General features: G+C 61.1%; 53 protein-coding genes and 1 pseudogene (2 of these 54 only partly in view). 16 read left to right on the top strand and 38 right to left on the bottom strand.

The window, feature by feature from the left end; all coding sequences use genetic code 11:
- Positions 1-174, top strand: partial view of a hypothetical protein gene (locus MET49242_RS06805; RefSeq protein ID WP_036281686.1) — the 3' portion only. It extends 129 nt beyond the left edge of the window; the window shows 174 of its 303 coding nt (coding positions 130-303); its start codon lies off the left edge, out of view; the stop codon is at positions 172-174.
- On the opposite strand, the gene MET49242_RS06810 is transcribed toward MET49242_RS06805, so the two are convergent.
- The 3 genes from MET49242_RS06810 to gatC are packed head-to-tail and all read right to left on the bottom strand — an operon-like array spanning position 144 to position 2346.
- Entirely contained in the window at positions 144-521 is a 378-nt protein-coding gene (locus tag MET49242_RS06810) for a chorismate mutase (RefSeq protein WP_051134476.1), read from the bottom strand. The two genes, MET49242_RS06805 and MET49242_RS06810, sit on opposite strands and share 31 nt — an antisense overlap.
- A 2-nt stretch (positions 522-523) precedes the next feature.
- Entirely contained in the window at positions 524-2014 is a 1491-nt protein-coding gene (gene gatA / locus MET49242_RS06815) for an Asp-tRNA(Asn)/Glu-tRNA(Gln) amidotransferase subunit GatA (RefSeq protein WP_036281689.1), read from the bottom strand.
- Positions 2015-2058: 44 nt separating this feature from the next.
- A complete protein-coding gene (gene gatC, locus MET49242_RS06820; RefSeq protein WP_036281691.1) occupies positions 2059-2346 on the bottom strand; it encodes an Asp-tRNA(Asn)/Glu-tRNA(Gln) amidotransferase subunit GatC in 288 nt (95 codons plus the stop codon).
- A gap of 135 nt (positions 2347-2481) precedes the next feature.
- Between gatC and ruvX the strand changes: the two genes are divergently transcribed.
- Positions 2482-2955, top strand: coding sequence for a Holliday junction resolvase RuvX (gene ruvX, locus MET49242_RS06825; protein WP_036281693.1), 474 nt, complete (start codon positions 2482-2484; stop codon positions 2953-2955).
- A gap of 56 nt (positions 2956-3011) precedes the next feature.
- On the opposite strand, the gene MET49242_RS23965 is transcribed toward ruvX, so the two are convergent.
- Positions 3012-3251: a hypothetical protein gene (locus tag MET49242_RS23965; RefSeq protein WP_144259497.1), complete on the bottom strand. Its 240-nt coding sequence runs from the start codon at positions 3249-3251 to the stop codon at positions 3012-3014.
- A gap of 362 nt (positions 3252-3613) precedes the next feature.
- Here MET49242_RS23965 and MET49242_RS26345 point away from each other — a divergent pair, with 362 nt between their 5' ends.
- Entirely contained in the window at positions 3614-3745 is a 132-nt protein-coding gene (locus tag MET49242_RS26345) for a hypothetical protein (protein ID WP_256378576.1), read from the top strand.
- A 3-nt stretch (positions 3746-3748) separates the two neighbouring features.
- Here MET49242_RS26345 and dprA read toward each other — a convergent pair whose 3' ends face one another.
- Positions 3749-5023: a DNA-processing protein DprA gene (gene dprA / locus MET49242_RS06835; RefSeq protein WP_036281696.1), complete on the bottom strand. Its 1275-nt coding sequence runs from the start codon at positions 5021-5023 to the stop codon at positions 3749-3751.
- Complete coding sequence (plsY, locus tag MET49242_RS06840) at positions 5020-5613, bottom strand: glycerol-3-phosphate 1-O-acyltransferase PlsY (RefSeq protein ID WP_036281699.1); 594 nt, start codon at positions 5611-5613, stop codon at positions 5020-5022. Before plsY ends, dprA begins: the two co-directional genes overlap by 4 nt.
- 268 nt (positions 5614-5881) lie before the next feature.
- Between plsY and MET49242_RS06845 the strand changes: the two genes are divergently transcribed.
- From MET49242_RS06845 to MET49242_RS06855, 3 genes are read left to right on the top strand one after another with little or no spacing between them, the layout of a single operon-like run.
- Entirely contained in the window at positions 5882-6931 is a 1050-nt protein-coding gene (locus MET49242_RS06845) for a YcjF family protein (RefSeq protein ID WP_036281701.1), read from the top strand.
- Entirely contained in the window at positions 6891-7736 is an 846-nt protein-coding gene (xth, locus tag MET49242_RS06850; protein ID WP_036281704.1) for an exodeoxyribonuclease III, read from the top strand. The genes MET49242_RS06845 and xth overlap by 41 nt, the downstream gene beginning before the upstream one ends.
- A 22-nt stretch (positions 7737-7758) precedes the next feature.
- Entirely contained in the window at positions 7759-8700 is a 942-nt protein-coding gene (locus tag MET49242_RS06855) for a cyclic nucleotide-binding/CBS domain-containing protein (protein ID WP_036281707.1), read from the top strand.
- Between the two features lie 5 nt (positions 8701-8705).
- On the opposite strand, the gene MET49242_RS06860 is transcribed toward MET49242_RS06855, so the two are convergent.
- On the bottom strand, positions 8706-9191 hold the full coding sequence (locus tag MET49242_RS06860; RefSeq protein ID WP_036281709.1) for a hypothetical protein: 486 nt from the start codon (positions 9189-9191) through the stop codon (positions 8706-8708).
- A gap of 412 nt (positions 9192-9603) precedes the next feature.
- Between MET49242_RS06860 and MET49242_RS06865 the strand changes: the two genes are divergently transcribed.
- Entirely contained in the window at positions 9604-10224 is a 621-nt protein-coding gene (locus MET49242_RS06865; RefSeq protein WP_036281711.1) for a hypothetical protein, read from the top strand.
- Between the two features lie 170 nt (positions 10225-10394).
- Positions 10395-10991: a superoxide dismutase gene (locus tag MET49242_RS06870; protein ID WP_036281714.1), complete on the top strand. Its 597-nt coding sequence runs from the start codon at positions 10395-10397 to the stop codon at positions 10989-10991.
- A 127-nt stretch (positions 10992-11118) separates the two neighbouring features.
- On the opposite strand, the gene MET49242_RS06875 is transcribed toward MET49242_RS06870, so the two are convergent.
- From MET49242_RS06875 to MET49242_RS06885, 3 genes are all read right to left on the bottom strand, one after another.
- Positions 11119-11325 (bottom strand): hypothetical protein, encoded by a 207-nt coding sequence (locus MET49242_RS06875; RefSeq protein WP_036281716.1) that lies wholly within the window; start codon positions 11323-11325, stop codon positions 11119-11121.
- A 33-nt stretch (positions 11326-11358) separates the two neighbouring features.
- Positions 11359-11907, bottom strand: coding sequence for an SRPBCC family protein (locus MET49242_RS06880; protein WP_036281719.1), 549 nt, complete (start codon positions 11905-11907; stop codon positions 11359-11361).
- 195 nt (positions 11908-12102) lie between these two features.
- Complete coding sequence (locus tag MET49242_RS06885; RefSeq protein ID WP_036281722.1) at positions 12103-13305, bottom strand: pyridoxal phosphate-dependent aminotransferase; 1203 nt, start codon at positions 13303-13305, stop codon at positions 12103-12105.
- Between the two features lie 213 nt (positions 13306-13518).
- Between MET49242_RS06885 and MET49242_RS06895 the strand changes: the two genes are divergently transcribed.
- A complete protein-coding gene (locus MET49242_RS06895) occupies positions 13519-14478 on the top strand; it encodes a phosphatase PAP2 family protein (RefSeq protein ID WP_036281726.1) in 960 nt (319 codons plus the stop codon).
- Between the two features lie 261 nt (positions 14479-14739).
- Entirely contained in the window at positions 14740-14967 is a 228-nt protein-coding gene (locus MET49242_RS06900) for a hypothetical protein (protein ID WP_036281729.1), read from the top strand.
- Between the two features lie 136 nt (positions 14968-15103).
- On the opposite strand, the gene MET49242_RS06905 is transcribed toward MET49242_RS06900, so the two are convergent.
- The 8 genes from MET49242_RS06905 to MET49242_RS06940 all read right to left on the bottom strand — a co-directional run bounded on the left by MET49242_RS06905 (position 15104) and on the right by MET49242_RS06940 (position 24606).
- Positions 15104-15712: a copper chaperone PCu(A)C gene (locus MET49242_RS06905; protein ID WP_036281731.1), complete on the bottom strand. Its 609-nt coding sequence runs from the start codon at positions 15710-15712 to the stop codon at positions 15104-15106.
- Between the two features lie 70 nt (positions 15713-15782).
- Positions 15783-17708, bottom strand: coding sequence for a CopD family protein (locus MET49242_RS06910; RefSeq protein WP_036281734.1), 1926 nt, complete (start codon positions 17706-17708; stop codon positions 15783-15785).
- A gap of 130 nt (positions 17709-17838) precedes the next feature.
- Positions 17839-18234 (bottom strand): copper resistance CopC family protein, encoded by a 396-nt coding sequence (locus tag MET49242_RS06915; RefSeq protein WP_036287210.1) that lies wholly within the window; start codon positions 18232-18234, stop codon positions 17839-17841.
- 85 nt (positions 18235-18319) lie between these two features.
- A complete protein-coding gene (locus MET49242_RS25485) occupies positions 18320-18937 on the bottom strand; it encodes a hypothetical protein (RefSeq protein ID WP_244430744.1) in 618 nt (205 codons plus the stop codon).
- 436 nt (positions 18938-19373) lie between these two features.
- Positions 19374-20636, bottom strand: a complete 1263-nt coding sequence (gene amoB / locus MET49242_RS06925; RefSeq protein WP_036287217.1) for a bacterial ammonia monooxygenase, subunit AmoB — start codon at positions 20634-20636, stop codon at positions 19374-19376.
- Positions 20637-20801: 165 nt separating this feature from the next.
- Positions 20802-21560: a bacterial ammonia monooxygenase, subunit AmoA gene (gene amoA / locus MET49242_RS06930; RefSeq protein WP_036281738.1), complete on the bottom strand. Its 759-nt coding sequence runs from the start codon at positions 21558-21560 to the stop codon at positions 20802-20804.
- A 291-nt stretch (positions 21561-21851) separates the two neighbouring features.
- Positions 21852-22622: a bacterial ammonia monooxygenase, subunit AmoC gene (gene amoC / locus MET49242_RS06935; RefSeq protein ID WP_084678888.1), complete on the bottom strand. Its 771-nt coding sequence runs from the start codon at positions 22620-22622 to the stop codon at positions 21852-21854.
- A 946-nt stretch (positions 22623-23568) separates the two neighbouring features.
- A complete protein-coding gene (locus MET49242_RS06940) occupies positions 23569-24606 on the bottom strand; it encodes a cytochrome-c peroxidase (protein WP_036281739.1) in 1038 nt (345 codons plus the stop codon).
- Positions 24607-25007: 401 nt separating this feature from the next.
- On the opposite strand from MET49242_RS06940, the gene MET49242_RS06945 reads away from it, so the two are divergent.
- From MET49242_RS06945 to MET49242_RS06960, 4 genes are all read left to right on the top strand, one after another.
- Positions 25008-26156 (top strand): cytochrome-c peroxidase, encoded by a 1149-nt coding sequence (locus MET49242_RS06945; protein WP_244430746.1) that lies wholly within the window; start codon positions 25008-25010, stop codon positions 26154-26156.
- Between the two features lie 28 nt (positions 26157-26184).
- Positions 26185-27264 carry a metallophosphoesterase gene (locus MET49242_RS06950; protein WP_036287223.1) on the top strand — a complete coding sequence of 360 codons (1080 nt, stop codon included), beginning with the start codon at positions 26185-26187 and terminating at the stop codon, positions 27262-27264.
- 14 nt (positions 27265-27278) lie between these two features.
- Entirely contained in the window at positions 27279-27677 is a 399-nt protein-coding gene (locus tag MET49242_RS06955; protein WP_036281741.1) for a hypothetical protein, read from the top strand.
- Positions 27678-27812: 135 nt separating this feature from the next.
- Entirely contained in the window at positions 27813-28910 is a 1098-nt protein-coding gene (locus MET49242_RS06960; RefSeq protein ID WP_036281743.1) for a helix-turn-helix transcriptional regulator, read from the top strand.
- Between the two features lie 311 nt (positions 28911-29221).
- Here the strand turns inward: MET49242_RS06960 and MET49242_RS06965 are convergent, their stop codons facing one another.
- The 9 genes and pseudogenes from MET49242_RS06965 to MET49242_RS24795 all read right to left on the bottom strand — a co-directional run bounded on the left by MET49242_RS06965 (position 29222) and on the right by MET49242_RS24795 (position 34916).
- Positions 29222-30247: a tyrosine-type recombinase/integrase gene (locus MET49242_RS06965; RefSeq protein WP_036287226.1), complete on the bottom strand. Its 1026-nt coding sequence runs from the start codon at positions 30245-30247 to the stop codon at positions 29222-29224.
- A gap of 35 nt (positions 30248-30282) precedes the next feature.
- The gene (locus MET49242_RS06970; RefSeq protein WP_036281744.1) at positions 30283-30480 is read right to left on the bottom strand and encodes a hypothetical protein; all 198 of its coding nucleotides are present in this window, start codon (positions 30478-30480) and stop codon (positions 30283-30285) included.
- Positions 30481-30607: 127 nt separating this feature from the next.
- Complete coding sequence (locus tag MET49242_RS06975) at positions 30608-30892, bottom strand: hypothetical protein (RefSeq protein ID WP_036281746.1); 285 nt, start codon at positions 30890-30892, stop codon at positions 30608-30610.
- 176 nt (positions 30893-31068) lie between these two features.
- Positions 31069-31254 (bottom strand): hypothetical protein, encoded by a 186-nt coding sequence (locus MET49242_RS06980; RefSeq protein ID WP_144259498.1) that lies wholly within the window; start codon positions 31252-31254, stop codon positions 31069-31071.
- Between the two features lie 13 nt (positions 31255-31267).
- Positions 31268-31942, bottom strand: coding sequence for a hypothetical protein (locus MET49242_RS06985; RefSeq protein ID WP_036281751.1), 675 nt, complete (start codon positions 31940-31942; stop codon positions 31268-31270).
- A gap of 762 nt (positions 31943-32704) precedes the next feature.
- On the bottom strand, positions 32705-32935 hold the full coding sequence (locus MET49242_RS06990) for a hypothetical protein (RefSeq protein WP_144259499.1): 231 nt from the start codon (positions 32933-32935) through the stop codon (positions 32705-32707).
- A 232-nt stretch (positions 32936-33167) separates the two neighbouring features.
- Positions 33168-33725, bottom strand: a complete 558-nt coding sequence (locus MET49242_RS06995) for a L,D-transpeptidase (protein WP_036281756.1) — start codon at positions 33723-33725, stop codon at positions 33168-33170.
- A gap of 176 nt (positions 33726-33901) precedes the next feature.
- Positions 33902-34111: pseudogene (locus tag MET49242_RS07000) on the bottom strand (transposase); the annotation flags it as partial.
- Positions 34112-34175: 64 nt separating this feature from the next.
- A complete protein-coding gene (locus MET49242_RS24795; RefSeq protein ID WP_144259500.1) occupies positions 34176-34916 on the bottom strand; it encodes a hypothetical protein in 741 nt (246 codons plus the stop codon).
- A gap of 1550 nt (positions 34917-36466) precedes the next feature.
- On the opposite strand from MET49242_RS24795, the gene MET49242_RS23970 reads away from it, so the two are divergent.
- Positions 36467-37302, top strand: a protein-coding gene (locus MET49242_RS23970; protein WP_144259444.1) for an IS5 family transposase whose coding sequence is annotated in 2 segments (ribosomal slippage) — positions 36467-36851 and positions 36851-37302 — 837 coding nt in all. Because the reading frame shifts where the segments join, the coding sequence is not laid out codon by codon here.
- Positions 37303-38054: 752 nt separating this feature from the next.
- Here MET49242_RS23970 and MET49242_RS07015 read toward each other — a convergent pair.
- From MET49242_RS07015 to MET49242_RS07040, 6 genes are all read right to left on the bottom strand, one after another.
- The gene (locus MET49242_RS07015; protein ID WP_036281759.1) at positions 38055-41138 is read right to left on the bottom strand and encodes a DEAD/DEAH box helicase; all 3084 of its coding nucleotides are present in this window, start codon (positions 41136-41138) and stop codon (positions 38055-38057) included.
- 9 nt (positions 41139-41147) lie between these two features.
- On the bottom strand, positions 41148-42470 hold the full coding sequence (locus tag MET49242_RS07020) for an EH signature domain-containing protein (RefSeq protein WP_036281761.1): 1323 nt from the start codon (positions 42468-42470) through the stop codon (positions 41148-41150).
- Complete coding sequence (locus tag MET49242_RS07025) at positions 42467-43276, bottom strand: OmpA family protein (protein WP_244430889.1); 810 nt, start codon at positions 43274-43276, stop codon at positions 42467-42469. Before MET49242_RS07025 ends, MET49242_RS07020 begins: the two co-directional genes overlap by 4 nt.
- A gap of 53 nt (positions 43277-43329) precedes the next feature.
- Positions 43330-45201: a hypothetical protein gene (locus tag MET49242_RS07030; protein WP_244430748.1), complete on the bottom strand. Its 1872-nt coding sequence runs from the start codon at positions 45199-45201 to the stop codon at positions 43330-43332.
- A gap of 372 nt (positions 45202-45573) precedes the next feature.
- Positions 45574-45999 carry a hypothetical protein gene (locus MET49242_RS07035; RefSeq protein ID WP_036281768.1) on the bottom strand — a complete coding sequence of 142 codons (426 nt, stop codon included), beginning with the start codon at positions 45997-45999 and terminating at the stop codon, positions 45574-45576.
- 80 nt (positions 46000-46079) lie between these two features.
- Positions 46080-46727 carry a hypothetical protein gene (locus tag MET49242_RS07040; RefSeq protein ID WP_036281770.1) on the bottom strand — a complete coding sequence of 216 codons (648 nt, stop codon included), beginning with the start codon at positions 46725-46727 and terminating at the stop codon, positions 46080-46082.
- 373 nt (positions 46728-47100) lie between these two features.
- On the opposite strand from MET49242_RS07040, the gene MET49242_RS07045 reads away from it, so the two are divergent.
- Positions 47101-48633: a sigma-54-dependent Fis family transcriptional regulator gene (locus MET49242_RS07045; RefSeq protein ID WP_036281772.1), complete on the top strand. Its 1533-nt coding sequence runs from the start codon at positions 47101-47103 to the stop codon at positions 48631-48633.
- 22 nt (positions 48634-48655) lie between these two features.
- Here MET49242_RS07045 and MET49242_RS23245 read toward each other — a convergent pair whose 3' ends face one another.
- The 5 genes from MET49242_RS23245 to hsdR form a co-directional block, all read right to left on the bottom strand.
- Positions 48656-49543 carry an ASCH domain-containing protein gene (locus MET49242_RS23245; RefSeq protein ID WP_144259502.1) on the bottom strand — a complete coding sequence of 296 codons (888 nt, stop codon included), beginning with the start codon at positions 49541-49543 and terminating at the stop codon, positions 48656-48658.
- Positions 49544-49679: 136 nt separating this feature from the next.
- Positions 49680-51485, bottom strand: a complete 1806-nt coding sequence (locus tag MET49242_RS07055) for a DUF262 domain-containing protein (RefSeq protein WP_036281774.1) — start codon at positions 51483-51485, stop codon at positions 49680-49682.
- Positions 51482-52930, bottom strand: a complete 1449-nt coding sequence (locus tag MET49242_RS23975; protein WP_084678922.1) for a restriction endonuclease subunit S — start codon at positions 52928-52930, stop codon at positions 51482-51484. Before MET49242_RS23975 ends, MET49242_RS07055 begins: the two co-directional genes overlap by 4 nt.
- Positions 52927-54390 (bottom strand): N-6 DNA methylase, encoded by a 1464-nt coding sequence (locus MET49242_RS07065; protein WP_036281777.1) that lies wholly within the window; start codon positions 54388-54390, stop codon positions 52927-52929. The genes MET49242_RS23975 and MET49242_RS07065 overlap by 4 nt, the downstream gene beginning before the upstream one ends.
- Before the next feature lie 20 nt (positions 54391-54410).
- A protein-coding gene (hsdR, locus tag MET49242_RS07070; RefSeq protein WP_051134062.1) for a type I restriction-modification system endonuclease crosses the window boundary here: on the bottom strand, positions 54411-56141 show its 3' portion. 1650 nt of this gene lie beyond the right edge of the window; 1731 of the gene's 3381 nt are visible here — the last part of the coding sequence; the start codon falls outside the window, past its right edge — the gene reads right to left on this strand; its stop codon occupies positions 54411-54413.

The raw sequence follows: 56141 nt of genomic DNA on the forward strand, positions 1-56141 counted from the left end.
GTCTTCGGGCTATGGATGCTGCCGCTTGGATTGTGGATCCTCGCGCCCAATGTTCCACTCGCCGACCGTATGGCGCGACGCATGCTCAAATGGTCGATCCGCAACGGCTTCGTGCGGGTGAAGCGCGTTGAGCGCCCCGAGGATCAGGAGCGCTCGTCGCCGTCTGACGATTGAGCGTCGCCCTTCGGCGCCTTGTCGCCCATCAGCCGCTCTTCATACTGGATCGACCATTCGATGATGGTCGTCCACAAATTCATCGCGAGTTCGACAGACAGGCTTTCGCGACGCGACGCGCCCAGAACGCGCGCCAGCACTTCGTCGACGCGCTCCGGCGCGCGCGCCGGTATGCCCAGACCCGGCTTCACTCTGGCGGCGCGTTCGATCTGGCGTTGACGTCTGGCGAGAAGCGTGACGAGCTCGTCGTCGAGTTCGTCTATCACGCGGCGCACGTCGGACATCTCGTCCTGAAGCGCCTGCAATGTTGAATCGGCAGCGGCCTTTTCGGCGCCGGGCGTGGTCATCATCAGGCCTCGCGCCACCAGGGTTGCGGGAACTCGATCTTCGGCGCCGCCTGTTCGATGGCGCTGGCGAGCGAGAAGAGCGTCTCTTCGTCGAAGGGTCGGCCGATGAGCTGAAGACCGAGCGGCAGGCCGTTCGCGGCGAGTCCGCCCGGCACGGCGATGCCCGGCAGGCCAGCCATGTTCACCGTGACGGTGAAGACGTCGTTGAGATACATCTCGACCGGATCACTCGAACCCTGCTCGCCCTGCGCAAAGGCGGTGGAGGGCGTCGCCGGCGTCAGCACCGCGTCGACGCCCGCGGCGAACGCCTGGTCGAAATCGCGCTTGATGAGGCTGCGCACCTTCTGCGCGCGCACGTAATAGGCGTCGTAATAACCGGCCGAGAGCACATAGGTTCCGATCATGATGCGGCGACGCACTTCTGCGCCAAAGCCCTTGGCGCGCGTCTTCTCATACATGTCGATGATATCGCGGCCCTGCTCGCGCAGACCATACCGCACGCCGTCGTAGCGGGCGAGGTTGGACGACGCTTCGGCCGGGGCGATGATGTAATAGGTCGGCAGCGCATATTTGGTGTGCGGCAGCGAAATCTCGACGATCTCCGCGCCCGCGTCCTTCAGCCAGGCGACGCCACGGTCCCAGAAGGCGGCGATTTCCGCTGACATGCCATCGAGGCGATATTCCTTCGGCACGCCGATCCGGCGGCCCTTCACCGAGGCGCCGATCGCGGCTTCGTAATCCGGCACGGGCGCGTCGACGCTCGTCGTGTCCTTCGGATCATGTCCCGCCATCGACCGCAGCATGATGGACGCGTCGCGCACGGTGCGCGTGATCGGCCCCGCCTGATCGAGTGAGGACGCGAAGGCGACGATGCCCCAGCGCGAACAGCGGCCATATGTCGGCTTGATGCCGACCGTGCCCGTAAAGGCGGCGGGCTGACGAATGGAGCCGCCGGTGTCGGTCGCGGTGGCGCCCATGCAGAGACGCGCCGCCACGGCGGCCGAAGAGCCGCCCGACGAACCGCCCGGAACGATCTTCGCCGACGGATCGCCTCCGCGCCGCCACGGCGAAATGACGGGACCGAAAGCGCTGGTCTCGTTCGACGAACCCATCGCGAATTCGTCGAGGTTCAATTTGCCGAGCGTCACCGCGCCGTCGCGCAGAAGATTGGCCGAGACGGTCGACTCATAAGTGGGCGTGAAGTTGCCGAGGATGCGGCTCGCGGCCGTCGTGCGCACGCCCTTCGAGCAATACAGATCCTTGATGCCGAGCGGCACGCCTTCGAGCGGCCCGCCCTCGCCGCGCGCCAGCTTCGCGTCGCTCGTCTCCGCCTGCCTGAGCGCGAGCTCCGGCGTTTCGGTGATGTAGCAGTTGAGGGCGCGCGCCTTTTCGATCGCGGCGACATGCGCTTTCGTCAACTCAACCGCCGAAAGCTTTTTCGTCTTCAGCGCGTCGCGCGCGTCAGCGAGGGAGAGATGCGTGAGATCGGACATTGAGTCTCTTTATATATCGAGGGCGGTCGAAGCGGTTGACCAATTCATTCGACGACCTTCGGCACGACGAAATAATTGTCCTCGCGCACAGGCGCATTGGCGAGAATGTCGTCGACAATGCCGCCGTCGGTCACCACGTCGGCCCGCTTTTTCATCTGCATCGGCAGAACGGAGGTGAGCGGCTCGACGCCTTCGACGTCGACGGCGCTGAGAGTCTCGACGAAGGAGAGTATGGCGTTGATCTCGCCGCCGAGACGTTCGACTTCATTCTCCTCGACGGCGATGCGCGCGAGGTGGGCGATGCGGCGAACGACCGCGGAATCGACAGACATGTTTGGCTCCGCCCGATGATCGGTTCAGGGCGCTATAGCGCTTGGGCTTTCGGGGCGCAATGCGGCGGCGGCGGAAAGCCGCAGAATCGGCCTCCGAGGTTTATCCGCCGGGGCCGACGTGCTAGCGCGGGAGCCATGACTGATGAAGCCACGCCAATCGAGGAAGTCGCCCGGGTTCTCCCCGCGAAAGGCCGCCTCATGGGGCTCGACCTCGGGACAAAGACGATCGGCCTCGCGCTTTCGGACGTCGAGCGGCGGCTCGCCTCCCCGCTCGACACGATAAAGCGGGTCAAATTCTCTCAGGACGCCGGGGCGCTGCTCCAGCGCGCGCAGGACTTCGACGTCCAGGCGCTGGTTTTCGGCCTGCCGCTCAACATGGACGGGACCGCGGGACCGCGCGCGCAGGCGACGCGAGCCTTCATGCGAAATCTGCGCAAGCTCACGCCCATCCCTTTTGTCTTTTGGGACGAACGGTTGTCCACCGCGGCGGTGACGCGGGAGCTGATCGCTCAGGACGCCTCCCGCGCCAAACGCGCCGAGGTCGTGGACCGCATGGCGGCGGCCTACATCCTGCAAGGCGCGCTCGATCGGCTCTCCCGCCTGGCCTGACAAACGAAAACCCCGCCGTGGCCGGCGGGGCGGAGGTTACCGGCTCGCCGCCGTCATCAGCGATGATGATGATGGTGGTGGGAGTGGCTATGGCAGTGATGGCCATGGCAGTGGCGATGGTGGTGACGAACACTGTGGTGATGATGCCGGCCGGTGTAGTGAACGGCCGTTGTTTGCGATGACAGCCCGATCGATTCGGGGCGCGTCGCGGTCGCCGGGCCGGCGACGGCTGAACCGGCAAATGTGAACATCGCAACAGCGCCAAGTGTGCTCAGCAAAATCGACTTCGTGCTCATTTTGGAGTCCCTCCTTGGGACGGGCAACGTAAGGTCATGTCTTTCAACGGCTCAGCTCAATCCATTCTTAGCCGGGCCGCCTATTGAGAAATAGGCGGTTAACGCCGAACTTCCAGAATTCGCGTCTTGCGTGCATTAGCTGGTTGACATTGCAAAACGAAAAAAGGAAAAGAAAGCTTAGAAAACTCTGAAGCTTAAGCCTGTCCGTCAAGGAGCTTCAGGTCTCCGGAGGCTATAATATGGGGCGTTCTACCGCATCTATTTCCGCTGCGCGCGCGGGAGCCAAACACGACGCCGCGCCGCCGCCAGGCGCGCCGCAGTCCAATGAAGATACAGCGGCACTTGCTGGCTATATTGCTGATATGACAGCAGAATTAGCGAAGCTTGCGGGCGGCTCCCAGATGCCCATGCTCGCCTATTTCCTCAATCTTGCTCGTGTCGAAGCTGAAATCCGCGCGCGGGAACTCGGCGGCGCCCCGATCAAACGCGGCTAATTATCACAACTTTTGATTGTAAACAAGCGAGACGGCGTTTGTCCCGTGACGCTCCAGCCGTCCCGCGAGGTCAAGCTCCACGAGCACGCCGTGAACGTCGCGCGCGGGCAACCCTGCGATGCGGATAAGTTCGTCCACCGCGACGGGCGACGGCCCCAGCAGCGACAGGACAACCTCATGCGGGTCGGCCACGCGCCCGTGAACTGGCGCTGAGGGGTCCGGCGAGGCTGTTTCCGGCCCGAGTTCCGGCTCCGGCGCCGCGAAGAGGGGACTCGGCGGTCCTTCCTCGAAGGCGAAAGCGCCCTGTGCAAGAAAGAGGTCGAGCTCGTCGAAAAGCGGCTCGTCCGCGCCCGCCCCTTCATCCGCGTCGAAAAGCTCGCCTCGGGGCGGTTTTGCCGCGCCCTCCGCCAGCGCCGTGATCACGTCCTCCGGCCGCGCGCAGAGCGTCGCTCCCTGGCGGATCAGGTCATTCGTTCCTTCCGCGCGCGGATCGAGCGGGGAGCCCGGCACGGCGAAGACCTCGCGCCCCTGCTCATTGGCGAAACGCGCGGTGATGAGCGAGCCGGACCGCCGCGCCGCCTCGACGACGACCGTCGCCCGGCTGATCCCCGATATGATTCGGTTTCGCCTAGGGAAATCGCGACCGCGCGGCTCCCACTCCAGCGGCATCTCCGAGACGATCAGGCCCCTTTCGGCGATTTCCTCGATGAGTCTGCCGTGCTCGGCCGGATAGGGCCGCGCCTGTCCGCCGGCGAGGACGGCGATAGTGCCGGTGTCCAGCGTCGCCCGGTGCGCCACCGCGTCAATGCCGCGAGCCAGACCGGAGACGACGACGAGGTCCTCCCTTGCAAAGCCGCGCGCCAGACGCTCGGCGAATGCGAGCCCTGCGGCGGAAGCGTTGCGCGAGCCGACGATGGCGACGCCGTCGCGGCGTGTGACCTCGCTGCTCCCCCGCAACGCCAGAACAGGAGGCGCATCCGGGATTTCGCGCAGCAACGGCGGGTAATCGGGATCGCCCGTCGTGGCGAAGCGGACGCCCATTGCTCGGGCGCGGTCGATCTCTTGCACTATCTCGTCGCGGGGGGCGATGCGGATACTGCGGTCGCGGAGCGAGCGCGCGGCAATGTCCGGCAACGCCTCCAGCGCCGCCCGAGCGCCGCCGAAGCGGTTGACGAGTTGTCGAAAAGTGCGCGGCCCGATGTTCTCGCTTCGGATCAGGCGGAGCCAGTCGACGAGTTGCTCGTCGCTGAGCCGCGCGCCCGGGGCCGCGCCGCTCATGCCTTCTGCCCGATGCGGCTTTCGGTCCCCGCGCGCAGCCGGGCGATATTTTCACTGTGCTTGCGCCATAGCATCGCCGCCATCGCCGCAACGACGAGGGCCTCGCCGCCATGCCCCAGCGCGAAAAGCAGGACGGGCGACGCCGCGCTGGCGACAAGGGCCGAGAGTGAGGAGTAGCGCGAGATCGCCGCCACGCTCAGCCACACCGCGCAGAAGGCGAGACCGGTCGGCCAATGCAGACCGAACAGGCAGCCGAGGAAGGTTGCGACGCCCTTGCCGCCCTTGAATTTAAGCCAGACCGGAGCGATGTGGCCGACGAAGGCGGCAAAACCCGCGATCATCGCGCCCTCGGGCGAAAGCATCCCGCCGACAAGCACGGCGGCGGTTCCCTTCAGCGCATCGAGAATGAGGGTCGCCGCCGCGAGATCCTTTCGTCCCGTGCGCAGCACATTGGTCGCGCCGATATTGCCGGAGCCGATTGAGCGGAGGTCGCTCGTCCCGGCGCCGCGCGTCAGCAGCAGGCCGAAGGGGATGGAGCCGAGAAGATAGCCGATGACGAGGGCGAGCGCGTTGGGAAGGAAGGAACCCATGGACGGAAACGCGAAATCCTGAGCGAGTGGAAGCGCCTGCTGGGGCGGCGCGATGCTAAAGGAGCGTCGGCTGCGCCGCAACCCGGCGTTTACAATGTTCGCGCAACCCTGCGACGCTTTCGCGACGACGCACTTATCCCCACATGGAGCGCAAGCGCAAGCGCAAGCACGGAGAAAAAAAGCCGTCGTTCCGCCGCCGACCGACCGATGCCGCTCCCGTTTTGGAGACGAAAGCGGTAAAGGGGGGAGCGACAAGCCAGGACAGGACATGAGCAACTCAGAGCGCAAACCGCGCCCACGCGCCTTCCGACTTCAGGGCGACGAGACGGTGACGACCAAGGCCAAGCCGCAGGTCATCGAGCCCGACGTCGATGTTTTCGCCCGTGAGGCGGCGGAACTCGTCGACGGCATGACCGGGGACGAGTCGGCCGTCGCGGCGGCGCAGGCAAATGGGCTGCTGCGACGTTACGTCTTTTCATGGGGCGGGATTTTCTTCTCGGCGCTCAGCGGGCTCATTTCGCTCGGGCTGACCGTCTGGGCGTGGAACCTGGTCGAAGACCTCTTCAGCCGCTCTCTCGTTCTGGGCACGATCGGATTCGCGCTCGCGGCCCTGACAGCCGTGGCGGCGCTCGTCTTCCTTACGCGCGAACTCTTGGCGATCGCGCGCCAGAACCGCATCGCCAAATTGCACAAGTTGCTCGCCGACGCCCATTCGGCCGACGATGGCAAAGCCGCCCGCGAGCATGTGGCGGAACTCTGCAAGATTTACGAGCATCGTCCCGACATGGCGCGCGCGCGCGCCCAGGTCGGCGATTACGTCAAGCAGATCATCGACGGACGCGATCTCATCGATCTCGCCGAGCGAAATCTCATCAGGCCGCTCGACGATCAGGCGCGCCGCGAAATCGCCGCGGCGGCGAAGCGCGTGTCCGTCGTTACGGCCGTCAGCCCGCGCGCCTTGCTCGATGTGATCTTCGTTGCGGGACAAGTCATCTTCCTGATGCGCCGAGTGTCGGAAATCTACGGAGGGCGGCCGGGCCTGTTCGGCTTCTTCCGCCTCGCGCGCTCGGTCGGCGCGCATCTCGCGATTACCGGCGTCGTCGCCGTGGGCGACACGCTCTTGCAGCAGGTCATCGGCCATGGCGTGGCCTCGCGCCTGTCGGCGAAACTCGGCGAGGGCGTGCTGAACGGCCTGCTCACCGCGCGCGTCGGACTTTCCGCCATGGCGGTGTGCCGCCCTACTCCCTTCGTCGCCGAGAAGCCCCCGACCGTCGGCGATGTCGCGCCCTTCCTGTTCGGCGACAAATCCAAGAGCTGAAGATTTGAAGATCACGACCTGGAACATCAATTCCGTGCGGCTGCGAATGCCGCTCGTCGCGCATTTTCTGAAGACGCGCGCGCCCGATGTGCTCTGCCTGCAGGAAACCAAATGCCGCGACGCGGAATTTCCGATGAAGGATTTCCATGCGCTCGGCTATCGACATGTGGCGATCAACGGGCAGAAGGGCTACCACGGCGTCGCGGTCGTTTCGAAAAAGCCGCTGCGTTTCGTCGAGAAACGCGATTTCTGCGAGAAAGGCGACGCCCGCCACATCGCCGTCGAGATCGAGGCCAAGAGCGGGCCCATCATGCTGCACAATTTCTATGTGCCGGCGGGCGGAGACGAGCCCGATGTCGAGATCAATCCGAAGTTCGCGCACAAGCTCGATTTTCTCGACGAAATGAAGAGCTGGATCGAAACGGAAGGCGTCACGAAAGGCCGGGTCGCGCTGGTCGGCGACCTGAACATTGCGCCGCTCGAACATGACGTCTGGAGCCACAAGGCGCTGCTGAAAGTCGTGAGCCATACGCCCGTCGAGGTCGAGAAGCTGACGGACGTCTTTCGCGCCGGCAGATGGATAGACGCCATGCGTCATTTCGTGCCGGCCGACGAAAAGCTCTATACTTGGTGGAGTTATCGTGCAGCGGATTGGGCGGCGTCCAACCGCGGCCGACGGCTCGATCATATTCTGGTGAGCGAAGCGCTCGGCGGCGCGCTTTCGCGGCTGGACGTCCTGCAGGAAGCGCGCGGCTGGGAACGGCCGTCGGACCATGTGCCGGTGACGATCGAACTGTCGGAGTAGGCATCGAGCGACAGGAGGCCAAATGATCGCCCGCGACCTGATGAACAGTGACTTCCCCTTTGTGACCGTCGACGCTGATCTCGACTATGTCGCAAAGCTGCTCGCTGAATGTGGTCTCGGCGCGGTTCCCGTCGTCGACGAACGTCGCGCGCCCATCGGCATCGTCACACGCAGCAATCTCGAAGAGAAGATCCAGGCGCCGGGCGCTGACCTCGGCGAAATACCCGAATTCCTGTTGCGCAATCGCCGCCGGCCGCCACTGCGCGCCAATGGCCGCGCGCTGCGCGACGTGATGACCACGCCCGCGATTTCCGTGCCCGAAACGGCGGCGCTCGCCGACATCGCGCGAATGATGGAGTCCTGCAAGCTCAAACGCATTCCCGTTGTCGATGGCGACAGGATCATCGGCCTCCTGCTGCGCAAGGAGGTGATGAATGCAATGAGCGCCGCCGCTTCGACGCAGGAAGCCGGCCGCACACGTCCCGTCATCACCCTGCCCCAGCATGTCGAACCGACCGACCGCTGCGCGGTCGCGTCAGCGGAGGAATTTCGTGAGCTCGTGGCGGCGCATGAGCGCAATCTGGACGCAGAGCGCGCCGAACGTCAGCGGATCGTCCGCGAATCACGCGACGAACGCATCAGGGAACTCGCAAAACGGCGCCTGACCGACGGGCAATGGCGAGAGATGTTGCATCAGGCCCGGCGCAACGCCGCGGCCGGCCTGACTGAATACATGCTGGTCCGCTTTCCTTCGCAGCTTTGTTCCGATGGCGGCCGCGCCATCAACGCGCCCGATCATCACTGGCCGGAGACGCTGCGCGGCGAGCCGGCCGACATTTTCCGGCGCTGGCGCAATGAGCTGCAACCGCGGGGCTTCAAGATCGCGGCGCAGATCATCGACTTTCCCGAAGGGATTCCGGGCGACGCCGCGCTCTTTCTGATCTGGGGCGCAGGCGCTTCCTGACGGGTTTACTGCTTCCGGGCGTCCGCGACGGCGCGCAGCTCCGCCAGCGAGGAGAATCGCTCCGACCCCGTCGCGGTGCGCATCTCCACCGAGCCGTCGGAATACATCACATAAGTGGCTTCGCCCGCCGTGTAGCGATCGACTTCCGTCGGCTCTTCCAAGGGCTTTTCCGCCGGCGCTTCGACTGGCTTTGCCGCAACTGCCGGTTTCGGCGGCGGCGCAGGCGGCGCGGCTGTCGAAACGGGCGGAGCAGCTATTACCGCCGGCGTGTCGCTCGCGACCTGCGGCGCAAGACGCGCCAGATGCGCCACGACGCGGCCGAGCGCGATCGTCACCACGCCGCCTGACAGCGCGACCGCGCCGGAGATGAAAAGGCTCCAACCGCGCTCGAGCTGGATGAGATCCCAACCAGACCACATGCCGTATCCGCCCGCGGCCGCCAGCAGCAGCCCCGACGTCGTGACGCCCAATCCTGACAAGTTGCGTTTCATGTCGTTCCCGCAATTCGAGCCGTGCGGTTGTATCACAACACGCGCGGCGCGGCATGCCGGGAAAGGCAAGGCTTCAGTCGGAATCAAATACTTTATTTTACATTATATATACATAAAGACCGTAGACGCGGCAGAAGCTCGACCTTAGGCATAGGCTCAATATATATGATATCTTGATATCAAATTTTCAATATGTTGATTTTTTGCCAGCGGCCGAAATGTCGACGCTCCATTTTTTTCCATATAAATCAGCTATTTATAAAATAACTTAGAATGCGTCTTGATGCCGCATAGTATAATCCACACCTAATACAAACCTCCTGCTGATCGGCCGATAAAGCGGCGGGCCAATGCATCACGCCCCCCGGGGCACTCGGTCCGGGGGTTACCGAAACTCAATGGAGACGCATTAATGAAGGGCTTGTCGCTCAAAAGCGGTCTTGCGGCCGCCGCTCTTACCCTGGTCGCCGCGGTCGGCGTCAATCTCGCGCCATCCGCCGCATTGGCGCATGGCGGCGTGAAGCTCGAACAGGACGAATGCGTCCTGCGCATCGGCCCCAATACGATGCACTTCATCGGCTATCAGCGTACGGGGGAAGAACAGGAATTTTGCGAGGACATCGCCCAGACCGGTCCGACTGTCATCGCGCTCGAAGCCGTCTCCGAGGAGCTGCGCGACATGGCTATCGGCGTGCGCGTGATCAAGGATGTCGGCGGCGAGGCGAATGAGAAGGGCGACCTGACGGCCGCCACCGTCTTCTTCATGGAGCCGAAGGTCTACCGCAACGGCATCATGACTTTCGAGCACGACTTCAAGGACGCCGGCCATTACGTCGGCATCGTGACGGTGCGCGACGATCTCGGCAATGAGTGGACCTCACGCTTCCCCTTCACGGTTGGCCTCTACACCTTCTGGGGAATGATCGAATACATCCTCTACGGAGTTGGCTTCGTGGCGCTGGTGGTGGGGATGTGGCTCGCCATTCGCGCGAAGGCGAACAAGGCCGCACAACCGGCCGACGTGACGGCCTGAGCCTCTGATAGACAAGGAATGATGGGCCCGGCGTGAGCCGGGCCTTTCTGTTTGTGCGACGACGGCGCGAAATCGGGCGCCGCGGCTATTCTTCGATATTGCCGCACCGAAGCGGTGGAGCTAGTTAACCGCAGGGCCCTTGAAGCTCTATTCCTTGTCAGGAGAGAATTATGTCCTTCACCCTTGAAGACCTCCCTTACGCCTACGACGCTCTTCAGCCGTATTTGTCGCGCGAATCCTTCGAGTACCACCACGACAAGCACCACGCGACCTATGTGACGAACGCCAACAACCTCGTCAAAGGCACGGAATATGAGGGCAAGCCGATCGAGGAAGTGATCGTGACGGCCTTCAATCGGAACACGCCGATCTTCAACAATGTCGCGCAGCACTACAATCATCACCACTACTGGAAGTGGATGAAGCCGAATGGCGGCGGCGCAATCCCCGGCAAGATCGAGAAGCTGATCGTCGAGTCGTTCGGCTCGGTCGACAAGTTCAAGGAAGACTTCCAGAAGGAAGGCCTCGCGCAATTCGGCTCGGGCTGGGTTTGGCTCGAAATGAAAGACGGCAAGCTCGCCATCCGCAAGACGCCGAACGCGGAAAATCCGTTGGTGCACGGCGCAGCGCCGCTCCTCGTCGCGGACGTTTGGGAGCACTCTTATTACATCGACTACCGCAATCGCCGCGCCGACTATCTCAAGGCCTTCCTCGACCATCTCGTGAACTGGGAACACGTCGAGGAAATGTACGACGCAGCCGTGTAAAGGTCGCGCGCGGCGCGAAGGTCGTCCAATCGCGCCGCGCAGCTCGGCTCTCGACCTTGCTTGCGCCGACAAAAAAGGACCGGACTTTCGTCCGATCCTTTAAAAAAATGTTCCACGGTCAGGCGGGTTAAAAGCAGCGCCTCACGCGCACGCCGTTGATGAAGACGAAGCGGCATACCGGCACCCTGCGCACGACGGCTGCCCCGCGCGGGCCGGCGCAACCGGCGCGATAAACGCCGCGTGCGCAGACGACGGCGTTGGCTTCATCAGGCTGCGCCGTCATCGTTGCGGCGAATGTCAGCAGGCCGAGGCCGGCAAGAGCAAGATATTTCATCACGAATGTCCTTTCTTTACGATCGCGCCACTGTTACGGCGCGAGAACTTTCGGCTTCGCCTCGACGACCGCCTTGAGATTGGCGAGACCTTGCTCGAACTGCCCCCCGACCATCTTATCCATATTCATGAAAACGCTCATGGCCTTGCCCATGAATTCGTGTTTGCCAGACATGACCCAGGTGATTTCGGTCTGGTTTTCGCCCACGGGCTTCAGATCGAACTGGACGTCGTTGACGGCCTGCATCGGCTTCTGGAACGCGATCTTGATCCGAACCCGCTCGTTCTGGGTGCTCTCGATGATCTTCATCCTGCCGGCGCCCACCTGTTTGTTGCCGGACCACGACATTATAGCCCCGGCGCCGAGTGGCGAGCCTTCAAACGCGATCGTCTGATTGGGATCGAGCTTCGCCCATGGCGACCAGAGCTCCCAATTGTGAAGATCGTTTATCTCGGGGTAGATGGCCTCGGGCTGCGCATTGACGACAGCCGAACGCGCGATGCGGAAAGTGTCCGCCTGCAAGGAAATATAAGCGATCAGGGCGCTTACCGCGCCGAGCAAAAGCAACAGAAACAGGGTCATTCGCGCCACTCCGGTCGATGCGCGAGCCTGGGGAAGACTCGCGCTTTTTCGACAATCTAGGGCGCATGGGCGCGCCGCGTAAAGGCGGCGACGCGACCAGAGCAAATTCGGTGAATTCGAATTCGCCGAATTTGCTCCCGCTTCATATCCTGTTGCGCGTTCGAAAGGAAAACCGCCGACACTTTGCTCAGCGCTTTAACGGAGGCTCGCGCAGAAGGTTTGTATCTTGTGGCAGGCCTTTTCGAGCACGAGCGCCGACGCCGCATAGGAGACGCGGAAGTTCGGTCCCGTGCCGAAGGCCGAGCCCTGCACGACGGCGACGCCCTCCGCCTCGAGCAGCGCGGTGACGAAATCCTCGTCGGTCTCGATCACCTTCCCCGCGGGCGTCTTGCGACCGATCGCCTCGGCGCAGGACGGGAAGACATAAAAGGCGCCCTCGGGCGTCGGGCATTTCAGATATTTCGCCTGGTTGAGCATGGACACGACGAGGTCACGCCGCTCCTGGAACGCCTTGCGGAAAATCGAGAGATGCTCCTGCGGCCCTTCCAGCGCCTCGACCGCCGCCCATTGCGCGATCGAGCAGGCGCCGGAGGTCTGCTGGCCCTGCAGCAGGTCCATGGCCTTGATCAGCGCGCTCGGGCCGGCGGCGTAGCCTATGCGCCAGCCGGTCATGGCGTAGGCCTTGGAGACGCCGTTCATGGTCAGCGTGCGGTCCATCAGCGCCGGCTCGACCTGCGCAGGGGTAACGAATTTGAAATCGCCATAGACGAGATGCTCGTAGATGTCGTCAGTGAGGACATGCACTTGCGGATGGCGCAGCAGCACGTCTGTCACCTTCTTCATCTCGTCGAAGCTGTAGGCGGCGCCCGAGGGATTCGACGGCGAGTTGAGCACGAGCCACTTGGTCTTCGGCGTGATGGCGGCCTCGAGCGCCTCCGGCTGCAGCTTGAAGCCGTCCTCCATCTTCGTATCCACGAAAACGGTCTTGCCGCCGCAGATCGCCACCATCTCGGGATAGCTCACCCAATAGGGCGCGGTGACGATCACCTCGTCGCCGTGATTGAGCGTGGCGAGAAAAGCGTTGAACAGAATGTGCTTGCCGCCCGTCGCGACGATCGTGTCGGCGGCCTTGTAGTCCAGCCCGTTCTCGCGCTTGAACTTCCGCGCGACCGCCTCCCGCAGCTGCGGGATGCCGAGCACGGGCGTGTAGCGGGTCTCGCCGCGGTCGATGGCGGCCTTGGCGGCGTTGCGAATGTGCTCGGGCGTGTCGAAGTCGGGCTCGCCAACCGAGAGGCTGATGACCTCCCTGCCCTGCGCTTTCAGATCCCGCGCCTTCTGCGTCACGGCGATCGTGGCGGAGGGTTTTACGCGCGAGAGAGCATGGGCGAGGAAGGACATTGATAAGCGCCTTTTGCGAGGGAGCGCGGCTTGGTGCGCCGCACATAACGCCGCCGAAGATAGTCGCGCCTTTTGCGCCGATCAATGGAAAAGCCAATGTTTGCGAGCGCCGAATATTGCTGGTGCGGCGCGGCACACAGCTTGGACGTCGCCATTAATCGGATATTTGGGACCGGACAGGCTTAATGCGGCGAGCCAAACGGGGGCTTGCCGATGTCTGCTCGACTGCTGACCTACGCGGATTACTGGCGTCTCGGCGTCATTTTCGGCTGCGTGGCGCTTTTCGAACTTTTCTCGCCCTTCACGGCGCTGCGAGTGGACTGGAGCACGCTCATCCCCGTCTATCTGATGGCCGGCGCGCTCACCGGCGTCGGTGTCGTCTATCGCCTGCTGGGGCGCGATGAGGGCATAGCGGCGACTGTTTTCGTCGTCGCGCAGATCGTCGTCTATTCGAATGTCGCCGTTCTGGACAACTACCTCGGCCTCGAACTTCGTCGCCCGCTGAACGACGCCTTCCTCGCCCGGGTCGACCAGGCGATGGGAATCGACTGGTGGGGCTATGTCGTATGGGCGAAATCCAGTCCCCTCTTCGGCCGGATGCTGACCTTCGCCTATCTGACGTCGCTGCCGCAGGTGGCGGCAGCGATCATTGTTCTCGGCTTCACGAAACGATTCGAGCGCCTCGACCGGTTTACCCTCGCCTTCATGTTTTCCTCGGCGCTGACGATCGCCCTCTGGACGGCCTTCCCGAGCTTCGGCGCCTTGCCCTTGCATTACGCGCAGGGTCTTGCCGATCCGACGTTCGAACTGGCCATGTCGAAAGAGGAAGCGCTGAAACTGCTGGCGTTGCACGTCGGGCCGACGCCGACCCTGCGCATGGAGGACTTCACCGGCCTCATCGGCTGCCCGTCCTTTCACACGGCGTTAGCCATATTGTCGGTTTACGCGCTGTGGGGAACGCCGTTTTTCGGAAAGCTCGCGATCATGCTGAACATCCTTGTTTTGATGTCGATTCCAGCCGATGGCGGGCATCATTTCGCCGATGTCGCGGTCGGCGCCGCCATTACCGTCCTTGCCCTGCGCCTCGCCGATTTTGCACTGCGGAGAAAAAGCATCGTCGAAATCGCGGCTTCTACTTCGGCTTCCGAGCTAACTGGCCGTGTTACAGCATAGTTCACGCAGCCTGCGGGAGTGCTGCAAGTGCGAAAGAAAAGCGACTCCGCAAGACGAATCAACTATTTGATCCGGCGGGTGGTTCAATTATTAAAAATTTATAAAAATTCCGAAAAGGCATGCAACTTTTTCCGCCGATCGTCGTTTCTACTGCAAGGACGCGGACGTAACACGGTCCGGAGCTCTTCCGCGGCGTCTGGAGGGAGCGGTCGCCGGGGTGTTGGGCAGCTACAAGGGCGAAATGCGAGAGGAATAAGTAAAATGTCGCTCGTTGATAAGTTCGACGATCAGATTGAACCCGCTTTCACGCGCAGCTTCGATCGCGAGTCGGCTCGTAGGCAGTTTCGTGTGTCGATCCTGCTGGTAGCCGCGATGGCGACAGCGGCGTTCGTATTGGGCTTCGCTCTGCCGGTCAATTCCGTTCAAAAATCATCGCCGCTCGCCGACAACGGCGCCTTTTCGGGACGTCTGGTCTCGATGGAACGCTGAACGGCGTTTTTGAATAAAGTCATTTACATAAGCGCGCGCCGCGAGGCGCGCGTTTGAATTTTTGCGAATAGTTGCTTCGCCGTAGCCTCGATACGCAGGATGCGGCGTCAAAGCCGCATCCCTCGCCGCGCGCCGGTTATTGCGCGCCTTCGGTCTTCTTCTCCTCATGATGGTGCTGGTGGCCGTGATGGCCCTCGTGCCCGGCTTCCGGCTTCGGCCCGGAGGTGTCCTTGTTGTGGGCTTTTTCCCAACGCTCCATCGCTTCGGCGTCATGCGCGTGCTTGGCGTCGGGCGCGTCGATCGCGGCGTCGATCACAACTTCGCCCGCCTTCTCGAAGACGAGCGTCATCTCGAGGCCCCAGCCGACTTCGAGATGCTTCTTGGCGTCGAGCAGCGCGACATAGGCGCCGCCGGGCGCAAGCGTGATCTTCTGCTTGGGCGGCAGCAACACCGGCGCTTCCAGCGCGAGATTCTTGGCGTCGCCATGAATGACGGCGCTGCCGAATTTCTCGACCTTGACTGCGACGAGCTTGTCCGGGGTGTCGCCGTTGTTGTGAATGAAGGCGTAGAAAGACGCGTTCTTCTCGCCGTCCGCGGGGGCGCGGAGCCAGGGATGCTCCACCTTCAGCTTGCCCACGTCATATTCATGCGCCTGCGCTGAACCCCGCAGCGCAACGACTCCGAGAGCCGCGCCCGCGAGCAAAGAGCCCCCCGACGCCAAAAGATCACGCCGCTTGATCATCATCTTTCTCTCCCTTGATAGGCCAGCTTTGGCGCCGGCTTGAAAGCGCTTTTCTCTCACTCGCGCCAAAAGCTCAGTGCGAGTGCAGATTGATTTCGACCAGCGGCTCCTGCGCCATCATTGCGACCTGCGCGGCGAGCTGTGTGGCGTTGCCGTCGTCAGGCGCGAAGTGGCGGAAGCGCGCGCGCACATAGCCCGAACGATCGACGAGGAAATGCGCCTCGCTGATTTCGGTCGTGTAAGGCACGTTCGGATAGCGGTTGATGATCGAATACGCCATCTCTACCGCCTTCGGGTGCGTCGCTTCGAGCCCCTTCGCGGCTGCCGGGCAATCGCCGGTGTAGACCGTCACATGATTCGCGCCGGAGGCCTTGGCGGATTCAGCCGCCTTCAACAGGCTTGCCTCGAGCTCCTTGGCTTCCTCGCCCGTCGCCGTGCAGCGCGCAAAGGAGATGAGCGTCGGCTTGCCGCGCAGCTTGAAGAAGGTTGTCACCTCCTCCTTCGGATCCACGAGGGCGAAATCCGGAGCGATCAGCCACTGGATCATCGCGACGGGGCCGATAAAACGCGAACGATTGGTGTTCGACAACATCAGCAGATAGTTGATCATGTCCCAGCGATCGTCGACGTCGAGCACATGCGCGAAGCTCGGCATGACGCCGCTTTGCCCGCCGAAGGTCAGCCAGTGGAATATGTCGCCGATCGTATGCGTTCCGACATGCGGCGCGGTCAGATCGGCGGGCTGGATCGCAAGGCCCTGCGCATTCTTGAGGTCCTTCGCCATCGGCCCATTGCCCTCGCCCATCGGGCCGTGGCACGCGACACAATTTTCCTGAAACGCCTGCATCCCACGCGTGACCGACTCGGCGGTGAAGTCCTGTGTCGGATCGTTGTAGGTGTCGGTATAGGCTTCCGTCGAGAACGAGACCGCAAGGCAAAGCAGCGCCGCGATCGTCGCCGCAGGCGCGGCGTAGAGCCGGCGCTCGCGTGTCGCAGGCGTCCACCAGATCATTGCCGCCGCGATCGCAAACACGCCCGATGCGATCGCCCACCACCAGATCGGCGACGGGAATGCCGGCTTCTGGCCCCAGGTCGCAATGTAGGAAAGCCGGAACGGCAGAGGCCAATAAATATCCGTCTCATGCGACGCCGGCGTAATGACCGCGATATACCCCGCGATCGCCAGCAGCCCCAGGCCAAACGCGGCCTCGACGCCGCCGATCTTGCCGACCCATTCGACGTCGAATTCGCCCGCGGGACGCTTCGCCATGTAGCGGACGATCGCCAAGGCGCACAGAAGGACCGCGCAAAGGAAGGTGAGCTTCAGTGTCAGCAGCCGACCGTAAGGAGTCGCCAGCATATTGGGTATGCTGCCGACATTCTCCCAGGCGATGGCCACACCGCTGACCGCCACGAGGCCGACGGCGACCTTCGCGACCATCGACCAGCGCTCGGCAAGCTGCGCCGCGACTTCCGGCGGCTTGCTCTTGGCGGTGAACATCCACCAGATGAGACCGAGAAGACCGCCGAGCCAAGTGAGTCCGGCCGCGGTGTGCAAAAGGAAGCTTATCTGCGTCCACCTCGGCAGGCCGTCGTCGATCGCATGGCCTGTAACGGAGACTACGGCGAGCACCACGACGCCCGTCCAGAGCGTGATGCGATCGAGCAGGTCGGACGACACAAACAGGCGCGCGACCGTCAGCCCTGCGAAGAAGAAGGCGATGAGTTGCGTCGCAATCCAGGCCATGCCGACGCTTGTGCCGAGCGTGAATTCGCGGAGCACCTCGAAATTCAACGGCCGCTCGGCGGGAATGATCGCCCGAGCTGTGACGAAAAGCAGCGCGAAACCAATCAAGGCGCGAAAGACAGCAGCCGCCGCGACAGGAATCTTGAAGCGCCCGCCATCCTCGCCGATGAGGCGGGGCAACAGCAAAAGCCCGACGGCAAGAGCTGAAGGCAGGCTTTCGAGGAAGCGTATGAACGCGAGAGACAGATACATTCTCTTTTCGCCCGATAATGCTCTCAAACCGGCGCAGCGCCGCCGCTGCTCTGCGTCGTCAGGAGATTAGAGGGAGCTGCACAGCAAGGAGCAAACCTTGCCGTGCGCGCGCTGATTGTCGATGATTCGATTACTTGGGATCGACCGTGAACTCGTAATTGCCCTCGACGATGTGCCCGTCGGTCGAGAGCACCCGATAGCGCACGACATATTTCCCCGGCGCCAGCTCCGGCGACTCGACCGAGAGCTCTCGCGGCTTGTCAGGAACGCCAATGGCGCCCGTCGCCAGCACCTTTCCGTCGGCGCCTTCGATCGTGAGCTTCGAATAGGCCGGCTCGACGCCCCCGCCGAAACGCAGCTTCACGGTCTTCGGCGATGTTGCGACATGGTCCTTGGAGGACGGCGTCGCCTCGACGAGAAAGGAGTGTGCGAGCGCCGGCGAGCCGGCCATCGACATGGCGACGGCCCCGGCCAACAGCAGCTTCGGGGCGTTGATCCCGCGCAACGATGGAACAAACTTCATCATGACGTTTCCCCTGAGGCGCTTGGGCCTCTTCACTTTGAACGAGCGTTTATCCCGCTTTTTGAAATGAACACGCTGAAGGACCCATTCAAGACGCGGCCAGATCGGTCGCCTCTTTCTTCTTTCCCCCGGACGGATGGGTGTGTTTCCAATACACAAACACGATGCCGGCGATCAGGATCGTTCCTGCAATCTGCGGCACCCAGGCCCAGAGCGTCTCCCCGACCATGAATTTGAATTGAGCCGTTTCCTGCTGGCCACTCTCTCGCGTCAGCGTTACCAGGCCGATGTAATGCCCATTGTTCGCGAAATTGTGCTCGACGCTGAATGTGCCCTTCGAATATTTCTTGGCCGGGAGATGCAGTTCGGTAAGGGCGTCGAGCTCCTTCTCGCCGGTCGGCAGAACCGGTGTCAGCGGATCACGGATGATGCGCAGTTCGAGCGGCAGATCCCGAAAAGCCGGGTTCTCGATGTCGAAGGCCATTATCGTTCGACCCGTCGCCGGAATTTCATCGCAATATTCGCTGCGCGATTTGTCCGGCTGAAAGACCGTGATGTGGATCATGTCATAGCCGAACATGACCATGCACATGTTCCCCATCGACATCGCTTCCGGGCCGGCGCCGCCCTCGGCGCGGGACTGCGGCGCAAACGCCATCGAAAGAACCACCCCGAAGATAGCGGCTACAGCGCTACGCCAATTCATCATTTCCATCCCTCGATTGTTCGTTTCTTATGGACGCCTGTCGCCATTCCAGATCGAAGATCGTCCGTGCTCGGTAACCGGGCCGACGTCGCATTCCTTCCCCGCTCGTCTTCATGCGTGATCCGCAGACGGGGAAGCGTTTGCGCCAGTGACCGCCAGCTTGCACTCCGCTGATATATTTCCTGAAAACTGCAGCGGAGGCGAGAGAAAAGCCCGCGTTGAGTTTGCGTCGAATGGACGCACCAATTGATTTTCAGCAAAAGCATTGGCCCTGTTTCAAAATACATCCCGCCGACCGCACCCGCTTTCAACGTGACAGGTCATTACTCCGCCACGGGAAATGCTGATCGACGAGCCAAACTGAGCATCGCCCTAAAAAAGGAACCGGCCGGATTTTCATCCGGCCGGTCGATTGTATCAGTCGTTCGAAGGACGCTTAGGGCATATCGCCGGCGACGAACTTCGGAATGACCGGGCCGCCGATTTCGGAGGCGTAGCGCTTGCCGTCCGGCGAGAAGAAGAACAGGAGGCCGCCGATCTGGCTGTCGGTGTCGTAAGCCAGGTCAGACAGACGCTCGATGTCCCAACGGGCGTCCTGGATCTTCACGACGATCTCCTTCGCCTCGCCCGGCGCGATCGGGGTCGCGTCAACCGACAGGCCACGGTCGGCCAGCAGGTAGTCCGGGAAGTCCGGCTTCGTCGTGAACACGTCGGGGTTCAGGAAGCGCAGGCCAGCGGCGGTGTATTCGCCGAGACGCAGCGGCTGCGACGTGTTGTTCTTCACCTTGACGTTGATCGTCAGCTCGCGGCCCGGAACCTTGTAGACGCCGCCGTTCAGCTCGGTCGTCACATTCTCCTTGCCGACGCCCACGGTGCCTTCCGTCTCGATCGGCGTCAGAGGCTTCTGCAAGCCGGCCTGAAGCGGGATCGTGCGCGGGAAGGTCGAGTTCGTCACAGCGTAACCAACGATCGTCGCGAGGATCGTCAGAGCAAGGACGATCGCGCCGATGCGGCGGTCGTCATCGCCAATGACGTCATCAGCCTTGCCTTCCGCAACGCGGATGTAGGACGTGATGATGCCCTTCCGGACGAACCAGAAGAAGATCCACGCGGCGCCAACCGCCATCCACGGCAGATGCCACGCGTAAACGCGGCTGATGCCGTAGTGCTCGAGGTCAACGGTCGAACCGTCGAGGAGCGTCACCGGGTCGGTGAAGTCCTTCATGTCGCCCTTGATCTCAATCCACTGGCCGGGTCCGATGATCGGGCCGCCGCCTTCGACGTTGATCTGGGCGTGAACGTGCCAACGGCCGGCGCGACGGCCGCGCAGGTTGATCGAGAAGGCGTAGTCCTTGCCGATCTCCAGCGACACCGAACGCGGAGCAAACTGCTCGCCGATGAACTGCGCCGTGCGGACCAGAACCGGGCCGGGCTCGCCGGCGTTCAGGAACGAAACGCGCGGGTTCGCAACGGCCTGCGGCCACGCCGAGAAGACGTGAACCTTGCCCGAAAGAACCATTTCCTCGTTGACGTTGACCGTCGTCTTCGACCACTGAACGTCATACCAGTTCAGCGTGCGCATGCGAAGGAACGCCTGCTGCGACTTCTCGCCGTGCGCCGAGGCCGGAGCAACCGCTCCAAGCGTCGCCGCCACAGCAGCCGCCGCGCCAAAGGCGGCGAGCTTGACTAGCTTTTTCATGAACAAACCTCCCAGGTTCCTCTTCCGGCCGGCGCCTCGCGCGCCAGCCGATTTTTTCATCCGCAAACCGTCAGGCCAACCCGATGGACAAACCTGATCCAGTTTGCGTTCTTCCTTTTCCAGACGGGGACCGCGACCCTTCCGAACCGCGGACCACAGCCCGCATCAGATGGTGTCGATGACCTTGGTCGTGGAATACCAGCGACCCATGAACCACCACAGGAAATACACCATCATCGAGACGAAGCCCGAGAAGAACGCCGCAACCGGCACAACGTCCTTACCGAACGTGCGCAGCGTGCCGCGCTCGACCATGCGGATGTATTCCGGCATCGACGTGCGGACGAAGTGGAAGCCGATCAGGTCAGCAAGCGTCATCAGCTGACCATGCTGCTCGGTCGCCTGATGGAACGCCGCAATCGCCGGCCAGTTGTTCGGGTAGAACAGCAGACCCCAGCCCAGCGAGCCGACAACCGCCGTGATCACGTAGGAGCCCGACAGCAGAAGGATCACGTCGAGCCAGATCGCCGGAACGATCAGAGCAGACGGGAACACCAGGCTGATCGGGAAATACGTCCAGCCCCAGAAGTTGACGTAGCGGTTGATCCACTCGCCGATCAGAAGGCCCAGAGCCGCGAAAACGGCGCCGAACGGAAGACGGAAGTTGACCCACCAGAAAGCCTGCGACGCCGCGCAGAAGGTCACGCCCAGAATCGGCACAACCGTCGGCCACATACGACGATCCTTCCAGTCAACCCAGAAGTCCCAGTCGCCCGCCGTCAGCATGAAGTGGACGTGATAACCGCCGAGAACGGCGAAAAACAGCAGAACAAGAAGCATCCAGTCGACCGTCTGAACGCAACCCGCCGCCTCGGCGACGGAGTTGAACGGTCCGACCGCTCCCCCGCTTTTCGATTGTGACATCACTCTTCTCCTTGGTGTTTCTCGAGCGCTTCAAAACGCGCGAGTTTCTTTTTGCGACCAGACCGAAGGCTCTTCGCTCCCCGGACCGGCTCCCGGACGGCGCTCCAATGACGTCGTCCAGATCCCCTTCCACCCCGCGTTCCCGCGGCGTCTCTCTTTCGTGAACCCGAATTCAGGCCAAACTCCAAGAAACCGTCGCCGCCAGGCGAGCAGCCAAACCCCGCAAATTGTCCGAAACTTCAGGTCCGCCGAGAAAACCGCCCGCGCGCTCGGCGCGGGCGGCCATCGTCATTACTCGGTCAGGAGCTTGACGCCTTCCTTGCCGACGAGGGCATGGATGCGCATCAGGATCTGAAGGACGACGCCGAACACACCCAGAGCCATCCAGCCGAAGAACACGAAGCCCCAGTGAAGCGGAGCAACGAACAGCTCTTCCATGAACCAGAAGGTGTGGCCCCACTCATTCAGGCCAACGTTCGGGATGATCATGAACGGGCCGATGGCGACGATCAGGAACGCCAGCGAGTAGCCATGAGCAAAATACGGAATGCGGGTCTTCGCATAGAAGAACGCGCCAACCGCGATAACCGAGTAGATCGGGTAGCTCATGTAGAACTCGATGATGTGCGACGGCGTGAAGTCCGTGTCGCGAATCACCGTCATGTGCCAGGTGCCGTCCTGCTCCGTGAAGAACGAAGCGCCCCAGTAAATGGCGATGCCGTAAACGACAAGCCACTGAACCAGGACAACGAGACGACGCATCTCTTCACGAGGCGTAACAGCGTCGACGTTGCGGTCGCGAGTCTTCCACAGATAGCCGGCAAGGCCGAGGCCCGAAACCAGCTCAAGAGGAATCTCCGTCCACAGGATCGACATCCAATACGTCTGGAACTCCGGAGCGAACGAGTCCAGACCCGCGCGCCAGCCAAAGACCTGCTCGTAAATGCGAACGATCAGATAAAACACGTTCAGCAATACGAGGCCAATCCACATGCCACGCAGATCGACTACGGATTCTACTTCTGCAGCTGCGCCAGCAGCCGCGCTTGTCGTCGAGCTCATATTTTAACTCCTCCTATGTGCTCCCAGGGATATGCGCGTGACCGGTATCGCTCCGCCTCCCAGAACAGAGCTGCTTCGTCCTCGTTTTCGTAAACGTTGGGCGCAACCTATCTCAGTAGATCCGCGCCTCACCGCCCTTGTCTTGCCGCAGCCTTCCAAAAATCCAGCCCGAAGATCGAAACCCTCAAACCAAACCCTGGCACAGCCGCTTGTTGTTATCGGACGAACACCGACGTCGCCGCCTAAGACAAAGCCCAAAACAGACCCTCTCGGACCAGTTCAAAGACCCCGCTTAGCGTGGCCCAACAATTCCCCCTCCCCAAATTAATCACAATATCCCTTGGTATAGCTAAAAACTGTCTATCGAATAGTCAGTGCAGCCCCAGTGGATAGGAATAAAACTACCCTTTGGGGTCGCATGAAAGATTTTTTGGTATAATGGGCGTAACGCCCACCCGCGACAAAATCAGGACTTTCGGGCGATATGCAGGGCCGAGCCGATATTATGGCGAAAGTTTGTTCCCGCCCAGCCACTCCCCGCCAGATGGATTGTCACAGATGTGACCACAAATGCCTCATCATCTGGACCATCGATGGTCGGCATGGATGCTGTCGATGTCGAAAAAAGAGATCCGAGCCGGTTTCAGATCCATTCCGATCTGGTCAAATAATTGAAATGACGCTCGATTACTGAAATCGCCACGATGCGCTGCCCAATGCGACGCGCGGCGGCGGAGACCGTTGAGACGCTCCCCAGGCCAAATCTGCCTTCACGGCGCCGCGGCCGGTCGGCGACTGATTCCTATGTAGACAAGATTGGAGAAAACAACGCTCGCTATCGCCCTGGATCCTTGCGGGGGACGTCCGACACGACGAGCCCGCGATGCGTCGATTGAATGCGAACGGGATGAAGAGAGCGCGCCACAAGGGCGCGCTCCCGTGGCTGTTATTGAGGACGCGGCGTGTCCTTGGTGCGCGCCGGCAGGATCGGATACTGCACCTTGGGCTGGTCGCCGGTCAGCGTGCCGAGGAAAGCGACGATGGCGCCGGTTTCGTCCGCCGAAAGCGTCTGGCCGAGCTGGTCCTTCGCCATGATCGCCACGGCGTCCTCCAGCGTCCAGGCGCTGCCGCTGTGGAAATACGGCGCGTGCAATGCAACATTACGCAGCGGCGCGACGCGGAAGACGAAGTCGTCGGCGGCGTTGCCCGTAATTTTCGAACGGCCCTTGTCGGTCTGCGAGATAACCTCCGGGCCCGGCTTCTGGGCGACGCCGAACGGCTGGTAGCTGTTGCCGCCGACGTTCACGCCGTTGTGGCAACCCGCGCAGCCCTTGTCCATGAACAGGCGCAGGCCCTTCTTCTCGACCTCGTTCATGGCGCTGTCGTCGCCCTTGAGGAACTTGTCGAATTTGGCGTTGGGGGTCGTCAGCGTGGCCTCGAAGGCCTCGATGGCGTTGGCCATGTTGTCGAAGCTGACCGGATTCGCGTCATTCGGGAAGGCGGCGCGGAACTCCGCGACATAGGCGGGCATGCTGCGCAGCGTCGCCTCGACGGCGGCGGGGGTGTTGTTCATCTCAACGTCCGCCTGCACGGGGCCTTTCGCCTGCGCCTTGAGATCGACGGCGCGGCCGTCCCAGAACTGCGCGATGTTGAACACGGCGTTAAGCACGGTCGGGGCGCGGCGTCCGCCCTTCGCCCAACCGTGGCCGATCGAGAGCGGCCCCGCGTCGACGCCGCCCGTGGCGAGGTTGTGACAGCTGTTGCAGCTGATGACCTGGCTCTTCGAGAGGCGGGGTTCGAAGAAGAGCTTCTTTCCGAGTTCGGCCTTCGCAGGCGTCAACTCGTTGTTCTTCACGATGGAAGAGACATTGACCGAATCGACGGTCTTGAACACCGCGGTGGCGTCGGCGCGAAGGTCGCCGGCGTGAGCCATCAGCGGGAAAAGCAGCATCGCGCTCGTTGAGGCGATCCGAAGTCGAGACATTATGTTTCACTCCCTGGTTTTTTCGTCACGCAAACCCGATCGCCTCCGGCGGCCGCATGGCGCCTGAAGCTCGATCATCGGCTACCACAACCCCGGGCGCCGAAAAAGCCCTCACGGCGCAGCGCGGGAACGCGCCAGCCCCTTATGGAGGAGCTCTTGTTACGGAATGAGTTCGTCCCCGCCATCAGGCGCCGTGGTGAGATTGCGACCGGAAATTGAATTATCCCGCTGGGAGGAGCATGGGCCGCCGGACCTCGGGCCGGCGCTTCGCTCGTCTCGAGCCTGACAGCATTCGCGCGACGGAAATACGACAAGCGCGAATGGACTCCCCTTTACATACGTCAACAAGCGCCAAGTTAACCACGGGTGGTGAAGAGCCGCATCGGGGACGGGAGGAAACGATGACCATGCGCCTGGATGCAACGGGGATTCGCGTCGAAGCGACGCTCGCCGCTCTCTTGCTCACATTCCTTCTCGGCGTCTCTGGTTCCGACGCCGAACCTCTGGGTCTGCCCCCTGTCCCGATTCCCGCTGACAATCCCCAGACGCCCGAAAAAATCGCATTGGGCGACAAGCTGTTTCACGACGCGCGCTTTTCGATCGACGGAACTGTGAGCTGCGCGACCTGTCACAATGACAAGAAAGCATTCACAGACAGGCCGCTGCGCGTGTCGGAGGGTCATCACAAACTCACCGGGACGCGCAATGCGCCGACGGTGATCAATGCCGCCTATTTCACAACGCAGTTTTGGGATGGCCGCTCACCGTCCCTCGAAGACCAGTCACAACATCCGATGGTCAATCCGGTCGAGATGGGACTGCCTAGCCACGAGCCCGTGCTCAAGATCGTGCGCGAGGATCCGGCCTATGTCGAAGCCTTCAGGAAGGCGTTCGGAAAGACCGGAAACGATGTGACGATGGACCACGTGAAAAAGGCCATCGCCAGTTTCGAGCGCACGGTCATTTCGGGCGACTCGCCCTTCGACAGATGGCGATTCGGCGGCGACGCCAGTGCGATCAGCGATCAGGCGAAACGCGGATTCGAGGTTTTCGTCGGACAGGGCCGCTGCGTCTCCTGCCATGTGATCGAACAGACGCAGGCGATCTTTACCGACAACCGGTTCCACAACATCGGGGTCGGCATCAATCGCATACAGGCGGATGTCCCGAAACTTGCCGCCGAATTTCTGAAGGCCAAGACGGCGGGAGGCGACGTCGACAGGTCCGTGCTCGGCGATCCGAAGACGTCGGACCTCGGCCGTTTCGCTGTAACCGACTCCTTCGACGAGATTGGCGGCTTCAAGACCTCGACCCTGCGCAATGTCGCGGTCACTGCGCCTTACATGCACGACGGTTCCCTCAAGACGCTCAAGGACGTCGTCATACATTACAACAACGGAGGGATGAGCCCCGGCGATCCGCCGACCGTGAACCCCTATCTCTCGGGCGGCATTCGTCCGCTCAATCTCTCAAATGAGCAGATGGACGATCTCGTCGCCTTCCTGGAGACGTTGACGAGTCCCGCTTATGTCGCCGCCCGGACGAAATGACGCGACGCAAACCGCGACGGAGGAAACAATGTCGAAACTCATCACCAGGCGAAGCGTCATGGCCGCGGGCGCTGCCGGGCTCGCGGGAACCGTAACGACGCTGCCGCTGAGCATGGTTCGGCTTGCCTTCGGCGGAACGCGCGAGGATTTCACCTTCACCTATATTTCCGATTCCCACATCCAGCAGATCAAGGGCGCGAGTTTCGTGCGCAATTGGGACACGGGCCTCAAGCGTGCGGTCGCCGAAGCCAATCTCATCGTTCCCGAATCCGATTTCGTGATGTTCGGCGGCGATCTCGCGCAGCTCGGCAAGCGCGAGGAGCTCGACCATGGCGCCGAGATGCTTTCACATCTCAAGAGCAAGCTCCATGCGGTGATGGGTGAGCATGATTATTATCTCGACCTCGGCGAATACTGGTCGAAACTCTACGGCCCGCAGTGGTACAGCTTCGATCACAAGGGCGTGCATTTCGTCGTGCTGAACTCGATCCTCACCACCGACGAGTGGACATTTCATCGCTGGCCGACCGCCGAGCGGCGCATGCAGGAGATGGCGGGCCTTGACAATCCCAACGGCTCGCCCTTCATGGTCGGCGAGAAGCAGCGGAAATGGCTGGCGGATGATCTCGCCAAGGTCTCGAAGGACACGCCTCTCATCGTGTTCTCGCACTCGCCGCTACAAAAAATCTACAAAGGCTGGAACTTCTGGACAGACGACGCCGAGCAGGTGCAGGCGCTGCTGCAACCGTTCAAGAGCGTAAACGTGATCTACGGACATGTGCACCAGATTCAGTACAACCAGATCGGCAATATCGCCTTCAACTCGGTGATGGCGACGGCGTGGCCCTGGCCCTACCCCGATTCTTATGCGCAGGCCGGCGCGCAGGTTCCCGTGCTCACCGTTCCGATGAACCGCGCCGACCCCTTCTTCGAGCGTGATGCGACAGGCTGGCAGCTCATCGACGTCAACTCCGGCCGGATCACAGCGCGTTACCAGCTTTGGGACAATCAGGAGCGTGTTGTCGGCTTCGACCGAAAGCAGGGAAAGCCGGTGGACAAGGCTTATCAGGAGCCGAGCCGCCGCAAGACGGCGCAAACCCACTACTGACCGAGGAGAACAACATGCGTCGTGTTACAATCGCCCTGGCCCTGGGCCTTTCCCTGATCGCGCAATCCGCTCTCGCGGATGAATTCAGCAAGGCCGACGTCGAGCGCTGGCAAGGCGAATTCGACTCCGTAGCCAAAAAAGGCCGCGAGTTGTGGACGAGCGGCGCGCTGGGGACGAATGGCGTCGCCTGCGCCCAATGCCATCCCAACGCCGCCAATACGCATCCGGAGACCTATCCGAAATTCCAGAAGCAGCTCGCGAAGGTCGCGCAGCTTTGGGAAATGGTGAACTGGTGCATCAAGAATCCGCTGCAGGGCGCGGCGCTTGCGGCCGACGATCCGAAAATGACCGCTCTCTTGTCCTACATCGCTTTCGAGCGGCGCGGCGTGAAGCTTACCCCCGGCAAACACTAAACTTTCTCTCGCCCTGCGGGGTCGGGATCGCCGGCCCGTCCCGGCCCAGCCCAAGCGAAACTGTTGCGCCGGCTGACGTTTTGAGCGACCTTTGTCGACTTGAATTGCGAGCCTACAAGTTTTGCCGGGTTATCGATGGACCAGGATCTCGTCGACCGCATCTATGCAAGTTCTTTTGCGCCAGAGCTCTGGCCGCGGGTCATGGACGAGCTCTCCCGAATGGCGGACGCGCGAGGGGGCGTGCTGTTCGCCGCGAATCCGAAGGCGATCAACTGGACGTCCTCGGACTGCGTTCGGGAGCACATGGCGGCCTACGCCACGGAGGGGTGGATCGAGCGGGGACGGGACCGGCGCGCCCGGCTGATGCGCCTTCGATACGCCGGGTTCATGGTTGAATCCGACATTTATACCCCCCAAGAGCTGGAGACCGACCCGACCTACCAGCAATTCCTGCGTCCGCGCGGCCTCGGCTGGACCGTTTCGACGGTGATGTCACTGCCGACGGGCGACGACCTTTTCATCTGCCTGAACCGCGATTTCGACCGCGGCCCGGTGGAGCCGGCCTTCGTCAGACGCCTCGACGAATTGCGGCCCCACCTCGCGCGCGGGGCGCTGATGTCGGCGCGCATGCAACTGGAGCGCGCCCGCGTCGCCAGCGAGACGCTCGCGCTCATCGGTCTGCCGGCCCTCGTCATCGGGGAGAAAGGACGAGTTCTCGCCACCAATCATTTGATGGAAGCCCTGACCGAGCATGTGCGCTGGCGTGCGCAGGACGCGTTCTCGCTACGGGATGACGCGGCCGACCAGTTGCTCGCCGGCGCGATGACGACCCTCCACGACGACCGGAGCGCCCCCACGCGCTCCTTCCCGGTGCGCGGCGCCGAAGAGCGTGCGCCCATGATCGTCCATGTCGTGCCGATTCGCGGCGCGGCGCGCGACATATTCGTGGGCTGCGCCGCCGTGGTTGTGATGACGCCCGTCGGAACGCCACAGGCGCCGCCGGTCGAGCTGGTGCAGTCGCTCTTCGACCTGACGCCCGCTGAAGCGCGCGTGGCGCGCAGCCTGGTCGTCGGAAAATCGCTGGAGGAGATCGCCGCGGACGGCGCCGTCTCGCGCAACACTGTGCGCACCCACATGCGCAACGTAATGGAAAAGACGGGCTGCAACCGTCAGGCGGAGGTCGTCTCGCTGCTCGGCGGGCTTTCGCCGCTGGGGGCAGGTTTCCCCGCCTGACGGTGCCCGTCATAGAAATCCGCCCGCGTCATCCGTTTGGACGATGATCAAGAATTACTTTCGTCATAATTCTTCAATCGAACAACGGGCGGCGGACGAAATTTCCGCGGACGCCAAAAGCCCCGGTGTTCGATACAAAACCGCGTTTTTCAGGCTACCTTTTAATCGTTCTATAGCTTCCAGCACTTTTCTCGATAAATTTTGGGGGGGGGCCTTCGCGAGGCCCCCTTTGCATTTTTATCTATATGATTTTTCTGACGTTTTTTTTGCATAGCGCCCGCACCCTAAAGACAGGTGCGGGAATAAAATGTTCACCGTTCGGGCTTGGCGAGCTTGGCAATCGCCTGTCGCGCGAGCCGGGCGCGATCTGCTTCCTTTGTATAGTGCGACGCCATTTGACCACCCGTCCAACCAAATAGCGCCTCTAGCTCCGCGACGGTCGCGCCAGCATTCGCCGCGCGCGTCGCCGCGACCTTGCGAAGGCCATGCGGCGAAGCGTCGACGCCAGCGGCTCTACAGGCGCAGAGGAACATGGCGCTGAATGCGTCGGCGCAAATCGGTCGACCGGACTTCGTCGCGATGAAATTCAGGTCGCCCGTGGGACTCTTGTCGATAATCTCGGCAAGCGCCGGAAGCATTGGCAGATGCACCGGCGTGTTCGTCTTTTCCGTCCTCAGGCTGATAACGCCGTCTCGGACGTGCTGACGACCGAGCTTCACCACGTCGCCGCGCCTCAGTCCGGTATACATCAGAATCGCCAGCGCAAGCCTCTCGCGCGTGCCAACAGGCCAACGCGCTTCAAAGCGTTCAATATCCGCCTCAGTCCACGGACGATGACCGTCTGTTCTTTGTGACAGCATCTTGACGCCTTCGCACGGATTGGTTGCGACATGGTCCGCCTCGAACGCCCAAGCGAATAGCCCGGCCCTCGCCTTCAAGAAATGATTTGCAGCCGACGGGGTTGCGCGGCGCCGGTCCCTGCCCTCGACAATCTTGGCGCGCGTGACGGCCGTATAAGCCTTGTCGCCTGCGGCCTCGATAACCGCCTGAAATATGCGCTCGCGTCGCTGGCGCGTCTCTAGGGCGAGTTGTGACCAGTGTGAACTCTCGGCGCGGTATTTGTCGATCAGCCAGCGCAATGAGCCGCTCTTTGCGCCGGCGGGCTTCTTCGGCGCGACCTCCCCGGCCATGGCGGCGTGGTAGGCGCTCCAGAAATCATCACTGCCATATGCGTCAGGAAGACGGACGCGCGGCCCCTTCCCTTTCCGGAAATACCAGACGCGACGGCCGTGGCGCGAGATTTCCGAATGCAGATAGGGAGGGCGCGGGCGCGGCATATCGGCCTCACGGGAAGGATTATCGACGCGGCGAATCATAGGACAAAATCCGAATCCGCCTCAAGATGGCGCACCGGGTCATTGGCTGGCGACGACGCAGGGCCGTCATATGGGACGATGCGGATGGTTCCGTCCGGCGCGATCTCGACAGCCATGCGCGCGCCCGTCTGCTCGACGGCGCGGATGGCGCGGGCGATGTCGGCTTGGGTGCAGCGTGCGGGGTATCGGCTCACACCGACTCTATAGCGGCGAGCGCACGGCGAATTCGCGATTTAGCGCACAAATTTTAGGCAATGGCCGGGCGCGACAAAACGCGCGCAAATGGTTAGCGCTTCGATACGGTCAATCATTGTTGCGACGTTAGGACTTCGGTTTCGGAACCGACGCCGCGTCGATCTGCGAGCCGTCGCATTTATCGAACATCTGGATGTCGCCGGCATAGGCCTTGGTCGGCACGCTCGCGGTCGTCTGCGTGACGCCGAACAGGCCGACATGCGTCGTCACCGGCTTCTCGACGGCGCCGTCGAAGGTCTGCTGGCCGGCGATGGTGAAGCACTTCTTGCCGGTCTGAAGCGTCACTTCGGCCGCCTTGGTGTAGAATTGCGGCTGCGCCTGGTCGCGGAACGCCAGACCCTCGCCCTTCACCTCGATATGCGCCGAACTCGGTCCGGTCAGCCGAGCCCGAGGCGCTTGCCGTCGCGGTATCGCTTGTGCGCGTCGCGCATGATCGCGGCGCGGTCACAATAGGTCGTTGTCGGCTTGTTTATGTGGCGCTCGGGGGAAAAAGGCGGCACCGCAATATTAACTTGTGCGCGGACGATTTAAATATCGTCCAGCACCTTCAACATTTCATCAAGTTCGCGGTCGCGTTCGTCTTTGGCCGCAGCATCAAGTTCTGCAACACGCGCCTTCAGCCGTTTATTTTCGGCCTCCAAATCTCTTATTTTGGACCGATATTCGTTAAAAAGCGACAAGACCTTTGCTTTATCAAGCGGACGTTCGCTCACGCTTCCCTCCTTTTCAGTTTTCAAATCCGGGCGTTTCGGCGAGCGCCGCCTCGATGCGCTCGATGTCTGCCTGAGTAAGATCGGCGTGAACGACAGGCGCCAGCGGCCCGCCGACGGCTTCAAGCCGATGAAGTAATTCAAGTCGCCGACGCGCCACCATGCGCGTCGCGCCCTGCCCTAGCGCCTCCGCATATTCGGAAAGCGTCGGCTCGCGACCGAGGTGCTCACGGGCGTTGAGAAGCTCGGCGTATGAAGCGACAACGTCGGCGAGCCGGTTCTTGATTGCTCGCTCGCGCGCGCCGGTCGAGTTGCGCGCGACCCACGCCGACAGACGCCGCTCGATTTCGACAAGAAGCGCCTCGCCCTGATTCGGACCTACAGGGAGCTTCGGGGCCGGTAGCGCTTCGGCCTTCTTGCGCTGGCGATAACGTCGCTGGCGCAGCACATTTTTGGCGCGATTCAGGTCGAAACCATCGGCCGGCGTTTCGATTAATTCGGCGTCGTGGCGGCGCGCCGAAGCGTGACGGGACGGATTCGCCGTAAGCTCAGCCTTGAGTGCTTCAACCTTCCGCGCGTGTATGGCGGCGTCACGCGCCTTCTGCAAAGCCCTGCGTCGTTCCGCGTCTTTCTGGAGTCCCGCTTCGATCCGGTCGCGAGACCGCTGAATCATCTCTTTTGTGAGGCTCATTAGCGTAACCTTTCCGTGTCATTCTGACATGACAATAGTGTAATTTTTTTGTGCCATTCTTTCAAGACCGGACGCTGAAAGGCGTAAAATAATTTCAGTCCGGGTGATCCCGCGATGTCTTGAGGGGGTCTGGAGAAGTCTAAATGGTTGTGCCAGTCTCTATAGACGCCGAAGGATACTGGACGAGAGACTGGCGCAAATTCGTAGATATTGGCACGGTTTTCGTGACGCTCCCCCCTATATATATGTATTATTAGAGTCTTAGAGTCTTAAATAAATTTCGCTTTCTGCGCATCAAAATTGTGCCAGTCTTCCCCGGAGTGTAACGACACACCTACGGCTCGCCCCTGCGGGGCTCGCTTCCGCGCTACGCGCGGGGTTGCGCTTCGCGCTCCGGCTCGCTTCGCTCGCGGAGACGCTCCGGCGCAACCGCTTTTTTGAACCACCCCCGGAGGATGGATTTTTGACACCCCCCGGAATGGACTCCGCTGCGCTTTAGTCTACTAAAATTTTAAGCTAATCCCTGCGGGCGTTCGCCGGAGGCCCGATGCTAAACCTTTGTCGACACCTTCCTTTTTCCGCCGCGCCGCGCCTGCTAGCTACGCCTACGCCGGCGAATGCCTCTAGACGGGCCAGAAACGGGCCAAGCATTCGCGGAATCGATACGCTAGCTAAATGTAGCCGCTGAAAAGTTTAGCGCATCAGGGGCGCTTTCTAGCCATTTTAGCTTATACGGTATTTGGATACCTTATTGTCCTGCCATCATGAAGACCTCTTGTCGGCGGCGCCGAGAATGGATGGCAGACTGACGTTGTTCTCGCGGTTGGCGGAATAGATCATGAGCGCCACCCTGCCCTCGCTGACCTCCGGCTCGACCTGGACGGCTGCGGCGTAGTTATTGATGACGATCTGCGGCGCCGCGTCCGGCGCAGGAGCGACTGGAGATCGGTCGTTATTCGAGCGCATTTTCGGCACGATAGGCGGCGCGGCCACACAGCCAGGCGCTCGCCGGGAGCTTGCGGGCACCCACCATCTCCAATAGTTCGCGATGCTCCCAATCCGATCGAACAGCCGATGATTACTGCGAGCCACGAACGCAGAGAATGCTTAGGATGCTCGTCATCATTGAATGAAGGCCGCCAGCGAGTTGCTGACGGCCCTTGCCATGGGCGCCGAGGTCGATCGGAGGGGGCGGTCGGCGCGTTATCCGCAAGTCGATCCCGGTTCAGGGCTGCATGATGACCGTCGCGCCGACGCTCACACGGTCGAAGAGATCCGCGACGTCTTCATTGCGCATGCGGATGCAGCCATAAGAGGCGGCCGTTCCGATCGAGGCGCGCATCTTGTTCGTCGTGCCGTGGATGGCGACCTCGCTGCGATCGAGCAGCATGGCGCGTGTCCCCATCGGGTTATTCGGCGCGCCGCCGGGAATGAGGTCGGGCAGTTCCGGATGGTCGGCCTTCACCGCCGCCGGGGGCGTCCAGTCCGGATTGACGTGCATGGAGCTGATCGAGGTGACGCCCGACCATTCCTTGCCGCGCTTCGGCACGGCGACGGGATAGCTGATGGCGACGCCGTTGCCGACGACATAGAACAGCCGGCGCTGGCTGGCGCTGATGACGATCGCGCCAGGCTCCACGTCCGTCGCGAATTCGACGACAGCGCCGCCCGGGGCCGTGGTTCGGCTCTGGGAGACATTGGCGGCGGCGGGCGTCGCGGCCATCGCGGAGCCGATCATGATCGCCAGGACTGCGCCGGCGACGAATTTGCGAAGATTGATCATTGTCCCCTCCAGGGAATTGCGTCGTTCGATGGAGGGAAGGTAGCGACTGCCGAACGAGCCGCCTGTGTGACGACACACGCGTCTATGCGACGAATTCCTGAACTGATGGGGTGGATGCCCCCTCCGCCCAGCGTCGTAAGATGCTGGGCGGAGGGGGCATCCACCCCATCAGTTCACAGCCGCTCGAGTTCCTGTTGTTCCGGCTTCTGCTGGCCATGGCCGGGGAAGGCCTGCGCAGGATCCGCCGTCAATTCCCGAACCCAGCGTCGCAACACATTCTCATGCACATCCAGATCGCGACAGGCCTGCGCAACGGTGACGCTGCGCTCCTTTACGAGCCGAACCGCCTCAACCTTGAATTCCCGACTGAATATCCGTCTCGCCATAACCGACCTCCGGCCTTATGAAACACCGTTTCTCGGCGTCCACGAAACCGGCAGCAGCTCATCATCAAGAAGACAAACGCCAGCGTGCCCTATCAGTCGAACGCGATCTGATGTCGTTGCCACTTACTCCTAATTCTTCGCTCTGTCGGCGGGTAGCGTGGCGCGGATCGAATAAGACAAGTTCTGTCTCAAATCGAGAGACATATGCGCCGGCGACGTTTTTCTTTTTGATATGGGCGGCAATGATTATCGGCGACTTGTTTCGGATACCACGATGTCCTTGCGCAAAGGTTTCAGCGACCTCCTTATCGACCGTCCATGATAACCCGAGAGGAGCACAGCGGTCTTGCCCACGAAAAGCTATAATCTCTTCTGGTAGCTCATCATAAAAATCGCGATCCTTTAAGTCATCTATGTGGTCGGCGCGCCAATCACTCCGAATGCTCCGAAGCAATTTGGCGAATTTATAATGAGGGATTGCGTCGAAGGAGTTCCAGAAATAATGGAAATGTTCCCACACAAATCGAGGTCGACTATCGAATTCAGAACATACCGCTAAGAACTCGTGCGGGCGTTGCGCAGAACCGAAAGTGAAGAGATAGGCCGCAAATACGTCTCGCACGCGCTCTTTTCCCGCGCTTTCGTAAACAAGATCGCAAAGATCAGAAAATAGCTTACGACGCCTTTCATTCAGATCGTTCCTACATTCAAGCATATAGCGACGGGTATTGTTGTCCATCACAACACGGCTGTGATCAGCGTCAACGATATTCATTTCAAGCATACCTAAGTTAACCTTTCCCATTTGAAAAAGCCACGCTCATGCCGCAGGGAACTATGCTTGCGGCGATCTGCGCCGGTGATTACCGCTCGCAGACGACTTCTAACTCACCCCAAGACGATGACCGTTTTGCGCTCTACGCTGAACGACGGGTGCACTCAGAATGAGCGGCTATGCTAAAGACCGTTAGGTGCTGCCGTTGCTCTTCGATCTCCTCTTCGCGCGGATCGTTGTCTTTCACTTCAAGCTCGACAACGCGCGCCTTCAGCTTCCGATTCTCGACTTTCAAATCTGCGATGCGTGCGGGGGATAGTTGATCATGGATTCTACCTCAGTCCGCGATATCGCCGCTCTCCTTGCCGACAGGGGTGTTGAATATGATCTCTATAGCGTCAAGCGCGCGAATCGCTCGAAAATATTTTTGAGATATTGCGTTGATGGACCCTTGAAAAATGACGCCCGCGTCGCCAACGCACTGCGTGAGCGTTTTCGTTCGAAAATATTAAGTATTTCCTCCGACGACATTGTCGTTACTCATCACGTTCGACACTCCCGTGTTCGGGCGGATTCTTTCTCGAACTGAAGAACCAAGGTGGGCGGCGCCGACGCGCGGCGTCCGATAATTCCAAACGACCTTTTTCTTCTTCGGCTGCGCGGCGATCGAATCTCCGCGTCGTTGCTTAGTTCATCCCCGCGTGTGCGAGGAACGCGCCCAGGCGTCATTTGCGCGCTAGCGCAGCGTCGGTTCATCCCCGCCTGTGTGACGACACACACGTCAATACGACGGATGCCGACCCTTCCGGGGCAAGCATGTTCGATGAGATCAGCGAGTTTGGCGCCGTTAAACCTGATGTCTATTGAACCTCACACTTGTTGTTATGAGGGCTAAGCCCCCGTTCGAACGCAGTCCGCGTAACTAACTGCGGCGGGACAGGTGGACGGGATCGGAGCCGGCGGCATTCCCGAGCCCAGCCTCCATCCCTCCCGAGGCATGGGGTCTTTCCTAGGACTTCGCTATCTTGCGACCCATTGAGTGCAGGACTGTTCCCATCTGGCGCCGCTACCCCGCCCAACATGGCGCGGATAAAAATCCCGGCGCCGGCTGTTACCCCCTCCCCTTTTCATGAGCCGGGGCGCCGGCGCCATTCCGCTCCTCACATCATCGTTCCCCAATGCCGGAAACCGCCTCGCCAAAGGCAATATCAAGTTTCCTCGCGAAATTTCAAAACCTTTCCACAATGAATGACCCGACAAAATAACGAATTTACCAGCAATGTTCCGATGACTATCTGCTATATTAGCTTATGTAGTTACACAGCAACGGAGATATTTACTATGACTACTTCACCCCGCCCGTTTTACAATAGCGAACCAGCCCGGATCATCCGTGACCGTCTCGTCGCGCTACACCAAATGAAAAACGCTGAACAGATTGGGAAGGAAATCGGTTACCGAGATGGAAAAGTCGTGCGCAGCTTCGCCGAGGGAGCACTAAGTGTCCGTCCTGAAAGATGTTGAATCGAATGAATCTGTTGTGATGGATGGGAGGCGGTCTGATTCGTAGGAGGCCGTCGATGTGGACGAAGGCAAACCGGGCGAAATACAATCGCGACAGGTTACGTTATCCGAGTGATGTGACGGACGAGGAGTGGGGGCATGTGGCGCCGCTTATTCCTCCGGCCAAGCGTGGCGGGCGCAAGCGTGAAGTGGACATGCGGGCGGTGTTCAACGCCATCATGTATGTGCTGAGCACGGGATGCCAATGGCGGTACATTCCCAAGGATTTTCCCCCGAAGAGCACAGTGTATCGTTATTTTTGCGATTGGGCCTGGTGCGGCGTTCTGGATCGCATGCACGACGCGCTCTACGTCATGTGTCGCGAACGAGCGGAACGAGAGGCGAGCCCCACCGCGGCGATCATCGATAGTCAGAGCGTGAAGAGCGCGGAAAAAGGGGGGCGCGCATTGATCCGCATGGCTATGACGCCGGCAAAAAGATCAAAGGCAAGAAACGCCACGTACTCGTCGATACGCAAGGTTTGTTGATGGGCGCCGTCGTTCACGGCGCCGACATTCAGGACCGAGACGGCGGCGTCTTGCTGCTTTCGACGTTGCATGGGCGGTTTCCCTTTCTTGAAAAGCTGTTGGCTGACAGCGCCTATCAGGGACCGATCTTCGCCGACGCAACGGGCAAAATCCTACCGTGTCTCAAAATCGAGATTATAAAACGATCCGATCAGGCGAAGGGCTTCGTGAAATTGCCCATGCGCTGGATCGTCGAAAGATCAATCGCCTGGCTAAACCGCTGTAGAAGACTGGCCAAGGATTGGGAAAACCTCAATATCACAGCGCTCGTGTTCCTGCGTTTCGCGTCGATTCGGCTCATGCTACGAAAGCTCTGCAATTGTTGACTAACTTCTGGGACGGACTCTAAGAGTTCCAATTGATAAGGCTCTTCCACTTTCACGCGCTCTGGAAATCGATCCGGCGCTGTTTCTCACTCTCGTGTTCCGTTGTTGGGGCCTTGAATTCGACGGAATTCAGCTTGTCAACGATCCGGCTCCGCCTAACGGTAATCCAACGCGGACATAAAACTGACTTTCGAACAATTCGAGATGCACTGGTCGATCGTCCATCCAACGAGAGGACGATCACTTTCTGTTCCGCCAGGCTCCACCGCATCAGTCAAAGAGATTTCGTCGCCCATATCAGGCGCCGCGTGCGCCCTGCGGCGCATCCCATGCGGCGTGGCTTCCTACCCCACGGGCGCCGCATTCGTGACCACCCCCATCCGTGGCTTTCGTTCCTCCGCCCGGTCGTGGCGGCTTTTCTGACTATGCCGCGCGTCGTGTTGCGAGGGGTTAGCTGTGAATCGGCGTCCAACACTGACCCCACCTCCTTCTGTTATAAGAGGCTGAAATCAAATAATGTCTCGCCCCTAGCGGGGGGGCAGGATTGAACGCCGATCACTTTGTCTGAAAATCGGGAAAAGTCACGCCAGATCAGTCTGTTGGGTCAAGTCTCCAAGGGGTCATTTTTGGACGCCGAGTCACAGCCGATTTATCATATAGCGAAAAAAGAACGGATCTGTATGGGAACATGCGTGATCCAAAATTACCCTCGACCACCGCTGATTTAAGTCGAGTAGTATCGGGATTTTTGATCACTCCAGTGGCACAGAACCATCTGATGCGATTTTTGGACGAGGGATTCCGTCCCGCTCGAAAAGGGCGGATACAGTGGAGATAATTGGATCGTCGGCGCTTCTGGATTCCTCCGCACTCAATAATTTCTGCAGTTCGGCTACGTCTCCGTCCGTGTCGCCCATCGGCCAAAGGGCCGAGCTGGCTAGCTTGCGCTTACGCTGCATGAGGCTTTGCAGCAGACAGTCGAACGAGTTCTCACGGTAGCCCGGATGTATCGCCATCGGTAAGTGGATGCTGACGGGGCGCGTCTGCCCGAGACGATGAACGCGATCGTTGCACTGTTCCTCGACCGCCGGATTCCACCACCGTGAAAGATGGATCACGTGGGTGGCGGCGGTGAGCGTGAGGCCCACGCCGGCGGCCTTGGGACCGAGAACGAGAATATCAAACCCTCGGTCTTCTTCCAGATGCTGCTGAAAGCGGTTAACGATCGCCTGCCGCTTCGGGATGGGCGTGTCACCATTGATGAGATCGATGCGGCTCAAACCGAACTCGGCGCGGGCGAGCTCGATAAATCGGTGTTGCATCTGGCGGTGCTCGATGAAAACCAGCGCGCGCTCGCCCTTCGCCGCAATGCGCCTAAGAATTTCGAAAGTAGCAGACAGACGGGCCGAGGCGCCGATGTAATCGGCGTCACAGGCCTTCGCATCTAGGCTTGGATGCACGGACACGGAGCGGATGTGATGCAGCGTTTTCAAGGCTGCTCCCAGGCCGCCCCGTGCGAGCTTGAGCCGCGCGTCATCGTAGGCGGAGGCCTGACCGGCTGGCATGAGGCGCGGGTGGAGACGCCGGGTTTTCTCCGGCAGGTCCCACGCCACCTGATCTTTCGTGCGGCGAAGCGCGAGCGCTGGACGTCCGTTCGATGGCTTGAAGACGCGGCCATGCAGCTCCGCCATGTTGCTGCTATCCGGTTCGCCGTAGCGGCTTCTGAATTCTTTGAGACTTCCGAGCAAGCCGGGCGCGAGCTGCTCCATGACGGCCCAGAGATCGACCGCGCTGTTTTCGATCGGCGTGCCCGTCAAGCCGATGCGAAAGTCAGCGTTCATGAACAAGGCGGATTGGGAGCGTAGGGCGGCTGGATTCTTGAGCGTTTGAATCTCGTCGAACACGAGGGCGCTGAAACGGATACGGCCGAGCGAATGCTGATAGTTGGTAAGGGTCGTGTAAGTCGTCAACAGCCAGAAGCGGTGGGCGCGACCTTCTCGCAGGGCTTCTGTCAAGAAACCAAGATCGAGCTTGATTTCGCCGCTGTCGATATCGCGACCGGATTTTCCTGTGAGCTTCCGGCTTGAAATGGCGCTGCCATAGAGGCGAATTAGATGGCCGAGGCCCGGCTCCTGGACATGCCGCGCCACCTCCTGTTCCCAGTTTTCGAGCAGTGACGTCGGCGCCACAATGAGCACAGGACCACTTTGGGGCGCTTTTTCCTGCGCTAGGTGGGATTTCAGCCAGACCAGAAACGCAATCGTTTGAAGCGTCTTTCCAAGCCCTTGCTCATCGGCGTTGAGCACGCCGGGAAGGCCCGCTCGCCACGCCGCTACCTGCCAGTCGAAGCTCTCCAACTGATGGGGCTTCAACGACGTGCGGATCGTATCCGGCAGGACCGCCGGAACGCGCGCCTCACGCGGCTGGAATTTCGTCGACCACTCTATGTCGTCGAAGTTTTTCTTGCCGTCGAGGACGTGCGGGCCGCTGCGTTCGGCTTCACGGGCTTCGACCTTCGCTTCCGTTCGCGCCTCGAGATGAGCGTCGATTGTCGCCACCATCTCTGGTTTCGCCGGCAGCTTGAGGTCATCCAAAGGGACAGACTCCTGTCCCTGCTCGATGGCCTCTTCCACATCCTTTCGAAGGCTCTCCAGCTCGGCGGCGGAACGCGCACCAAGCGCCGCCGCGACCTGTCGAGCGAAATGCTCCGGCAGCCAAGTCGTCCCGCTGCTTTGGAAGTCGCCGAGGTCCGGCTTTTCAAAGACCTTGACGCCTGTCACCCGCTCGGAGAATTCCTTCGTTTCGATGAACACCGGGCCTGCGGTGTTCTCGATCACTTCCTCTTCCGCTTCAGGGCTGAGATTCTCGAGGCGGCCATCCTTGCGAAGGGCCGCTTCTATGGCTTCGGTGATGCGGGGGCGAGGGTTTCTGATGAAGGCAGCGCGTTCGGCCCGAGATGCGCGCTGCATCTCGGCCAAGACATCGAGCGCCGGTAACGCGGAGCGTTCGAGGACGAGGAAACTGCCCGACCCCAACCGATAGGCTGGCGACGCGCCGCGCTCACGAACCTTTTTTTGAAAACCCCTCAGCTCCTCGCCACTGAGCTCACTGTCGCTCTCAGAGACTTCTGCGTGTTCTGCGGCATCCGCCAGTCGACGCCCGGAGAAAGGCAACACTTCGAAGTCGTCGCCCTCTTTGTTCGCCGCTATCGACAGGCGGTCCGCCACCCGCACCTGCAGGCTGGACAGGAAATCGGTCATCGAGATTCTGGCGGCGTTGCTGCTATCAGCGATATGAACGCCGGGATCGAGCGCTTGCCGGAACCGCGAGAGAGCGCCCCAATGGTCAATGTCGCTGCCGCCCGGCCGGAACGTTTCGGCGACCTCGATCGCCTCCATGATCCACAATGGCAAACGCCGTGGCCCGCTCGAGGTTTCGAGGATGGCGCCGGTCCTGTGCGGCAGCTGCCGCTGTCCGTTCTTGAACCATTCGGCTTTGAGGCGAAAGTTCGGAGACCCCACGAGTCCCTCTGCGTCCGTTTTCAGGGTGAGGTCGACGAGCGGCGGCAGGCCGAGGATCTGCGCGGTTTCGCCTGGCAGAGCCGCGGCGAGGCGATGGGAAAGGCGGATGTGGTCGGCGACGATCTCCAGCTCCTCGCCCGCCTCCTCGGCGAGAGCGCGCAGATCCGCAAGCGCAATGATGAGATCGCGGTCGGCGGGCGGCAGATGTTCGAGGTCGCGCTTTTTGGCGCGTTTTATCAGGCGCTGCAGAAGGCCGTCGGCTGTCCGCTCGAGGGTGAGGTGGATGGCCTGCTGATCGAAGTGAAAGTCGAACATAGGGGCGTCTCAAATGTTTTCTTTGACCCAGTCTTGCCAGTTTCCCCAATGACGCTTGGCGGCGTCACTTTTCTTTCGAATATCGTCGCAATCATATCCGCGGTTATGTCCCGTCTGATAGAGTTTCGGCGTATGAGGGTTCCCGCTTTTGAAAATGTGGACTTTGTAATCATGTGATCCTTCGACCACAATCCTGTTTCCGATTTGCATGATTAGAAGCGATGTGTCTTTCCGATGCCCTCCAGCGACTTGGCGCCCATATTGTAGTGTGTTGACGCCACCTTTGGCTTTGAGCTGGCTATCCGCGAAATCGGATGCTTTTGCGCCAAAGGCGACCCAGGCGGCGTCGATACGTTTTTCCTCGTAAAGCGACAGCCATAATTCACGACGGGGCGCCCACATGTTCGTCTTGTCCACGACCGACAAAACATCCAGGAAGAAGCGGATGTTTTCCCCCGTCAGCCATCTCATCAACACCGCCAGGTGATCGGGCAGAACGCCAGCCCACGCGCCGCCGCCACTCACGCGCGGATCGCCATATAGGCCCAATAAGGACTCGGTGATAAATGTCAGCTCGCTTTGAGGCGGGGTCTGCTTCAGCCACGGGCTGAGCACCGCCGTTATCGCTTCACCCGCGCCAGACATTCTTGCCCGTTGCCCTCCGGGCTTGAGCCAGTTGAAAAGCTTTTCCAGGCCGGCTCTGCTTTTCAGCTCGGGCCGCATGATCTCGACAAAGGCCAGATGCGCGTAGTCCATCAGGCCGGGTGCGTGAGGAGTCCTGATGCCGATCGCCTTCAGTTCAGTCCAGCAATCGACCATGTTTCTCATTTTCGCGGCGATTGCGTCGGGTGCCCGGACCGGGTCGAGAAGCTCGGGAATGTTTTGGAGAAGCTGATGCCCCTGAGGGCCGATTCTGGGCCAAGCGCTGATCAGCGCCGACGCCAGGGAGCGCGTGTGTGTTGCGCCGGGTTGGTAAGACCCGAGATATACCGATAGCATCGAGACAAGAAAGGAACGGCGCGTCGAGGCATCGATTTCATCGTAGTAGAACTGGCGCAATTTGGCGAGATCGAGCCGCTCCCGTCGTTGCTCGTCGAAGAGCGCCCGGGCGGCAGAGGTCACGAAAGACATCCACGTGTCGTCCCATGCGTTCGCCTCCAGACGACGGAGCATCTCCTGAACGAGGCGTTCGCGGTCTTCTTCGTTTGGCATGGCGACGACATCCGGCCAGCGGTTGAGGATGGCGTTCTTCCGCGTTTCTATGCTCTTGAGATCAGGGAGCGTCGGCGCATTGAAGCGCACCAGTTTCTCCAGGATCGACGCGAGGCTCATCGTGAGCCCGCCCCAGTGACCCCACTGCGCAAATCGTTTTGGACTTTGCTGATCTCTTCCAGCGTCCCCGGCGTAAACATGATGATCCGAAGGTCTATTCGACGGTTGGTGGCCTTCCCTTCTTGGGTGGCGTTATCCGCCACAGGGCGCATTCTGCCGTATCCGGCCACGGACAGGACCGGTTGTGCACGATCATTGCGAAAGTCGACCAGAGCCGGCTCGTGCTTCGTCATCGCGAAAAAGGTCTCGTTAGCACGATTGGTGGATAACGTGATGTTGCTATTGTCCTGTCCGTCGGAATCCGTATGCCCTTCTACCAATACAGCTTCGATGACCGCGCCCGCGGCATTACAGCGGCTGTTCCAGGAAGAACGGGGTCCGAGCGTATAACAGGGCAGCACTTCGCCGAGGCGGGTGGCGATGCTTTCCACGATGCGCCGCTTGTCGGGCCGGAGCTCGCTCGACCCCGTCTTGAAGAGGCCGTCACCCTTGAACCTCAGAGCGTCCATCTCCTCGCTGATCACGACTTGAAGGTCAGGAAAGTCGGCTTTCAGCTTCGACTGAAGGTCTTTGAGAATACGCTCTCGCTGGTTCGCCACGGCGGCGAGATACGTCTCGACCGGGCGGTTCGCGAGCCGTTTCAATTGTTCCCTTAGCTCTCGCACTTCTTTTTCAAGCTTGTCTCGCTCACGAACGATGCTCTCGTATTCCTTGCGCGACACTTTGTCGGGGTCGCGAAACTGGGAGGCAAAGAAGGCAAGGAGGATCATAACGATGAAGAGGAAACTTACCGTCATGTCCGTCATGGACACGAAAACGGACTCTTCTTCGTCCTCATGATGGCGCCGCGGCCCCCCCCTCAAAACCTTCTCCTGCGCTCAGGCGTGAACTGTTCGGCTTGCTCGACGATGGTTCGCAAAGTGTCCAGGGCTGGAGCCAATTCTTCCTGCATTCTGCGAACATGGCCATGAAGGCTATCCACAGTGACCGCGACCTGGCCTGTATATTTTTCGAAGGCTTCCCCGAGTTTCTCGTCAAGGTCATCGAGACGATCGCCCTGTTCTCTTATCCGGGCTTCTTGCGCCTTCATTCGATCCAGCATGTCGCTCAGGCCCTTGAGCGAGGTCTCGATTGCTCTCGCGTGACCCCCTAGCATTTCCTGCGCCGCCGCCAGAGTCTGCGCCGCGCTTTGTGCGGTCGCCTCAGAGGAGCGCACGACCGTATTGGCCGCATGGGCGGTGCTCTCTTTCAAATGCGTCATCGTGGCCTCAAGGCGCTCGTTTGCGGAGCTGATCGGGGCGACGGCGGCGGCGAGGTCTTGCGACGCCGACTTGAAGCTGCTCGCAGCCCGCTCGCTGGCTTCGGCCCCGACACGAACGCCATCAGAGAGGCGTCGCATGCCGGTCGCGCCTTCGGAAAGGCTGTCAACCATGGTGCCGAGCTGCTGCGCGATCCGGTCGAGCGGCGCAAGAAGCTCCTGTCCGGCTTTCTCGGCGAGCTGTTCCGTGCGCTCCGAGATTTCCTTGGTCGTTCGGTCGACCGCCTGGAGCACTGCGACGCCGGCAGATCCGATCGCCCCGGCGGCGTTGGCGCCCTCGGCCGCGATTTGACCGGCCACGGCAGCGCGTCCCTCTCTGGATGCCTCCTCGATTTCCTTGCGGAAACCCTCGGCTGCCTGTCGCATTTCCGCCGCAGCCGCGCTTAGCGCGCGAGCGCCCTCGCCAGTGTTGTCTCGAATGCCCTCCAACGTCTGGTTCATGACGGAAAGCAACTGCTCCGCGCCCTGCGTAAAGGCGCCGGAAGCGGTCTGAGCGGTGGCGCCCATGCCGTTGCGGAGATCCTCCACCGCTTGGGTAAGGCGGGTTACGGCCGCGTCTATCTCTGTGCCGACGCGTCCTGAGCTCTGATCCATCCTCTCCGACAGCGCCGCGATGCGGTCTCCCGCCTTGACGAGGCTTTCGCTGGCCGTGGCCAAAGCGTGCCCGACGTCGTCGGAGAAGCGCTCCGAGAGGCTTTTCACCATCTCGTCCATTCCATCAGCGCCGGCCTGGCCGACCTGCTGCATGAGCGGCGCCATCACTGACGTGATGGAGGTCGATATCGCGGCCGGCAGCTCCTCCCGCAGAGGGCGACCCAACTCCGCCACGAGTTCAAGGCCAATCATGCGAAAGTGCTCGCGCTGTTCGCGCGTCGCCGCCAACTGCTCGACGGCTAGATATTCGAGGCTGATGAAGGTCAGGCGCGTCTCAATCGTGGCGCAGAGCTGATGGATCTCCTTCTCTGTGCGCGACATGCCGCGCCGAAGCACAATCGTAAACACGATCGAGCAGAGCAGTCCCGTAAGCGACATGATGAACTTGGCGGACGCGATGGTCAGGAGGATCTGGAGCGAGTCCTGGACCTTGTCCCCGCGGAAGTCCATGGAGCTCAGGGCGGAAATGAGGCCTAGAAACGTAAGGAAAAGACCGACGCTGACGAAGATGCCGGGAACGATGCGCCAGCTGCCGGCGCCAAATCGCAAATCGTCCGGGTTGAAGAAAACAGCCGGGCGGACCGAGTTTCGTAGCGTAATGGATTCATTCTCGTAATGCGGGACGAGAGTCTCCCTATATTCGCGCCACGCCGTCGCCAGATGCGCGCGCGCCTCTCCCTGCGCCTCGCTTTCGATTTTGTGGTCGAGACCGCTGATGGCCTCCGCAAAGGCGGCGTGGTCAGGGGTCTCATCGATCAATCCGCGCAGCCAACGTATGGCATTTCGCCTCGAGGCCGTGGCGCGATGGAATACAATAACAGCCGCGCCGAGTGCGCCGAGGAGCAAAAGAGTTACAAGACCCGGGGCCGCCGGGAATTTCAAGGTAGACGCGAAGAACAGCACCAAATCGCGGACGTAAATACCAACCAGCGAAAAAAGGCCAACCACGGTTCCCATCTTCGACTTCGCCCTAACTGCCGATTTAATAACCACTAACTTCGCAAGCTTGGTCGTTATACTCCCGCGTGCGTGACAGTTGCAACAGGTGACCCGTGCACGCTTGCCTGGATGGCTCGCCAAGGCTTCGCACGCGGGTCCACTCGGTGGCAGGTTTCTCGCCTGCGTCTGGTGTCAGCGGCTTCGTCGCTTTTGCGCGACCGAAGGCGCGCTGCAGGAACCATCAGGCATCATCAGAATGTCGGCTTGCGGCGCGTATTGGTTCATTGCGCCGGTGGCGGCGTCGACGCCCAACCCGACAACCCCGCCAACCACGATATTGCCCGCCGTCATGCCGTCCATGCTGGACGCAAGCATGCCGTTTCCTTCGCTATAGCATTCCTTGCTGCAGCGAACCGACACGGCGCTGGCGCCCTTGGCGAGCGTGACGACACCCGGCGTCGTGACCATCTGTCTGCCGACCGAAGGAGAGGTCAAGGTGCACGTTGCGCCCGGCGCGCCGGGCGTGTTGATGGCGACGGCCTGCGTCGTCCCGCGCGTCATCGTCGCACAACCAGCCAAGCCAATGAGAGCGGCGCAGGTCATCAGATATTTCAGCATCGTCAAGTTTCCTTTTCTTTTTGTCCAAATCGTATCGGCCGATCACCCGGAAGCGCGGCTTCTAGTCGTCAAGGGCCGCCTCAAAGGTTCAAAAACCCTGTCTGAGCGTCGGGAAAAATCAGCTCGAGCGGTTCATCGGCGGCGACGATGACCGGCGCGTCCCCGACGGGGCGGCCGTGAAGCAGGGCGAGACCGCTCTGCGGCGAGACGAGGAGAACCGCGATCGCCCGCTCTTCCGGGATTGGGACGGTCTTCAGCGTTCCCATCAGAAAGACATCCGCGAAAGCCATCGGAATTGGCAGACGCGGCGACTCGCCCGAGAATGAAAGCTGCGCGAGGATCCTGGCCTCTATCTGCACTTCGTTCGCCAGCGGAATGGAGCGCAGCGTTACGACATGCGCGCCGCGCTGCAGCGGCATGTATGAAACGCGCATGGGCTTGCGGGCTTTTTCGGGGGTTTCAAGCGCCAGAACGAAGTCATTCTTGCCGATGCGAGCGCTTGGGCCCCACATGATGGCGCCGGGAGGAGACAGAAGGGTCAGCACTACGTTGATGGGCGCAGCCTCGAAACTGCGGAAAAAGCGCGTGAGGGTGATGCTCGCAAAGCCATCGCGCACCCATGAAATCTCGATGCGTCGCGCAATCGCCAGTTCGATGGCTGATCCATCAGCGCAAAACCCGACCACTGCGTCTCGAAGAGTGGGGTCCGAATGATGAACGCGGGTCATTTGGTGAAGTGCCCTCTGAAAGAAAAAAGCGCGCGCCGAAACGGACGGCGTTTCCGCGTGAGATGGCATCAAGGGATGACGGCGCGCCGGGATCGGGCGCGCCGCGGGGATGATCGGACGGTCCGGCGCCCCCTCAGGCGTGGGGCCTGTCCGGGATAGGAGGGGGATGGTGAAACGGCGACATGTCCTGCCGGGGCAATGTGCGTGCCGGCGGGCGAAACGGCGTCGCGTTTGGCGCCGCCGGGTTAGCAAGTCGCTGATCTATAAGCGAGATACGATGCCACAGGCGGCGCGCCGGCTCCCGGCCGACGCTGCGCCTATGATAACGTTTCTTGTGAAACCACAAATGATCTTATAAGCCAGCGGCGTGCGTATGCTCGTCTCATGGCTCGGAACGGCCGATCTCAAAGCTCCAGAGGCGGTTGACAGGGCGGATATCGGTCCCGTCGCCTCGACGCTCGCAGCGCGCACCTTCGACCGCGTTCTGCTGCTCGCGGATCAGAACCCCAAAAGCGTGCGGCGCTATGAGAGCTGGCTGCGCACAAATCTCGCGAGCAAAAAGGGGCTCGCATTGTCCGTCGCGCGCGTGGACATCACCAACCCGACAAATTTCGAGCAGATCTATTCCGCCGTCACGCAATGCCTTGATCACGAACTGAGGGCGCTTGAGGAAAGGCCTGCGCTTTCCTTCAATCTAAGCTCCGGCACGCCGGCGATGGCCGCGACATGGGTCGTGCTGGGCAAGACCAAATATCGGGCCGAGCTGCTGCAATCGTCCCGCCAGACAGGCGTCGAGACCGCTTCGGTTCCTTTCGATATTTCGCTCTCGCCCGAGTTCGTCACGGACGTTCTGCGCGGCCCCGATCGGCAACTCGAAAAGTTGAGCGGCGGCGCGTCGGATGCAGGCTCGAAATTCGGCGACATCATCTATCGCGGCCCGGCGATGCGGCGGCTGATCGAGAGGGCGTCCAAAGCCGCGCCGCGCTCCGTGCCCGTCCTCATCGAGGGAGAGTCGGGAACCGGCAAGGAACTGCTTGCGCGCGCCATTCATGCGGCCAGCCCGCGCCGTCGAAAGCCGCTGGAGGTGGTGAATTGCGGAGCCATCCCCCCGGAGCTGGCGGAGTCGGCGCTCTTCGGCCACGTGAAGGGCGCCTTCACGGGCGCCGTGCGCGACCAAGTGGGGCATTTCGAGGCCGCGCATGGCGGCGCTCTGTTCCTCGACGAAGTGGGCGAATTACCGCTGCTCGCACAGGTCAAATTGCTGCGGGCGATACAGGAGGGCGAAATCCGCCGCGTGGGCGACGATAGGACGCTTCAGGTCGATGTCCGCATCATCGCGGCCACCAATCGCCAGCTTGCGGCTGAAGTCGCCGCCGGGCGCTTTCGGGAAGATCTCTTCTACCGTCTCGCCGTTCTGATCCTGCGCGCGCCGCCCTTGCGGGAGCGCGAGGGCGATTTGGAGCCGCTGATCGACGGACGGCTCGCGCGCATCAATGCACAGAGCGCGAAGGAGCCGGGATTTTCGCCGCGCCGGATCTCCCCGGAGGCGAAGGCGATGCTCATGCGCCACGGCTGGCCGGGCAATGTGCGCGAGCTGGAGAACACCTTGCGCCGCGCGGCTGTCTGGTGCGACGGCGAGATCATGGAAGCCGCTGACATCGCCGACGCCCTCTTGCCGCGAGCTACGCCCGCCGCCGACGCCGTGCTTGGGCGGCCGCTGGAAGCAGGCGTCGATCTGCCGGAGCTGCTGGCGGAAGTGGCGCGGCATTATCTCTCCCGCGCCATGTCGGCCTGCAATGGCAACAAGTCTCGCGCCGCCGAGCTGGTCGGTCTCGCCAGCTATCAGACGCTCACCAACTGGCTCGAAAAATACGACGTCACGGAGCCCCGCTCCCGCGAGGCTTGAATCCCGCAACCGCGCTGGCGGGCTAAGGGCAGCGAGGGGCTTTTCGTAAGTTTACGGAGTAAGCGTAGGGATCGGAGCGCTCGATCAAGACCTCGTCTCCCGGCTCCGCGCCACTGCGCGCGAAAAAGTCCTTTATCTGCCCGCGTGCGTTGCGGAAGAAATAATGAGCTGACCGGCCTTCGCGCGCGTGAATGTCGGGACCGGCGATGTCGGTGATCACGGCAGGACCATTCGCGAAAGTTACTTTCATCATCTGCCGCGCCAACTGGCTTTTGTCCGATCCGCCAATGCACTCTTCCGGGAAGAAGGGCAGCACCGTCCGAAGGTAAAAATGATTGTTCGTGATGTTGCCTGACGAGATCGGGATGATGCAGCGATTGCCCTCGATCCTGCCGCTGATCTTCGCGCGGGCGCCCTGCCCGGCCATCGTGGCGGCGGCTTCGGCGCGGCTGGGCGCGGGCGTTCGCGGCGCTTGTGAGGGTGCTTCGATCGCAGAACCGAGGTCGGTTTGAGAAGCTGCATCGCCGACGCAGCCTGCTTCCACTTTCGCGGATACGGCGGGGGCGAGCGTCACCCAGATCACGGCGCCCTGAGGGTGTTCATAGGGAACAGGCGTAGCGAGCGGGCGGGCGTTTCTAAGCACCCAGGGATGACGCCAGCCATCGGCGAAGGCCGTCGCCTGCCGGTGCGGTGGAATGCGGTGGCGATCTTCGGCGGCGGCGTAGGCTTCGGGCGTGTCGAGCGGCGGCAACGTGTCGATCACCTCGGCAGTTCCCACCACCTGCCCGCTCCCCTTGCGGATGAGCGCGATTCGGCCGCGCAGGCGACAGGCGGTCTTGCGCATTTCCCATGTTTTTCGTCCGGTGAGAACTTCGGTGATCCAGGGTTCGTCGATGATCAGCGCCTTCATGCTGTTTCCTTCTTCCTGCGCGTTCTCTTCGCCGCCCGCCGCGCCGCCTCGATGCCTTCCAGCAGTTTTGACGCTGGCTATCAGACCATGAGCAACCGGTTCCAAAGACAGGCCTGCTCGATGACCGAAGGCGCCGTCAGCTACCGAAAAACCTGACCGACTCTGTGTCGATCTTCTTGCCCATTGCCGCACCGATGATCGAGCACAAGGCCTTCCCGCGCGCCTCGAAAAAAGCCTTGAAATCGTCGCCGCGCAGCGTCTGGGGGTCGATCCGATGACTGGCGATCAATGCGTCCATGTCGCAATCAGCAAGCCCGACCTGCCGATGATTTTGAAGCGCGCGCAGGTAATGCGACGGCGCGTTTCCGCCAATCATACGGTTGGCTTTATAGGAGATTGGCGTCTTGTTCACGATGCTGTCGTAGACGGCCGGGCGAATGCCCCTTTCCTCGCACCAAGCCTTCGGGAAGATGTGGTGGATGTCCAACGCGACTTCCTCGGCTTCCAGATCCCGAATGCTCGCCTTCCAGAAAAAGTCTTTCGACCCTTCGCGTTGGATGAGGACATTCAGGCCCTTGTAGGCGGCGGACAAGCGCGAGCGCAGGCTGTTCAGGCGGCCAGGCTGGAAGTTCGCCTCGGTCACGGTGCGGGGCTCGTCGCCGCCGTCGATCCAACGCAGGATTTCCTCGATGTCGTTTGCGATACGGGTTTCCACCGCGCCGCCATAGAGTTCGCCGAAGACGCCGCACCAAAACCACCGGCTGAGCTTTTCGTAGATTCTGGGCTCCAACCAGCGCTCTTGCAGATGCGCCATGACGGCGGCCAGCGGCACGACCTGCGTGCGATAGGGCAAGTCGCGCGTCGTGAGCACGAGTTCCTTGCGCAGGAAGCGCGCGGCGGTCTTGAAGCCGGCCTCGACCTTGTCCGCCCATTTGCGGTAGGTCGGCAAACTCATGTTCAGGATCGTCGCGCGTTTGGCGCTGACGGCCGAGACGAGCTTGCCTGTCTTGCCCGCCACGAGATCGGCAAGGCGGTTTTCGTGGGTGTGCAGCAGCGCCACGGCCTGCAAGAAGTCGGTCGGTTCGATCGAGGCGAGATTGTCGTCCTGGCAAATTCGCTGGCTCCGGCCTTCGACGCCGCGCAGGGCGCTGCCGAACCAGTCATCGCGCAGATTGAAATTGTCGGCGGCGAAGGACGCCGTGACGAGTTCGAAGACCGACAGCGCCACGCCGCCCGTATTGACCTTTTCGAAGACGAGGCAGACCGCCTCCTTGCTCGTCTCCTTGGCGAGCTTGATCGCGGGCAGCTGATAGGCGCGGAACCTGTCGGAGACCTTTTCCCGGAAATCCATGAAGCGGAAGAATTTGTCCCGGTCGATCTCGCTCAGCGCCCGTTCCCATTCGCGCGTGTCGAGAAGCTCGTTGCAGGGGAAGCAGAAGGCCCGGCATTCCTTCTCGCGGCTGGACAGGTCGAGGTCGATCTTCCGGTCGAAATCGCTCTTGACCTTCTTGTCGGCGGGCACGGCGAAAAATGCGTCTTCGAGCGTATCGTCGGAGAGGGCCTTGTCGATATCGACATAATAAAAAAGCTCGACCTGTTTTCCCTTGGCGTCGAAGGTTTTCACTGGCCCGGGTTGTTTTAGAACCTGTGTCAGCGTCGTCAGGCGTTGTTGGCCGTCGAGGATCAGAAGCTCGGGCCAGGGGATCGCGCCGCGAAAGGTCACGCCTTCCACCGGCCGCGTCTGGAAGCGGGCTTCGCCGCCGGTTTCCAGCAACATAACCGCGCCGACGGGAAAGGTGCGCGCGATGGAGACCAGCAGCGAGCGGACGTGCTCATCGTCCCAGACCCATCCGCGCTGGAAATCCGGCAATTGAACCTTGCCCGCGGTAATGTCTTCGAGGATTTGCGGCAAAGCGATTTTGGTGGAATCAAAAGTGCTCATGGCGTCTTTTCTTTGGTCTTGCGGGTTCTCTTGGCTTTGGGCGCGGCGGCGCGCGCCGACTGGATGCGCGCCAGAAGCTCCGACGCCGGTTCGTCATCGGGGTCCTGCGGCACGAGCTCGCCGCGAAAAGCTTTGGACAATAGCGCCTGATCCAGCCGGTCCAGCAGTTTCGACGCCGACGCCGCCTCGGCGGCGATGCGGTCGATTTTGGCGAAGGCGGATTCGATGCGATGGAAAATTTCGCACATCTCGTCTGGACTAGCCAAAGGCAATGGCAAAGCCCTTATCTTTGACATGCTTATTGACGCCAAATTTGTGGTCTGCTTACCTTGGTCCAAGAAATAATCCTGACCGAACGCGTTTGCATAAATGGAAATGAATTTCGGTTCAATTTTTCCTGAGCGCAGTCGTAATCTAAAAACATGATTTTGATGGATGCAGCCCGCAATTTGGCCTTCCCAGACCCATCCTCGCCCCAATTTGTCGCGGTCGCCGCCTTCATTCATGAGAATATCGCCGGCTTTAAGTTCAAGGCTTCTCGCCTCGTCCGGAGTAACTAAGACCGTCTTAATTTGATCAAGTGTCAGCCACCCTCTCTGAACATTAGCAACACGAAGATATGGCTTCTCAACCAATTCCACGTCCTGGGATCGTTTTTTGCCGAGCGCCAATCCGCCCTTCACTTCGCAAATCTCGCCAGCGAGAACCCAAGCCCACCCTCGAGGTAACGGCACTGAACTGGAGATCGCATCTACTCCGATTTCGTCAAGCAGAGCAGAGACGCTCTTTTCGCTGTTATGCAGTCTCCAATCAGCTGTTAATTCCCCACTGAACGCCTTCGCCAAAATCGCCTGCTTAGCGCGGGCGACGAGGGCGGGGATGCGGTCGAGATCGGCGCGGGCGCGTTTGCTGCTCGCGTCCAGCGCATTAAGTTTGACGACGATCCGGCGTTGTTCAGCGAGAGGGGGCGTGGGGATGTTCAACGCCTTCAATCGCCCGCCAGAAATCCTTTGCCGAGTAGTTCCGCTGGTTTCGGTTAATATAGAGGCTCGCACGTCTGGGCTATTCATTATGAAAGCAAGCCAAGCCGGGATGGAAAGTGCACTGTCTGACCGCCAAAGCATAACGTCAACAACAGTAACAGCCGACTGTCCAAGTCCGGGGAAGACACAGGCTCGCCCGATCGGATCTGGCATTCGCGCTATCAGGACGTCGCCTTTTTCGAGGAAGGAGCACCGAAGCTCCAAGGCTTTGTCGCTTGTAAGGAAACGTTCTGATCTGTCGCGAAACTCATTTACGCCGACATCAGCCAGCTGGATTAGCCGCACTTCGCCATTTGGATCCTGATCCTTGGACTCGACCCAATCACCGTCAGTAACGAGACCCTCAGGTCCGGCCAACTTCTCGAGAGGAATTTCAATCCACCCCTGGGGCAAATCGCTCATTCGGCCGCCTCCGCATCAACAGCGGAGCTATCCTCCAACTCTTCCGCCAGCGTCTCAATCTCGCCCAACGCACTCTTGAGATGCCCCAGAATGGCGGCGATCAATTCTTCCGGTTCGCTCAGCGAATCCTCGGCGTCCGCTGACGTATCCCGCAGCCAGCTAATGTCCAGATTGTCGCCCCTCGCCGCGATCTCCTCGCGCGTGAAACGGCGAAAGCGGCCCTCCTCACCTTCGTCGTTGCGTTTGGCGCGGCCATTCGGATCGGCGCCAAAGGCGCGCTCGAAATCGGCGAAATGTTCCGGCGTCAAAGGGCTGGTCTTGCCGAAGGCCGGCATATTGGCGCGCAGATCGTAAATCCAGACCTTTTTCGTCTGGCCGCTGTCGGCCTCGCCCTTGCTGAAGAAGATGACATTGGTCTTGACGCCCTGCGCGTAAAAAATGCCAGTCGGCAGGCGCAGGATGGTGTGCAAGTTGCAGTAATCCATCAGCATGCGGCGCAATTCGCGCCCGCGCCCGTCCTCGAAGAGCACATTATCCGGCACAACGACGGCCGCGCGCCCGCCGGGCTTCAGCGTGCGGATGCAATGTTCCACGAAAGGAAGCTGATAGGAGGAGACCGTGGCAGTGACGGTGATATCGTCGCGCGAGGGCTTGCCGCCCGCGGGGCCGAAAGGCGGATTGGTGAGGATCACATCGGCCTTGTTCATCGCAGCGCCGGCGGGCGAGAGCGTGTCGCCAAGCTCTATGTGCCAACTGTCGACGCCATGCAGAAAGAGGTTCATCAGCAGCAGGCGATAGACACCCTCGACATTCTCCATGCCCTGCAGCGCATGCTTGAGCTGGAATTCCTGCGCCTTTGGCGCAAGGTCGAAAAAGTCGTCGGTCTTCGCCCGCATGTAACGATTGGCGGCGATGAGAAAACCGCCGGTGCCGGCGGCGGGGTCCTGGATGATTTCGCCTGGCTGCGGCGCGAGCAGGCGCACCAGCAATTCGATCAGCACGCGCGGGGTAAAATACTGGCCGGCGCCGCGCTTGGTCTCTTCGGCGTTCTTCTGCAACAACCCTTCATAGAGATCGCCGAAGGAGTCGCGCTCCTCCGTGAACCAGTGGAGGTCGTCGATAGCCCCGATGAGCTTGTCCAGGTTGACCGGCTCGCGAATGAAGGTCGCGGCGTTGGCGAATATGGCCTGGACGGCGCGGTCGCGCTTCTGCTGCGGATCGCCGAGATCGGCGAGGATTTTACGATAGAGTGCGAGACGCCTGACGCCTTCTTCCGCGATCAGATCGCCCCAGCGCGCGCCTTGCGGAATCTTGCCTTCCTCACGCTTCTGCTCGGCCATCATCTTGAGGAACAGCAGATAGGTCAGCTCGGTGACATATTGCTGGTAGGTGACGCCGTCCTTGCGCAGCACGGCGCAGAGCCGCCAAAGCTTGTTGACGAGGTCGGAAGAGGGATTCATGAACGCTCCGAATCGGCCGGCTAGCTCGCGCGGCCCCAGATAGCTTCGTTAAGGTCCGCCAGCACGTCCCGCAAGCGGTGGTCGAATTCGGCGTCGATCTTCTCGAAGCCGCCCTGCGCGGCGAAGGCCGGCTCCGCCAATATCGCGGGGTCGCCGACGGGTTGATCTTTCAACACCCGGCCAATGCGGCGCAGCCATTGCTTTTGTTTCGGCGTCCAGTTTTTCGACGCTTCGATCCTCGTGAGGGCGTTTTCGACGCGGGTCGCGTAGGGCGTGAGCGGCTCGCCCAAAGCCGCCTGGCGGACGAATCCGATGATATGGGCGGCAATGTCGGCGTTGCGGACGCGGCCATAGGCGCGGCGGAGTTTCGCTTCGGAAAAACCGTGGTCGTCCAGTTCGGCCGCGAGCTCCTTGAGCTCCTTGCGCGTGAGTTCTCGCGGCTTTTGCGTGACGGCGATCAGAGCCGACGACGCGTTTATGTTGTCACGGATGAAGCGCTCGAAGGCGGAAATATAGTCCTCCGGGCTGGCGGCTCCTTCAAAGACGTCGTCGATCGAAACCAGTTCGTCTGGATGAGTGGAGATGAAGACGCCCTGATCCCGCGGCGCGGGCTTGACGCTACTGGTGATTACGAGAGCCGCGGACTGGCTCTGTAACCAGGGCGCGACCTCATGCACGGGTGCGCCCCGGAGCTGCGCAATAAAAGCCTCGGGCGTGAGCCCGGCGGCGCGTTCGAAAGCCTCGCGCTGAGGCTGTGAGAAATGTTTGATGGCGCGGCTCAGGCGGACGACGATCTGATCGCGAACGAACGCCCGGTCCTCGTCTGTCGGAGCACGCAGGAAATCCGAGACCAGCGTTTCAAGCGGAATGGTCGCGTCCACCACCACCGGGCGCATGTCGGTGACCGCTTGCAGATTGGCGTAAATGTCCACGGCGTCGAAGATTTTGAAAATTTCCTTGCCGATGTGGTCCGCGCGGCGGGTGGCGCGGCCGATCATCTGGTCATAGAGAATGCGACTGTTGACCCGGCGAACGAAAACGAGATTGCAGATTTCGGGAACGTCTATTCCCGTGGTCAGCAGATCGACCGTGACGACATATTTGGGACGCGGATTGTTCCTGAAGGCGCGGATCAGATCGGTCGGCCGGTCGACTTTTCCAGTGATTTTCTGCACCAGATCATGCGGCTGGGGCCCGTATTCAGCCTCGAGCGCCTTGCGGAGCTGATCGACGAGCGTATCGGCGTGATCATCGCGCGCGGCGAAAAGGAGGGTTTTGCCCGGAGCATTGGGCGGGATTTCGGCGGCGACCGTTTCCGCGACGATGCGGTTGAATTCGACGGAATAGACCTTTTTGTTGAATTCCTGAATTTCGAAATCGACCTGATCCGGCGTTTGGAAAAGGTCGATCTGGCCGGTGCGCGGGTCGATGATTTCAACCTCGTCGCCGGGTGCGAAAGTGATTCCAGCCAGTGCCAGAGCCGTCTTGATCCGGCGCGGCGGCGCGTGATCGATGAGATAGCCGTCCACCACCGCCTGGCGGTAAGAATAGCGAAAGACCGGCGCCCCGAAGATTTCAGCCGTATGCAGGGCCGGGGTGGCGGTCAGAGCGATCTTCGTTGCATCGAAGTAATCGAGCACACGGCGATATTTTGAGAGGTAGTCCTCAAGCGAACGGAATTCGAGGTCTTCCTCGCGCAGTTCGGCGTCGAGCGTATAGCCGCGATGCGCCTCGTCCACGACGATACAATC

Origin of the sequence: Methylocystis sp. ATCC 49242 (assembly GCF_000188155.2) — a bacterium.
Lineage (GTDB): Bacteria > Pseudomonadota > Alphaproteobacteria > Rhizobiales > Beijerinckiaceae > Methylocystis.

What these genes read in the sequence shown, in the direction of transcription:
- MET49242_RS06810 (WP_051134476.1), bottom strand. Translation starts at nt 521, where the DNA reads ATGACCACGCCCGGCGCCGAAAAGGCCGCTGCCGATTCAACATTGCAG.
- gatA (WP_036281689.1), bottom strand. Translation starts at nt 2,014, where the DNA reads ATGTCCGATCTCACGCATCTCTCCCTCGCTGACGCGCGCGACGCGCTG.
- gatC (WP_036281691.1), bottom strand. Translation starts at nt 2,346, where the DNA reads ATGTCTGTCGATTCCGCGGTCGTTCGCCGCATCGCCCACCTCGCGCGC.
- ruvX (WP_036281693.1), top strand. Translation starts at nt 2,482, where the DNA reads ATGACTGATGAAGCCACGCCAATCGAGGAAGTCGCCCGGGTTCTCCCC.
- MET49242_RS23965 (WP_144259497.1), bottom strand. Translation starts at nt 3,251, where the DNA reads ATGAGCACGAAGTCGATTTTGCTGAGCACACTTGGCGCTGTTGCGATG.
- MET49242_RS26345 (WP_256378576.1), top strand. Translation starts at nt 3,614, where the DNA reads ATGACAGCAGAATTAGCGAAGCTTGCGGGCGGCTCCCAGATGCCCATG.
- dprA (WP_036281696.1), bottom strand. Translation starts at nt 5,023, where the DNA reads ATGAGCGGCGCGGCCCCGGGCGCGCGGCTCAGCGACGAGCAACTCGTC.
- plsY (WP_036281699.1), bottom strand. Translation starts at nt 5,613, where the DNA reads ATGGGTTCCTTCCTTCCCAACGCGCTCGCCCTCGTCATCGGCTATCTT.
- MET49242_RS06845 (WP_036281701.1), top strand. Translation starts at nt 5,882, where the DNA reads ATGAGCAACTCAGAGCGCAAACCGCGCCCACGCGCCTTCCGACTTCAG.
- xth (WP_036281704.1), top strand. Translation starts at nt 6,891, where the DNA reads ATGTCGCGCCCTTCCTGTTCGGCGACAAATCCAAGAGCTGAAGATTTG.
- MET49242_RS06855 (WP_036281707.1), top strand. Translation starts at nt 7,759, where the DNA reads ATGATCGCCCGCGACCTGATGAACAGTGACTTCCCCTTTGTGACCGTC.
- MET49242_RS06860 (WP_036281709.1), bottom strand. Translation starts at nt 9,191, where the DNA reads ATGAAACGCAACTTGTCAGGATTGGGCGTCACGACGTCGGGGCTGCTG.
- MET49242_RS06865 (WP_036281711.1), top strand. Translation starts at nt 9,604, where the DNA reads ATGAAGGGCTTGTCGCTCAAAAGCGGTCTTGCGGCCGCCGCTCTTACC.
- MET49242_RS06870 (WP_036281714.1), top strand. Translation starts at nt 10,395, where the DNA reads ATGTCCTTCACCCTTGAAGACCTCCCTTACGCCTACGACGCTCTTCAG.
- MET49242_RS06875 (WP_036281716.1), bottom strand. Translation starts at nt 11,325, where the DNA reads ATGAAATATCTTGCTCTTGCCGGCCTCGGCCTGCTGACATTCGCCGCA.
- MET49242_RS06880 (WP_036281719.1), bottom strand. Translation starts at nt 11,907, where the DNA reads ATGACCCTGTTTCTGTTGCTTTTGCTCGGCGCGGTAAGCGCCCTGATC.
- MET49242_RS06885 (WP_036281722.1), bottom strand. Translation starts at nt 13,305, where the DNA reads ATGTCCTTCCTCGCCCATGCTCTCTCGCGCGTAAAACCCTCCGCCACG.
- MET49242_RS06895 (WP_036281726.1), top strand. Translation starts at nt 13,519, where the DNA reads ATGTCTGCTCGACTGCTGACCTACGCGGATTACTGGCGTCTCGGCGTC.
- MET49242_RS06900 (WP_036281729.1), top strand. Translation starts at nt 14,740, where the DNA reads ATGTCGCTCGTTGATAAGTTCGACGATCAGATTGAACCCGCTTTCACG.
- MET49242_RS06905 (WP_036281731.1), bottom strand. Translation starts at nt 15,712, where the DNA reads ATGATGATCAAGCGGCGTGATCTTTTGGCGTCGGGGGGCTCTTTGCTC.
- MET49242_RS06910 (WP_036281734.1), bottom strand. Translation starts at nt 17,708, where the DNA reads ATGTATCTGTCTCTCGCGTTCATACGCTTCCTCGAAAGCCTGCCTTCA.
- MET49242_RS06915 (WP_036287210.1), bottom strand. Translation starts at nt 18,234, where the DNA reads ATGATGAAGTTTGTTCCATCGTTGCGCGGGATCAACGCCCCGAAGCTG.
- MET49242_RS25485 (WP_244430744.1), bottom strand. Translation starts at nt 18,937, where the DNA reads ATGAATTGGCGTAGCGCTGTAGCCGCTATCTTCGGGGTGGTTCTTTCG.
- amoB (WP_036287217.1), bottom strand. Translation starts at nt 20,636, where the DNA reads ATGAAAAAGCTAGTCAAGCTCGCCGCCTTTGGCGCGGCGGCTGCTGTG.
- amoA (WP_036281738.1), bottom strand. Translation starts at nt 21,560, where the DNA reads ATGTCACAATCGAAAAGCGGGGGAGCGGTCGGACCGTTCAACTCCGTC.
- amoC (WP_084678888.1), bottom strand. Translation starts at nt 22,622, where the DNA reads ATGAGCTCGACGACAAGCGCGGCTGCTGGCGCAGCTGCAGAAGTAGAA.
- MET49242_RS06940 (WP_036281739.1), bottom strand. Translation starts at nt 24,606, where the DNA reads ATGTCTCGACTTCGGATCGCCTCAACGAGCGCGATGCTGCTTTTCCCG.
- MET49242_RS06945 (WP_244430746.1), top strand. Translation starts at nt 25,008, where the DNA reads ATGACCATGCGCCTGGATGCAACGGGGATTCGCGTCGAAGCGACGCTC.
- MET49242_RS06950 (WP_036287223.1), top strand. Translation starts at nt 26,185, where the DNA reads ATGTCGAAACTCATCACCAGGCGAAGCGTCATGGCCGCGGGCGCTGCC.
- MET49242_RS06955 (WP_036281741.1), top strand. Translation starts at nt 27,279, where the DNA reads ATGCGTCGTGTTACAATCGCCCTGGCCCTGGGCCTTTCCCTGATCGCG.
- MET49242_RS06960 (WP_036281743.1), top strand. Translation starts at nt 27,813, where the DNA reads ATGGACCAGGATCTCGTCGACCGCATCTATGCAAGTTCTTTTGCGCCA.
- MET49242_RS06965 (WP_036287226.1), bottom strand. Translation starts at nt 30,247, where the DNA reads ATGCCGCGCCCGCGCCCTCCCTATCTGCATTCGGAAATCTCGCGCCAC.
- MET49242_RS06985 (WP_036281751.1), bottom strand. Translation starts at nt 31,942, where the DNA reads ATGAGCCTCACAAAAGAGATGATTCAGCGGTCTCGCGACCGGATCGAA.
- MET49242_RS06995 (WP_036281756.1), bottom strand. Translation starts at nt 33,725, where the DNA reads ATGATCAATCTTCGCAAATTCGTCGCCGGCGCAGTCCTGGCGATCATG.
- MET49242_RS24795 (WP_144259500.1), bottom strand. Translation starts at nt 34,916, where the DNA reads ATGGGAAAGGTTAACTTAGGTATGCTTGAAATGAATATCGTTGACGCT.
- MET49242_RS07015 (WP_036281759.1), bottom strand. Translation starts at nt 41,138, where the DNA reads ATGTTCGACTTTCACTTCGATCAGCAGGCCATCCACCTCACCCTCGAG.
- MET49242_RS07020 (WP_036281761.1), bottom strand. Translation starts at nt 42,470, where the DNA reads ATGAGCCTCGCGTCGATCCTGGAGAAACTGGTGCGCTTCAATGCGCCG.
- MET49242_RS07025 (WP_244430889.1), bottom strand. Translation starts at nt 43,276, where the DNA reads ATGACGGACATGACGGTAAGTTTCCTCTTCATCGTTATGATCCTCCTT.
- MET49242_RS07035 (WP_036281768.1), bottom strand. Translation starts at nt 45,999, where the DNA reads ATGCTGAAATATCTGATGACCTGCGCCGCTCTCATTGGCTTGGCTGGT.
- MET49242_RS07040 (WP_036281770.1), bottom strand. Translation starts at nt 46,727, where the DNA reads ATGACCCGCGTTCATCATTCGGACCCCACTCTTCGAGACGCAGTGGTC.
- MET49242_RS07045 (WP_036281772.1), top strand. Translation starts at nt 47,101, where the DNA reads ATGCTCGTCTCATGGCTCGGAACGGCCGATCTCAAAGCTCCAGAGGCG.
- MET49242_RS23245 (WP_144259502.1), bottom strand. Translation starts at nt 49,543, where the DNA reads ATGAAGGCGCTGATCATCGACGAACCCTGGATCACCGAAGTTCTCACC.
- MET49242_RS07055 (WP_036281774.1), bottom strand. Translation starts at nt 51,485, where the DNA reads ATGAGCACTTTTGATTCCACCAAAATCGCTTTGCCGCAAATCCTCGAA.
- MET49242_RS23975 (WP_084678922.1), bottom strand. Translation starts at nt 52,930, where the DNA reads ATGAGCGATTTGCCCCAGGGGTGGATTGAAATTCCTCTCGAGAAGTTG.
- MET49242_RS07065 (WP_036281777.1), bottom strand. Translation starts at nt 54,390, where the DNA reads ATGAATCCCTCTTCCGACCTCGTCAACAAGCTTTGGCGGCTCTGCGCC.